Annotated in this window: 57 protein-coding genes, 2 tRNA genes and 1 other RNA gene (2 of these 60 only partly in view); 16 read left to right on the forward strand and 44 right to left on the reverse strand. The window is 56.6% G+C overall.

All coding sequences use genetic code 11. The features are described from left to right. The 7 genes from RTN40_RS12725 to RTN40_RS12755 all read right to left on the reverse strand — a co-directional run. A protein-coding gene (locus RTN40_RS12725) for an L-serine ammonia-lyase, iron-sulfur-dependent, subunit alpha (protein WP_312228779.1) crosses the window boundary here: on the reverse strand, positions 1-266 show its beginning. 1,039 nt of this gene lie to the left of the window's left edge; only the first 266 of its 1,305 coding nucleotides appear in the window; it begins with the start codon at positions 264-266; its stop codon lies beyond the left edge, outside the window. Positions 267-300: 34 nt separating this feature from the next. Further along, complete coding sequence (locus RTN40_RS12730; protein WP_312228780.1) at positions 301-1,632, reverse strand: hypothetical protein; 1,332 nt, start codon at positions 1,630-1,632, stop codon at positions 301-303. Positions 1,633-1,896: 264 nt separating this feature from the next. Further along, positions 1,897-2,279, reverse strand: an RNA gene (gene rnpB, locus RTN40_RS12735) — RNase P RNA component class A. A 32-nt stretch (positions 2,280-2,311) separates the two neighbouring features. After that, on the reverse strand, positions 2,312-3,457 hold the full coding sequence (gene garK, locus RTN40_RS12740; RefSeq protein ID WP_312228781.1) for a glycerate 2-kinase: 1,146 nt from the start codon (positions 3,455-3,457) through the stop codon (positions 2,312-2,314). A gap of 61 nt (positions 3,458-3,518) precedes the next feature. Next, on the reverse strand, positions 3,519-4,409 hold the full coding sequence (garR, locus tag RTN40_RS12745) for a 2-hydroxy-3-oxopropionate reductase (RefSeq protein WP_312228782.1): 891 nt from the start codon (positions 4,407-4,409) through the stop codon (positions 3,519-3,521). Positions 4,410-4,439: 30 nt separating this feature from the next. Then, positions 4,440-5,210 carry a 2-dehydro-3-deoxyglucarate aldolase gene (garL, locus tag RTN40_RS12750; RefSeq protein WP_042390201.1) on the reverse strand — a complete coding sequence of 257 codons (771 nt, stop codon included), beginning with the start codon at positions 5,208-5,210 and terminating at the stop codon, positions 4,440-4,442. A 26-nt stretch (positions 5,211-5,236) separates the two neighbouring features. Next, entirely contained in the window at positions 5,237-6,568 is a 1,332-nt protein-coding gene (locus RTN40_RS12755; RefSeq protein ID WP_312228783.1) for an MFS transporter, read from the reverse strand. Positions 6,569-6,979: 411 nt separating this feature from the next. On the opposite strand from RTN40_RS12755, the gene garD reads away from it, so the two are divergent. Then, positions 6,980-8,551 (forward strand): galactarate dehydratase, encoded by a 1,572-nt coding sequence (gene garD / locus RTN40_RS12760; protein ID WP_312228784.1) that lies wholly within the window; start codon positions 6,980-6,982, stop codon positions 8,549-8,551. Positions 8,552-8,653: 102 nt separating this feature from the next. Here garD and rsmI read toward each other — a convergent pair whose 3' ends face one another. Then, complete coding sequence (gene rsmI, locus RTN40_RS12765; protein WP_312228785.1) at positions 8,654-9,514, reverse strand: 16S rRNA (cytidine(1402)-2'-O)-methyltransferase; 861 nt, start codon at positions 9,512-9,514, stop codon at positions 8,654-8,656. Between the two features lie 62 nt (positions 9,515-9,576). On the opposite strand from rsmI, the gene RTN40_RS12770 reads away from it, so the two are divergent. Genes RTN40_RS12770 through dolP form a run of 4 tightly spaced genes read left to right on the forward strand, consistent with a single transcriptional unit; the run spans position 9,577 to position 13,240 of the window. Beyond that, entirely contained in the window at positions 9,577-11,688 is a 2,112-nt protein-coding gene (locus RTN40_RS12770) for a penicillin-binding protein activator (RefSeq protein WP_312228786.1), read from the forward strand. Further along, entirely contained in the window at positions 11,646-12,044 is a 399-nt protein-coding gene (locus RTN40_RS12775; RefSeq protein ID WP_312228787.1) for a YraN family protein, read from the forward strand. The genes RTN40_RS12770 and RTN40_RS12775 overlap by 43 nt, the downstream gene beginning before the upstream one ends. A 20-nt stretch (positions 12,045-12,064) precedes the next feature. Then, the gene (gene diaA, locus RTN40_RS12780; protein WP_103821315.1) at positions 12,065-12,655 is read left to right on the forward strand and encodes a DnaA initiator-associating protein DiaA; all 591 of its coding nucleotides are present in this window, start codon (positions 12,065-12,067) and stop codon (positions 12,653-12,655) included. Positions 12,656-12,664: 9 nt separating this feature from the next. Then, positions 12,665-13,240, forward strand: coding sequence for a division/outer membrane stress-associated lipid-binding lipoprotein (gene dolP / locus RTN40_RS12785; protein WP_312228788.1), 576 nt, complete (start codon positions 12,665-12,667; stop codon positions 13,238-13,240). A 40-nt stretch (positions 13,241-13,280) separates the two neighbouring features. Here dolP and RTN40_RS12790 read toward each other — a convergent pair whose 3' ends face one another. Then, a complete protein-coding gene (locus RTN40_RS12790) occupies positions 13,281-14,321 on the reverse strand; it encodes a permease (RefSeq protein ID WP_312228789.1) in 1,041 nt (346 codons plus the stop codon). 75 nt (positions 14,322-14,396) lie between these two features. Then, positions 14,397-15,044 carry an NAD-dependent epimerase/dehydratase family protein gene (locus RTN40_RS12795; protein ID WP_312228790.1) on the reverse strand — a complete coding sequence of 216 codons (648 nt, stop codon included), beginning with the start codon at positions 15,042-15,044 and terminating at the stop codon, positions 14,397-14,399. Positions 15,045-15,168: 124 nt separating this feature from the next. Between RTN40_RS12795 and RTN40_RS12800 the strand changes: the two genes are divergently transcribed. After that, positions 15,169-15,687, forward strand: a complete 519-nt coding sequence (locus RTN40_RS12800) for a type 1 glutamine amidotransferase domain-containing protein (protein ID WP_312228791.1) — start codon at positions 15,169-15,171, stop codon at positions 15,685-15,687. Here the strand turns inward: RTN40_RS12800 and RTN40_RS12805 are convergent. Further along, positions 15,673-16,110: a YhbP family protein gene (locus RTN40_RS12805; protein WP_312228792.1), complete on the reverse strand. Its 438-nt coding sequence runs from the start codon at positions 16,108-16,110 to the stop codon at positions 15,673-15,675. The genes RTN40_RS12800 and RTN40_RS12805 overlap by 15 nt on opposite strands. A gap of 53 nt (positions 16,111-16,163) precedes the next feature. Here RTN40_RS12805 and RTN40_RS12810 point away from each other — a divergent pair, with 53 nt between their 5' ends. Then, positions 16,164-16,466, forward strand: a complete 303-nt coding sequence (locus RTN40_RS12810; RefSeq protein ID WP_312228793.1) for a GIY-YIG nuclease family protein — start codon at positions 16,164-16,166, stop codon at positions 16,464-16,466. Here RTN40_RS12810 and RTN40_RS12815 read toward each other — a convergent pair. Continuing rightward, the gene (locus tag RTN40_RS12815; protein WP_312228794.1) at positions 16,453-16,956 is read right to left on the reverse strand and encodes an N-acetyltransferase; all 504 of its coding nucleotides are present in this window, start codon (positions 16,954-16,956) and stop codon (positions 16,453-16,455) included. The genes RTN40_RS12810 and RTN40_RS12815 overlap by 14 nt on opposite strands. Beyond that, the gene (locus RTN40_RS12820) at positions 16,950-17,474 is read right to left on the reverse strand and encodes an SCP2 domain-containing protein (RefSeq protein ID WP_312228795.1); all 525 of its coding nucleotides are present in this window, start codon (positions 17,472-17,474) and stop codon (positions 16,950-16,952) included. The genes RTN40_RS12815 and RTN40_RS12820 overlap by 7 nt, the downstream gene beginning before the upstream one ends. A 236-nt stretch (positions 17,475-17,710) precedes the next feature. Here RTN40_RS12820 and RTN40_RS12825 point away from each other — a divergent pair, with 236 nt between their 5' ends. The 3 genes from RTN40_RS12825 (at position 17,711) to RTN40_RS12835 (ending at position 20,677) form a co-directional block, all read left to right on the forward strand. Then, positions 17,711-18,706 (forward strand): peptidase U32 family protein, encoded by a 996-nt coding sequence (locus tag RTN40_RS12825; protein WP_312228796.1) that lies wholly within the window; start codon positions 17,711-17,713, stop codon positions 18,704-18,706. Beyond that, a complete protein-coding gene (locus tag RTN40_RS12830; protein ID WP_312228797.1) occupies positions 18,697-19,590 on the forward strand; it encodes a U32 family peptidase in 894 nt (297 codons plus the stop codon). The genes RTN40_RS12825 and RTN40_RS12830 overlap by 10 nt, the downstream gene beginning before the upstream one ends. Positions 19,591-19,669: 79 nt before the next feature. Continuing rightward, positions 19,670-20,677: a luciferase-like monooxygenase gene (locus tag RTN40_RS12835; protein ID WP_312212215.1), complete on the forward strand. Its 1,008-nt coding sequence runs from the start codon at positions 19,670-19,672 to the stop codon at positions 20,675-20,677. 45 nt (positions 20,678-20,722) lie between these two features. Here the strand turns inward: RTN40_RS12835 and mtr are convergent, their stop codons facing one another. The 12 genes from mtr to RTN40_RS12895 all read right to left on the reverse strand — a co-directional run bounded on the left by mtr (position 20,723) and on the right by RTN40_RS12895 (position 34,437). Continuing rightward, positions 20,723-21,967: a tryptophan permease gene (mtr, locus tag RTN40_RS12840; RefSeq protein ID WP_312228798.1), complete on the reverse strand. Its 1,245-nt coding sequence runs from the start codon at positions 21,965-21,967 to the stop codon at positions 20,723-20,725. Between the two features lie 137 nt (positions 21,968-22,104). Further along, complete coding sequence (locus RTN40_RS12845) at positions 22,105-24,033, reverse strand: DEAD/DEAH family ATP-dependent RNA helicase (RefSeq protein WP_312228799.1); 1,929 nt, start codon at positions 24,031-24,033, stop codon at positions 22,105-22,107. Continuing rightward, positions 24,026-24,106 (reverse strand): protein YrbN, encoded by an 81-nt coding sequence (gene yrbN, locus RTN40_RS12850; RefSeq protein ID WP_131406004.1) that lies wholly within the window; start codon positions 24,104-24,106, stop codon positions 24,026-24,028. The genes RTN40_RS12845 and yrbN overlap by 8 nt, the downstream gene beginning before the upstream one ends. Positions 24,107-24,214: 108 nt before the next feature. Next, on the reverse strand, positions 24,215-25,099 hold the full coding sequence (nlpI, locus tag RTN40_RS12855; protein ID WP_042390165.1) for a lipoprotein NlpI: 885 nt from the start codon (positions 25,097-25,099) through the stop codon (positions 24,215-24,217). Between the two features lie 112 nt (positions 25,100-25,211). After that, entirely contained in the window at positions 25,212-27,347 is a 2,136-nt protein-coding gene (gene pnp / locus RTN40_RS12860; RefSeq protein ID WP_103821329.1) for a polyribonucleotide nucleotidyltransferase, read from the reverse strand. Positions 27,348-27,589: 242 nt separating this feature from the next. After that, a complete protein-coding gene (rpsO, locus tag RTN40_RS12865) occupies positions 27,590-27,859 on the reverse strand; it encodes a 30S ribosomal protein S15 (RefSeq protein WP_004385056.1) in 270 nt (89 codons plus the stop codon). A gap of 152 nt (positions 27,860-28,011) precedes the next feature. After that, positions 28,012-28,959, reverse strand: a complete 948-nt coding sequence (truB, locus tag RTN40_RS12870; RefSeq protein ID WP_312228800.1) for a tRNA pseudouridine(55) synthase TruB — start codon at positions 28,957-28,959, stop codon at positions 28,012-28,014. Next, positions 28,959-29,360 carry a 30S ribosome-binding factor RbfA gene (rbfA, locus tag RTN40_RS12875; protein WP_103821331.1) on the reverse strand — a complete coding sequence of 134 codons (402 nt, stop codon included), beginning with the start codon at positions 29,358-29,360 and terminating at the stop codon, positions 28,959-28,961. The genes truB and rbfA overlap by 1 nt, the downstream gene beginning before the upstream one ends. Positions 29,361-29,442: 82 nt before the next feature. Next, the gene (gene infB, locus RTN40_RS12880) at positions 29,443-32,160 is read right to left on the reverse strand and encodes a translation initiation factor IF-2 (RefSeq protein ID WP_312212006.1); all 2,718 of its coding nucleotides are present in this window, start codon (positions 32,158-32,160) and stop codon (positions 29,443-29,445) included. A 24-nt stretch (positions 32,161-32,184) separates the two neighbouring features. Then, entirely contained in the window at positions 32,185-33,672 is a 1,488-nt protein-coding gene (nusA, locus tag RTN40_RS12885; protein WP_312228801.1) for a transcription termination factor NusA, read from the reverse strand. Between the two features lie 28 nt (positions 33,673-33,700). Further along, positions 33,701-34,153: a ribosome maturation factor RimP gene (gene rimP / locus RTN40_RS12890; RefSeq protein ID WP_312212004.1), complete on the reverse strand. Its 453-nt coding sequence runs from the start codon at positions 34,151-34,153 to the stop codon at positions 33,701-33,703. 207 nt (positions 34,154-34,360) lie between these two features. Next, a tRNA-Met gene (locus RTN40_RS12895) sits at positions 34,361-34,437 on the reverse strand. 352 nt (positions 34,438-34,789) lie between these two features. Here RTN40_RS12895 and argG point away from each other — a divergent pair. Continuing rightward, positions 34,790-36,136 (forward strand): argininosuccinate synthase, encoded by a 1,347-nt coding sequence (argG, locus tag RTN40_RS12900; RefSeq protein ID WP_312212003.1) that lies wholly within the window; start codon positions 34,790-34,792, stop codon positions 36,134-36,136. Between the two features lie 60 nt (positions 36,137-36,196). Here the strand turns inward: argG and agp are convergent, their stop codons facing one another. Beyond that, positions 36,197-37,438, reverse strand: a complete 1,242-nt coding sequence (agp, locus tag RTN40_RS12905; RefSeq protein ID WP_312228802.1) for a bifunctional glucose-1-phosphatase/inositol phosphatase — start codon at positions 37,436-37,438, stop codon at positions 36,197-36,199. Positions 37,439-37,527: 89 nt separating this feature from the next. Continuing rightward, a complete protein-coding gene (locus tag RTN40_RS12910) occupies positions 37,528-37,887 on the reverse strand; it encodes a helix-turn-helix domain-containing protein (RefSeq protein WP_312228803.1) in 360 nt (119 codons plus the stop codon). A gap of 100 nt (positions 37,888-37,987) precedes the next feature. Between RTN40_RS12910 and RTN40_RS12915 the strand changes: the two genes are divergently transcribed. Beyond that, positions 37,988-38,737 carry an SDR family oxidoreductase gene (locus RTN40_RS12915; protein WP_312228804.1) on the forward strand — a complete coding sequence of 250 codons (750 nt, stop codon included), beginning with the start codon at positions 37,988-37,990 and terminating at the stop codon, positions 38,735-38,737. Between the two features lie 25 nt (positions 38,738-38,762). On the opposite strand, the gene RTN40_RS12920 is transcribed toward RTN40_RS12915, so the two are convergent. The 8 genes from RTN40_RS12920 to rlmE form a co-directional block, all read right to left on the reverse strand. Next, entirely contained in the window at positions 38,763-39,422 is a 660-nt protein-coding gene (locus RTN40_RS12920) for a metallophosphoesterase (protein WP_312228886.1), read from the reverse strand. A gap of 133 nt (positions 39,423-39,555) precedes the next feature. After that, positions 39,556-39,642: transfer RNA gene (locus tag RTN40_RS12925), tRNA-Leu, on the reverse strand. 9 nt (positions 39,643-39,651) lie between these two features. Then, positions 39,652-39,987: a preprotein translocase subunit SecG gene (gene secG / locus RTN40_RS12930; protein ID WP_312228805.1), complete on the reverse strand. Its 336-nt coding sequence runs from the start codon at positions 39,985-39,987 to the stop codon at positions 39,652-39,654. 241 nt (positions 39,988-40,228) lie between these two features. Further along, the gene (locus RTN40_RS12935; protein WP_312228806.1) at positions 40,229-40,879 is read right to left on the reverse strand and encodes an A24 family peptidase; all 651 of its coding nucleotides are present in this window, start codon (positions 40,877-40,879) and stop codon (positions 40,229-40,231) included. 114 nt (positions 40,880-40,993) lie between these two features. After that, on the reverse strand, positions 40,994-42,331 hold the full coding sequence (gene glmM / locus RTN40_RS12940; protein WP_312228807.1) for a phosphoglucosamine mutase: 1,338 nt from the start codon (positions 42,329-42,331) through the stop codon (positions 40,994-40,996). Beyond that, positions 42,324-43,172, reverse strand: coding sequence for a dihydropteroate synthase (gene folP, locus RTN40_RS12945; RefSeq protein WP_312228808.1), 849 nt, complete (start codon positions 43,170-43,172; stop codon positions 42,324-42,326). Before folP ends, glmM begins: the two co-directional genes overlap by 8 nt. A 116-nt stretch (positions 43,173-43,288) precedes the next feature. Continuing rightward, the gene (gene ftsH / locus RTN40_RS12950; RefSeq protein WP_312228809.1) at positions 43,289-45,199 is read right to left on the reverse strand and encodes an ATP-dependent zinc metalloprotease FtsH; all 1,911 of its coding nucleotides are present in this window, start codon (positions 45,197-45,199) and stop codon (positions 43,289-43,291) included. A gap of 102 nt (positions 45,200-45,301) precedes the next feature. After that, positions 45,302-45,928 (reverse strand): 23S rRNA (uridine(2552)-2'-O)-methyltransferase RlmE, encoded by a 627-nt coding sequence (gene rlmE / locus RTN40_RS12955; RefSeq protein ID WP_042390101.1) that lies wholly within the window; start codon positions 45,926-45,928, stop codon positions 45,302-45,304. Between the two features lie 125 nt (positions 45,929-46,053). Between rlmE and yhbY the strand changes: the two genes are divergently transcribed. Continuing rightward, positions 46,054-46,347, forward strand: a complete 294-nt coding sequence (yhbY, locus tag RTN40_RS12960; protein ID WP_312228810.1) for a ribosome assembly RNA-binding protein YhbY — start codon at positions 46,054-46,056, stop codon at positions 46,345-46,347. Positions 46,348-46,501: 154 nt separating this feature from the next. Here the strand turns inward: yhbY and greA are convergent, their stop codons facing one another. Then, positions 46,502-46,978, reverse strand: a complete 477-nt coding sequence (greA, locus tag RTN40_RS12965) for a transcription elongation factor GreA (protein WP_042390099.1) — start codon at positions 46,976-46,978, stop codon at positions 46,502-46,504. 249 nt (positions 46,979-47,227) lie between these two features. Here greA and dacB point away from each other — a divergent pair, with 249 nt between their 5' ends. After that, entirely contained in the window at positions 47,228-48,661 is a 1,434-nt protein-coding gene (dacB, locus tag RTN40_RS12970; protein ID WP_312228811.1) for a serine-type D-Ala-D-Ala carboxypeptidase, read from the forward strand. Between the two features lie 54 nt (positions 48,662-48,715). Here dacB and cgtA read toward each other — a convergent pair whose 3' ends face one another. The 4 genes from cgtA to rplU all read right to left on the reverse strand — a co-directional run bounded on the left by cgtA (position 48,716) and on the right by rplU (position 51,549). After that, on the reverse strand, positions 48,716-49,885 hold the full coding sequence (gene cgtA, locus RTN40_RS12975; RefSeq protein ID WP_312228812.1) for an Obg family GTPase CgtA: 1,170 nt from the start codon (positions 49,883-49,885) through the stop codon (positions 48,716-48,718). Between the two features lie 15 nt (positions 49,886-49,900). Continuing rightward, positions 49,901-50,866, reverse strand: coding sequence for a DMT family transporter (locus RTN40_RS12980; RefSeq protein WP_312228813.1), 966 nt, complete (start codon positions 50,864-50,866; stop codon positions 49,901-49,903). 93 nt (positions 50,867-50,959) lie between these two features. Then, positions 50,960-51,217 carry a 50S ribosomal protein L27 gene (rpmA, locus tag RTN40_RS12985; protein WP_017457338.1) on the reverse strand — a complete coding sequence of 86 codons (258 nt, stop codon included), beginning with the start codon at positions 51,215-51,217 and terminating at the stop codon, positions 50,960-50,962. A 20-nt stretch (positions 51,218-51,237) separates the two neighbouring features. Next, positions 51,238-51,549: a 50S ribosomal protein L21 gene (gene rplU, locus RTN40_RS12990; protein WP_042390095.1), complete on the reverse strand. Its 312-nt coding sequence runs from the start codon at positions 51,547-51,549 to the stop codon at positions 51,238-51,240. A gap of 260 nt (positions 51,550-51,809) precedes the next feature. On the opposite strand from rplU, the gene ispB reads away from it, so the two are divergent. Continuing rightward, a complete protein-coding gene (gene ispB / locus RTN40_RS12995) occupies positions 51,810-52,781 on the forward strand; it encodes an octaprenyl diphosphate synthase (protein ID WP_312228814.1) in 972 nt (323 codons plus the stop codon). A 213-nt stretch (positions 52,782-52,994) separates the two neighbouring features. Further along, the gene (gene sfsB, locus RTN40_RS13000; RefSeq protein WP_312228815.1) at positions 52,995-53,279 is read left to right on the forward strand and encodes a DNA-binding transcriptional regulator SfsB; all 285 of its coding nucleotides are present in this window, start codon (positions 52,995-52,997) and stop codon (positions 53,277-53,279) included. A gap of 72 nt (positions 53,280-53,351) precedes the next feature. Here the strand turns inward: sfsB and murA are convergent, their stop codons facing one another. From murA to mlaC, 4 genes are all read right to left on the reverse strand, one after another. Then, entirely contained in the window at positions 53,352-54,611 is a 1,260-nt protein-coding gene (gene murA, locus RTN40_RS13005) for a UDP-N-acetylglucosamine 1-carboxyvinyltransferase (RefSeq protein ID WP_312228816.1), read from the reverse strand. A 53-nt stretch (positions 54,612-54,664) separates the two neighbouring features. After that, entirely contained in the window at positions 54,665-54,919 is a 255-nt protein-coding gene (gene ibaG / locus RTN40_RS13010; RefSeq protein WP_042390090.1) for a BolA family iron metabolism protein IbaG, read from the reverse strand. A gap of 125 nt (positions 54,920-55,044) precedes the next feature. Then, a complete protein-coding gene (mlaB, locus tag RTN40_RS13015) occupies positions 55,045-55,338 on the reverse strand; it encodes a lipid asymmetry maintenance protein MlaB (protein ID WP_312228817.1) in 294 nt (97 codons plus the stop codon). Beyond that, positions 55,338-55,848 carry the 3' portion of a phospholipid-binding protein MlaC gene (gene mlaC / locus RTN40_RS13020; RefSeq protein WP_312228818.1) on the reverse strand. 125 nt of this gene lie beyond the right edge of the window, so the window shows 511 of its 636 coding nt (coding positions 126-636); the start codon falls outside the window, past its right edge; it ends in the stop codon at positions 55,338-55,340. Before mlaC ends, mlaB begins: the two co-directional genes overlap by 1 nt.

Below are 55,848 nucleotides of genomic sequence, written 5' to 3' on the forward strand. Positions count from 1 at the left end.
GCATCGCCTCCGAGCGCGCCGAGGGCGGCGGCAATCGGCAGGCCTACCATGCCCGTTCCCGGCACGGTGACCCCCATACCGTTTTTCAGCAGATTAGGCGAGACATAGCACTCCACGCGCTCGATGCTGCCGGATAGCTGCGCGGCGGCGGTGGCGGCGGCCAACGCCAGCGATACCGGCTCGGTACAGCCCAGCGCGGGTTTAACCTCCTGGCGTACGATCTGAATAAACCGATCCCATTCCGGGGTCCATTTTACATCTGACATAATAGCGTCCATCTGTTTCATGAGATTAATAGCATCAGGCGAAGGCCAGCAGCGGTGAAATACAGAGCAGCAGACCGGTAATGATGATGATTTTCAGCGACAGGCCTTTGTACTTGTGCAGAGCCGGCACCTTATAGACCAGCCAGGCGGGAATTAAGCAGCCGATCAGGCCGAATATAGGGCTACAGATTGAGGTGAAGCTCAGCACCGGAGCATTAAGCACAATCGCGCTCCAGGCCAGCAGAATGGCGAAGATCATGATCCCGCCCTGCACATATTTTTCATCAAACTGCCGGGTCGGGAATTTACGCCGCAGCAGGTTCATGACAATGCCCTGGGTCGCCTCGCGAAAGCCGAGATAGACGCCAAAGAAAGCGGTCATCACGGCAAAGATATTTAAAATAACGCTAACTACTTTTACCCAGCCTGCGCCCTCGCCGCTAATAAACTGGGCGGCAATGGCCAGCGCGGAGATATTTTGCTGATACGCTTTCACCGCTTCATCGTGGCCCATAGCCAGGGTGAATGAGACAGCGTAGAAAAAGACGGTAATAAACAGAATGGCAAAAGCGATATTCATCGCCCGCCGGGCTTTATAGCGAGCAACCTCAACCGACTTCTCTTTGGCGCGGTAGGAGATAACCATCGGGCTGAGGGTCTGGATAAAAAGAATGGAGGTCAGGGTAAAGGGCAGCGTAATGATCGCATTCTTAATCAGCAGGCCTGCGGGCGGAAGCGTCCCGGCATTGTAGAGATGCCATAGTCCCACCATGCTCAGCCCCAACGCCGCGACCACCAGCAGCTTGGTCAGCACCATCAGGCTCGAGACCTTAAACAGCAGCTTCTCGCCGCGCGAGGAGATGGCGACCAGAATGCAGATTAGCACCAGGCCGTAGAAGGGGTTATCGGAGAGCAGACCTTTAGTGATGCCAAAGGTATGGAGATAGGAAGCGCTGTCGTTGGTAATGGCGGTGGAGTAGACGAACATCCAGATCACCAACATAACAAAATAGAGCGCACCTAATAAGACGCCCCAGTTTTTACCTAAATAGCCGCTAATGACGCTGGGATAGTCTTTACACTCCGGCGACTCCGCTAGCGTATTAATAAATAATCGCTGGAAGAGATACATTGCCGGATAGCCAATAATAGAGGAGAGCAGAAATACCCACAGCCCCATTAATCCCACCTGCACCGGTAAAAATACAATTCCCGCGCCAATGGCCATGCCGATACTCATAATGACCCAGCCCGTATCGGTACTGTCGAATTTAATTGCTTCACGCCACGCCTGCTCCGACATCCCTGCCTTTCGTGCCGCCGCAGATGTGCCTTGCATCACATCAATACTATTATTGGTACTCATAATGCTCTCGCTTCTTAATGTAGGGACAGATTTATTATCGATGCCGCTGATACCGCGGCTATTGGTATGGATTAATCGTAATCAGGAAGCGGGAGAAAAACTTGGCTATTGTTTAATTTGAATGGGAGAGTGAGAGAAACGACCGCTGTGCTTTCATCTGAATAAATAAAAATATTCTAACGCTGGTGTATGTGTGAAGGGGATCACGCAGGATTACTTACCGTAAAAAACAAAAAACCCCGCCGAGGCGGGGTTCTGTGTAAAGAGTGAAACTGACCGATAAGCCGGGTTCTGTCGTTGGACAGTCATTCATCTAGGCCAGCAATCGCTCACTGGCTCAAGCAGCCTACCCGGGTTCAGTACGGGCCGTACCTTATGAACCCCTATTTGGCCTTGCTCCGGGTGGAGTTTACCGTGCCACGGACTGTTACCAGCCGCGCGGTGCGCTCTTACCGCACCCTTTCACCCTTACCTGATCCCACTTGCGTGGGCCATCGGCGGTTTGCTCTCTGTTGCACTGGTCGTGGGCTGTGACACCCCCCAGGCGTTACCTGGCACCTTGCCCTATGGAGCCCGGACTTTCCTCCCCTCCGCCCGTCTCCCCCGAAGGAGGACGACGACGAAGCGGCGACTGTCTGGTCAGCTTCGGCGCGCAGTATAGAGGGTTTACGCCCCGCTGTCACCCCTCCGTCAACATCCCAACCCGCAGGGTGGCGGCAATGTTGCGTGAAGCGCGGTAGATATTGTCGAATGCACCACGGAAGGCCTCTTCCAGCGTGCCGATGCTGGTCAGCACGCTAAATACCGCATCGATACCGTACTGATGCACGACGCCTACGTCGCGCGTCAGGCTGCCCGCAATGCCGATCACCGGCTTATGGTATTTCTTGGCAACGTTCGCCACGCCCACAGGCACCTTGCCGTGAATGCTCTGGCTGTCGATTCGCCCCTCGCCGGTGACCACCAGCGTACAGTCGTGAATATGCTCCTCCAGGTTCAGCGCCTGGGTGACGATCTCAATGCCGCTGCGTAGCTCTGCGCCAAGGAAAGCCATCAGCGCCGCGCCCATCCCGCCCGCCGCGCCCGCGCCAGGTACGTTTTTTACGTCCACGCGCAGGGATTTTTTAATCACGTCGGCATAGTGATTAAGATTGTTGTCCAGCTCAACGATCTGCGCTTCGGTGGCCCCTTTCTGCGGGCCAAAGATGCGCGATGCGCCCTGATCCCCCGTCAGCGGGTTCGTCACATCGCAGGCGACACGGATGGTGCACGCTGCCAGACGCGGATCCAGCCCGCTGATGTCGATGGTGTTAAGGCTCATCAGGCTGCCGCCGCCGTGGCCGATCTCGGTGCCGTTCGCATCGCACAGCTTAGCGCCCAGCGCCTGCACCATGCCCGCACCGCCGTCGTTTGTGGCGCTGCCGCCGATGCCAATAATGATATTCCGTGCGCCGTGCTCCAGCGCGTGCAGAATAAGCTCCCCGGTGCCGCGCGAGGTGGTAATTAACGGGTTACGTTGTTCAGGTGGCACGAGGGCCAGTCCGCTGGCAGCGGCCATCTCGATAAAGGCGGTATTACCGTCGCCGGACATCCCCCAGCGGGCGTCAACGCGCTCCCCCAGCGGGCCGGTCACCGATGCCGTATGCTCCGCACCCTGGGTGGCGGCAATCATCGCCTCAACCGTTCCTTCCCCACCGTCGGCGACCGGAACGGAGACGTACTGTGCATCCGGAAAAATTTCCCGGAAGCCTTTTTCTATCGCCTGGGCTACCTCGGTAGCAGAGAGGCTTTCTTTATAAGAGTCTGGGGCGATTACGATTTTCATATCAGTAGCCTGTTACTGCACGCGGCATAGATTCCGGGCGCGTCGCCGCGCCCGTTTTTTATTAGCGAGCGATTTCTACCTTCGCCAGTTTTTCGTAGTAGCACGCAAGGGCGCTGTGGTCGTCGTTGCCGTGACCGTCAGCACGCAGCGCCTGCATCATCTCCATCACCGCTGCGGTCAGCGGCAGCTGCGCGCCCACGCCATGGGAAGTATCCAGCGCGTTCGCCAGATCTTTGATATGCAGATCGATGCGGAAGCCCGGCTTGAAGTTGCGATCCAGCACCATCGGCGCTTTCGCCTCCAGCACGGTGCTGCCCGCCAGGCCGCCGCGGATAGCCTGGAATACCAGATCCGGGTTCACGCCTGCTTTGGTCGCCAGACTCAGCGCCTCAGACATGGCGGCAATATTCAGCGCCACGATCACCTGGTTTGCCAGCTTGGTCACGTTGCCCGCGCCGATATCACCGGTGTGCACCACCGAGCCAGCCATCGCTTTCAGCAGGTCGTAGTACTTATCGAACAGCGCCTTGTCGCCACCGACCATTACGGAGAGCGTGCCGTCGATGGCTTTCGGTTCCCCGCCGCTCACCGGTGCGTCCAGCATCTGTACGCCTTTCGCCTTCAGCGCGTCGCTGATTTCACGGCTGGCCAGTGGTGCGATGGAGCTCATGTCGATCAGCACGGTGCCCTCTTTTGCACCTTCGATAATGCCGCCTTCGCCCAGCGCCACCTCTTTTACGTGCGGGGAGTTCGGCAGCATGGTGATGATCACATCACACTGCTCGGCAATCTCTTTTGCCGTAGAGGCAGTTTCTGCACCGGCAGCAATCACTTCAGCAACCGCCTCATGATTACGGTCAGAAACCACCAGCGAGTAACCGGCTTTAATGAGGTTTTTACTCATTGGTTTACCCATGATGCCCAGGCCAATAAAACCAACTTTCAGTGTCATAGTGCGTCTCTCTCTTCAGTTCGGTGGTGGTTATTTCTTAAATGAATCAGCTAAGCGCTGGGTTCCGGCGCGGAATACGCCCAGGTCACTGCCAACGGCAACGAAGGTTGCGCCCCACTCCAGGTAACGGCGCGCATCGGCCTCTACCGGCGCGAGGATGCCGCTTGGCTTACCGTGCGCTTTGGCACGGGCAAAAATGTGCTGGATGCAACGCTGTACTTCGGGGTGCGATGCGTTGCCTAAGTGGCCCAGCGCGGCAGCAAGGTCGCTTGGGCCAACGAAGATCCCGTCCACGCCGTCGGTGGCGGCGATAGCATCGACGTTGTCTACGCCCTGCTGGCTTTCAATCTGCACCAGGATAGTGATGTTCTTGTTTGCCTGGCCGAAGTAGTCCGGCACGGTGCCAAACATGTTAGCGCGGTGGGAGACCGATACGCCGCGAATGCCCTCTGGCGGATAGCGGGTAGAGGCGACTGCCAGTACGGCCTCCTCTTCACTCTCGACAAACGGGATCAGGAAGTTGTAGAAGCCGATATCGAGAAGGCGCTTAATGGCAATCGGATCGTTAGCCGGGGCACGGACAACCGGCGCGCTGCTGCTGCCCTTGAGGGCCATCAGCTGCGGGATAAAGGTGGTGACATCGTTCGGTGCATGTTCGCCGTCGAGTACCAGCCAGTCAAAGCCCGCCAGACCCAGCACTTCGGTGCTGATCGGGCTTGCCAGCGCGGACCAGCAGCCAATCTGAATCTGATGCGCTGCCAGCGCAGCCTTGAATTTGTTTGGGAAGATATCGTTAGTCATCATCTATACCTTGAAGTAACCGTTGCTTAATTCCGCAGTTCCATACGCTTGATGTCGCCTACCACGAACAGGTAGCAGAACATCGCCATCAGTGCTGAACAGCCGACGAACACCAGTGCAGCGTTAAAGGAGTGCAGCTCGCTGACCAGGTAACCAATTACCAGCGGAGTGACAATGGAGGCCACGTTGCCAAACACGTTGAATACCCCGCCGCAAAGTCCAACAATCTCTTTTGGCGCGGTGTCGGAGATCACCGGCCAGCCGAGGGCACCAAACCCTTTCCCGAAGAATGCCAGCGCCATCAGCGTGACCACCAGGGTGGTATTATTGGTGTAGTTACACAGAATGATGCTCGACGCCAGCAGCATTCCCAGTACGATAGGCAGCTTACGCGCCAGGGTAATTGTTGCGCCACGTTTAATCAGGTGATCCGAGAAGACCCCGCCCAGCACGCCACCGGCAAAGCCGCACAGCGCCGGAATAGAGGCCACCAGGCCCACTTTCAGAATCGACATCCCCTTCTCCTGCACCAGGTAGATAGGGAACCAGGTGAGGAAGAACCACGTAATGGTGTTGATAAAATACTGGCCGAAGAACACACCCAGCATCATGCGGTTGGTCAATAATTGCTTGATGTAGTGCATTTTCGGACCCGCCACCGCCGCGCCGGGCTTTTTGTGGTCCATATCGACCACTGCGCCGCCTTTGGTGATGTACTCCAGCTCGTTGGCAGACATGTTCGGGTGGTCGGTAGGGTTATGGATAAACTTCACCCACATACCGGTCAGCACAAAGCCAATCACGCCCATTACGGTAAACACATGCTCCCAGCCCCAGGCGAAGGTCAGCCAGCCCAACAGCGGGGAGAAGAGCGCCAGAGAGAAGTACTGGGCAGAGTTGAAAATAGCCGATGCCGTGCCGCGCTCTTTGGTCGGGAACCACGCGGCAACAATACGGGCGTTAGCCGGGAACGAAGGCGCTTCAGAGAAGCCAAGCATGAAGCGCATGATAAACATCGACACGCCAGCCCAGGCCAGCGGGAAGAGATCAACGAACCCTTGCAGGAAGGTAAATAGCGACCAGAAAAAGAGGCTGTAGGTGTAAACTTTCTTCGAACCGTAGCGGTCCAGCAGCCAGCCGCCGGGGATCTGCATCAGCAGGTAGGCCCAGCCGAAGGCGGAGAAGATGTAGCCCATAGAGACGGCGCTGAGCTGCAGCTCTTTAGCGACTTCGGTCCCGGCGATAGAGAGCGTCGCGCGGTCCGCGTAGTTAATCGCCGTAACGATAAAGATAATGAGCAAGATTAAATAACGGGTAGGCATACCCTTTTTTGACTCAACGGCAGTATCCAGTATCATTTATTAATCCTCGGGCACGGTACTCTATTTTTATCGTTATATGAGGTGTATTTTCCTGATTATTTATTGATAGCAGGCAATATCAGGTAACTAACCAGATGCAATGAAATCGTGAATCAGTATAATCAGGCCACCAACATCACGCATTGTCACTTTGCTCAATTAATAAATTACTTCGGATGATTATATTGAGCATATGCACAACTCGCTGGGCGCTGATCCACAGATTTAGGCATTCGCCCTGCTGTGGGGCCTGTTACGGCAATAAGGAGTGATCTGGATCACATTCTTAACCAGAAACTCCTGACACTATTTATTCCATAGCAGTGTCGTTATATTTCTGATAATGAGAAACACGATCCACTCTTTACCGTTTTTGTTATCTCACACCTGGCTGGAGAATACTGGACAATGGCCGATATCGAAATTCGTCAAGAATCGCCGACGGCGTTTTATATTAAGGTTCATGAAACCGATAACGTGGCGATTATTGTCAATGACAATGGCTTAAGAGCCGGGACGCGTTTCCCGGATGGGCTTGAACTCATTGAGCATATCCCGCAGGGGCATAAAGTGGCACTGGTGGATATTCCCGCGCACGGTGACATTGTCCGCTACGGTGAAGTGATCGGCTACGCGGTGCGCGATATTGCCCGGGGAAGCTGGATCGACGAGTCCACCGTGGAGCTGCCAAAAGCGCCGCCGCTGAACACCCTGCCGCTGGCAACTAAGGTGCCGGAGCCGCTGCCCGCCCTGGAGGGTTACACCTTTGAAGGCTATCGCAACGCCGACGGCAGCGTCGGGACCAAAAACCTGCTGGGGATCACCACCAGCGTACACTGCGTCGCAGGCGTGGTGGACTACGTGGTTAAAATTATCGAGCGTGACCTGCTGCCGAAATACCCTAACGTTGACGGCGTGGTGGGTCTTAACCACCTCTACGGCTGCGGCGTGGCGATCAACGCCCCGGCAGCGGTAGTGCCTATCCGCACCATCCATAATATCGCCCTGAACCCTAATTTCGGCGGTGAAGTGATGGTAGTCGGTCTCGGCTGCGAGAAGCTCCAGCCGGAGCGCCTGCTGCAGGGAACGGAAGACGTGCAGGCAATCGCAGTAGACAGCGCCAGCATTGTACGCCTGCAGGATGAGCAGCACGTCGGCTTCCGCTCAATGGTTGACGATATTCTTCAGGTTGCCGAGCGCCACCTCATCAAGCTCAACGCTCGCCAGCGCGAAACTTGCCCGGCTTCCGAGCTGGTTGTTGGGATGCAGTGCGGCGGCAGCGACGCCTTCTCCGGTGTGACCGCTAACCCGGCGGTGGGCTACGCCTCAGACCTGCTGGTCCGCTGCGGTGCGACGGTGATGTTCTCCGAGGTGACCGAGGTGCGTGACGCTATCCATCTTCTCACCCCGCGCGCCATCAACGAGGAGGTGGGTAAACGCCTGCTGGAGGAGATGGCCTGGTACGATAACTATCTCGACATGGGTAAAACCGACCGCAGCGCCAACCCCTCTCCGGGTAACAAGAAAGGTGGCCTGGCTAACGTGGTTGAGAAAGCGCTTGGCTCTATCGCTAAATCCGGTCAGAGCGCCATCGTGGAAGTGCTCTCCCCGGGCCAGCGTCCAACGAAGCGCGGCCTGATCTACGCGGCTACCCCTGCCAGCGACTTTGTCTGCGGCACTCAGCAGGTAGCCTCCGGGATCACTGTTCAGGTGTTCACCACCGGGCGCGGTACGCCGTACGGCCTGGTGGCAGTGCCGGTGATCAAGATGGCGACCCGTACCGAGCTGGCTAACCGCTGGTACGATCTGATGGATATCAACGCTGGGACGATTGCGACCGGCGAAGAGAGCATTGAGGACGTCGGCTGGAAGCTGTTCCGCTTCATCCTTGACGTTGCCAGCGGCCGCAAGAAAACCTTCTCGGATCAGTGGGGACTGCACAACCAGCTGGCGGTGTTTAACCCAGCTCCGGTGACGTGATGTTTTTGCCGGGCGGCGCTGCGCTTGCCCGGCCTACGGTACATCAGCAATTTCTTCCGACATTCTTCCGACATTCTTCCGACACGCTGAATGTCGGTAACCTTATCCCTGCTGCTCCAGGGCGTACTTATAGAGGGCGTTCTTTTTCACGCCGTGGATCTCCGCGGCCAGCGCGGCGGCTTTTTTCAGCGGCAGCTCCGCCTGGAGCAGCGCCAGAGTGCGCAGCGCGTCGGCAGGCAGATCCTCCTCCTGGGCCTTATGCCCCTCGATAATCAGCACCATCTCGCCCTTGCGGCGGTTTTCGTCTTCCTTCACCCACGCCAGCAGCTCACCGATAGGCGCGCCGTGAATTGACTCCCAGGTCTTGGTCAGCTCACGGGCCAGCACCACGTAGCGGGATTCACCCAGCACGGTACAGATGTCCTCCAGGCTATCGAGCAGGCGGTGGGTAGACTCATAGAAGATCAGCGTACGCGGCTCGGCCTCCAGCGCTTTTAGCGTGTCGCGGCGGCCTTTGGATTTGGCAGGCAGGAAACCTTCGTAGCAGAAGCGATCCGACGGCAGTCCGGCGGCGCTGAGGGCGGCGATAGCGGCGCAGGGACCAGGGAGCGGCACCACGCGGATCCCCGCCTCGCGGCAGGTACGCACCAGGTGGTAGCCGGGGTCATTGATCAGCGGCGTCCCGGCGTCGGAAACGAGGGCGATGTTCTGCCCCTCTTTAAGCTTCGCCACCAGCGTATCCGCCTTCTGCTGCTCGTTATGGTCGTGAAGGGCAAACAGGCGGGCGCTGATAGCGAAGTGCTGGAGCAGCAGGCCGGTGTGGCGGGTATCCTCTGCGGCAACTAAATCAACGCTTTGCAACACGGTCAGCGCGCGCTGGGTGATATCAGCCAAATTCCCGATTGGCGTGGGTACAATGTAGAGCTGACCATGAGAATTCTCCGCCGATTCGTGTTGTTTCATTGTTTCATCCGTATTGCCGATTTAATATTGAGCATTGCGAAAAAAATATCACTGGATACAGAATGGTACAGTCAACATTTTTCCGTTTAAAAGCAGCGCGTTGTCTGCCTGTCGTGCTGGCCGCCCTGCTTTTTGCCGGCTGTGGAACACAGGCGCCAGACCAGAGCAGCGCACACATGCAGGGCACGGCGCAGGCTGACTCTGGCTTCTATCTCAGCCAGATGCAGCAAAGCACTGATGATACCAAGACCAACTGGCAATTACTCGCCATTCGTGCCCTGTTGAAGGAGGGCAAAAGCCAGCAGGCGGGCGAGCTGTTTAACCAGCTGCCGCAGGAGCTGACCGATACCCAGCGTAAAGAGCAGTCGCTGCTGGCCGTTGAGCTTAAGCTGGTGCAGAAGGATTTTGCCGGTGCGCAGGCGCTGCTTGATAAGCTGAAGCCCGCCGATTTCGAGGGTAACCAGTTGGCGCGCTACTGGCAGGCACAGATTGACGCCAGCCAGGGCCGCCCGTCGCTGGCGCTGCTGCGGGCCTTAATTGCCCAGGAGCCGCTGCTGGCGGCGAAGGATAAGCAGAAAAATATTGATGCCACCTGGCAGTCGCTCTCCTCTATGACGCCGGAGCAGGCGCAGGCGCTGGTGATCAACGCCGATGAGAACGTGCTGCAGGGCTGGCTCGATCTCCAGCGCGTCTGGTTCGATAACCGTACCGATCCAAACATGCTGAAGGCGGGGATCGGCGACTGGCAGACCCGCTATCCACAAAACCCCGGGGCGAAGATGCTGCCGACCGCGTTAACCAACGTGCAGAATTTTAAACCGGCTTCTACCAACAAAATCGCCCTGCTGCTGCCGCTGAACGGCCAGGCCGCGGTCTATGGCCGTGCTATCCAGCAGGGTTTTGAAGCGGCGAAGAACGGCGCACCTGCCGTGAGCGGCCCGGCAACGCCTGTCCAGGTTGCCCAGGCGGCGACAGCGGGAGACGCTGACGTCGTTAGCCCCTCCCAGGCACCGGTGGATGAGCTGACCCAGACCCAGCCTGCCGCACCGGTAGAGGCCCCGGTTACCGCTCCCGAGGCGACTCAAGCCTCAGAACCCGCTGAAACCGCTGCGCCAGCTAACACAGCTGCGCCTGTGAGCGCCCCTGACCCACAGGCGCAGCCAGCCGCGACGCCAGCGGTAGCCAGCACGCCGGCGAATCCCTCTGCCGAGCTGAAAATTTATGACACCAGCTCGCAGCCGCTCGATCAGATCCTCAACCAGGTTCAGCAGGACGGTGCCAGCATCGTGGTTGGCCCGCTGCTAAAGGGTAACGTTGAAGAGCTAATGCGCAGCAACACCGCCCTTAACGTGCTGGCGCTGAACCAGCCGGAGTCGGTGCAGAGCCGGGCGAACATTTGCTACTTCGCCCTCTCGCCGGAAGACGAGGCCCGCGACGCCGCCCACCACATGTGGGATCAGGGTCGGCGCGCGCCGCTGCTGCTGGTTCCGCGCAGCTCACTGGGGGATCGGGTTACCACCGCCTTTGCCGATGAGTGGCAGAAACTGGGCGGTGGTACCGTGCTGCAGCAGAAGTTTGGCTCCACGGCAGAACTGAAGATGGGCATCAACGGCGGCTCGGGTATCGCCCTGACTGGCACCCCGGTGGCCTCCAGCCTGCCACAACAGCAGGGGGTGACTATCGGCGGCCTGACCATTCCGGCCCCGCCGACCGACGCGCAGATCACCGGCGGCGGCAACGTCGATGCGGCCTATATCCTGGCAACGCCGAACGAGATCGCTCTCATCAAGCCGATGATCGCCATGCGCACCGGCAGCCACAGCAGTGCGGCCCTCTACGCCAGCTCGCGCAGCGCTCAGGGCGGCGCAGGCCCGGACTTCCGCCTCGAGATGGAAGGGTTACAGTTTAGCGAAATCCCGATGCTGGCAGGCAGCAACCCTGCGCTGATGCAGCAGGCGCTGGGCAGCGTCAACAACGACTACTCGCTGGCACGCCTGTATGCCATGGGCGTTGATGCCTGGGCGCTGGCCAACCACTTCGCCCAAATGCGTCAGGTTCCCGGCTTCGAGATCAGCGGTAATACTGGCGATCTCTCGGCTACTCCAGACTGCGTGATTAACAGGAAGTTATCATGGCTCAAATACCAGCAGGGGCAGATCGTCCCGGCCAGTTAAGCCGTAAACAGACCGGCGACGCGTGGGAAGCAACAGCGCGCCGCTGGCTGGAGGGCAAAGGACTGCGCTTTATCGCCGCCAACGTGCGTTCACGCGGCGGCGAGATTGACCTGATTATGCGCCAGGGTCCAACAACCGTCTTCGTTGAGGTTCGCTATCGTAAAACGGCCCGCTACGGTGGTGCAGCGGCCAGCATCACCCGCAGCAAGCAGTTGAAACTTCTGTCGGCGGCGCGTTTTTGGCTCGCCCGCCACAATGGGAGTTTTGACACTGTGGATTGCCGGTTCGATGTGGTAGCCTTCACCGGAAACGACGTGGAGTGGATACAAGACGCTTTTAACGACCGCTCATACTAGCTGACATTATAGGGATCACCGTGCTCGAAAGAATTAAAGTCTGCTTTACGGAAAGTATTCAAACCCAGATTGCGGCGGCGGAAGCCCTGCCGGATGCGATCTCCCGTGCTGCCATGACGCTGGTTCACTCCCTGCTTAACGGTAACAAAATCCTCTGCTGTGGCAACGGCACCTCTGCCGCCAACGCCCAGCATTTTGCTGCCAGCATGATCAATCGCTTCGAAACCGAGCGTCCGAGCCTGCCGGCAATTGCACTAAATACCGATAACGTGGTCTTAACCGCGATCGCCAACGATCGGCTGCATGATGAGATCTATGCCAAACAGGTACGCGCACTCGGCCATGCCGGCGACGTACTGCTGGCAATCTCCGCCCGGGGTAACAGCCGGGATATCGTAAAGGCCGTTGAGGCAGCCGTCACCCGCGATATGACCATCGTTGCCCTCACCGGCTACGACGGCGGCGAGCTGGCGGGTCTTCTTGGGCCACAGGATGTCGAAATTCGTATTCCTTCCCATCGCAGCGCACGCATCCATGAGATGCATATGCTGACGGTGAACTGCCTTTGCGATCTGATTGATAACACGCTTTTTCCTCACCAGGATGATTAAGGAGTAGACATGAAGGCATTTACGCCCCTTGCGGTAATACTCTCCGCGCTGCTGCTTCAGGGATGTGTTGCAGCGGCCGTGGTCGGCAGCGCTGCCGTAGGCACCAAAGCAGCGACCGATCCGCGTACCGTGGGCACGCAGGTTGATGACGGAACGCTGGAGCTACGCGTTAACAGCGCGCTGGCTAAAGATGAGCAAATTAAGAAGAGCGCACGCATTAACGTGACCGCTTACCAGGGGAAAGTCCTGCTGGTCGGCCAGGCGCCGAATACCGAACTGGCCTCGCGTGCGAAGCAGATTGCGATGGGCGTCGAGGGGGCAACGGAGGTCTATAACGAGATCCGCCAGGGCCAGCCGATTAGCCTGGGCACCGCCTCGTCAGATACCTGGATCACCACCAAGGTCCGTTCCCAGCTGCTGGGTAGCGATCAGGTGAAATCGTCGAACGTGAAGGTGACCACCGAAAACGGCGAGGTGTTCCTGCTGGGGCTGGTAACAGAGCGTGAAGGCCGCGCCGCTGCCGATACTGCCAGCCGCGTGTCGGGCGTCAAGCACGTCACCACGGCGTTTACGTTTATCAAATAATGTTGATAAGCCGGATGGTATAGTGCCATCCGGCGATTTATCACAGCAAAGCAATCCCGCCCACAATCATCCCCCCTACTATCACCAGCCCACCGGTTAGCCACAGCGCCTTCGCCGGGAAGGATTTGCGCAGCATAATCAGCGACGGCAGGCTTACCGCCGGCAGCGTGATGAGCAGCGCCAGAGCCGGAGCCATGCCCATCCCCGCCATCATCATGGTCTGTACAATAGGAATTTCCGCTGCCGTTGGGATCACAAACAGGCAGCCCACGATAGCCATTGCCACGACCCACATCAGTGAGTTGTCGATAGCGCCGTCGGCGTGAGGGAAAAGCCACACCCGCGCCGCACCCAGTAGCAGCACCGCCAAAATATAGACAGGAATTGTGCTCCAGAATAGCGTCCACAGCGCCCGGCCCCAGCGCGCCATAAATCCGCCCTGCGGCTCGGCGGCGGTGACCGCTTCAGGCAGCGGCGACGGTCGGTCGCTCTCTTTCACCCAGCGCTGCACCAGCAGAGCAACCCCCGGCACAATTGCCAGACCGGCTACGAGGCGGATCAGGGCGAAGTGCCAGCCCAGCACAAAGCCCATAAACACTAACGTAGCCGGGTTAAGCAGCGGATTACCCATCCAGAACGCCAGCGCGCCACCCATTGACACCTGCTGACGGCGCAGCCCGGCGGTAACCGGCGCGGCGCAGCAGGAGCACATCATCCCTGGCAGGGAGAAGAGCGTGCCAAACAGCGTGCCGCCGACGCGCTTCTGGCCCAGGGTACGCAGCAGCCAGTCGCGGGGAATAAGCACCTGCACCAGCGAGCCGAGCAGCACGCCCAGTACGGCTGCTTTCCAGACCGCGAGGAAGTAGATCATGGCGTAGTCGAGCGCGGCTCGCAGCGGATTGGCTTCGGCGTTGGCAAGAATGGATTTGCCGATGCTGTGTGTCTCAGCGGCGGTAAAAGCTTTACCGTAGTAGGGCTGCCACTTTACGTACCAAAGCCCAACGATAAGAACGAAAAAAAAGAGCGCGGGCTTCCACCATTGGACAGGTGCTGCCGCCTGAGATGAAGACTGACCAGTCATTGCATTCCCCGGAAAGATGTATGGATTATTATTGGCCGGAAGATACTACGCCTGACTGGACACTTTTGGAAACAGTTAATTCTCCTCACCGATGGCAATCGCATGCAGCTGTTCAGAGGTCAAAAAAGTGACCCTCTCACGACAGGGGGAGAACGCCGTCAGCAGCATCGCCCGCGCCACGTCTCGGGCCTCAATGGATTTCCACTTGCCGGGCAGCAGGTGCAGCATTGGTCCCAGCAGGGACTCACCAAACCGCTGTTTTGCCCGGCGGCCCAGCAGCATCGCCGGACGAGCAACGGTCAGGCGCGGCCAATCCTGGGCGATTAGCGCCTCCTCCATCTTCCCCTTCACCCGGTTATAGAAAAAGGGCGAGCCGGCATTCGCACCCATCGCGCTAACCACTAGCATATGCTTGGCGCCAAGCCGCAATCCGGCCAGCGCGGTATCCACCACCAGGGTGTAGTCGGCATGGATAAACGCCTCTTTGCTGCCCGCTTCCCGGCGGGTCGTGCCGAGGCAGCAGAAAACGATGTCAATCGGCTCGGTAACCTGGGCCAGCGCATCGGTGAGCTGACGATCGCAGGGGTTAAAGACCCCCGGCATGCCCAACAGCGGCCGCCGCGTCGGGGCGGCAATATAGTTGACCCGCGGCTCCTGAATGAGCATACGCAACAGGTGGGAGCCAACCAGCCCGGTCGCTCCAGTAATCAGTACCTGACTCATCTCGCCTCCTTTTGCAGATTAGTCCGCCTTGCAATGTGAGGTCGCTGAACCACACTTATTCATACGTCATTATTAACGATAGATGGCGAAATAACCCATCCAGAGCTAAAACAATGGAGGAAACATGGGCAAGAAAATCGCAGTCTTGATCACTGACGACTTTGAAGATTCAGAATTTACTTCCCCGGCCGAGGCGTACCGTAAAGCGGGCCACGAAGTTATCACCATTGAGAAGGAAGCCGGGAAAACCGTGAAGGGGAAACAGGGCGAAGCCAGCATCACCATCGATAAGTCGATTGATGAGGTAACTCCAGCGGAGTTTGACGCCCTGCTGCTGCCAGGCGGCCACTCTCCGGACTCCCTGCGCGGCGACGAGCGCTTTGTGACCTTTACCCGCGACTTCGTGAACTCCGGTAAGCCGGTATTTGCCATCTGCCACGGTCCGCAGCTACTGATCAGTGCCGAAGTGGTACGCGGGCGCAAGCTGACGGCGGTTAAGCCGATCGTTATCGATCTGAAAAACGCCGGCGTGGAGTTCTACGATCAGGAAGTGGTCAATGATAACGACCAGCTGATCACCAGCCGTACGCCTGACGATCTGCCCGCGTTTAACCGGGAAACTCTGCGTCTACTGGGGAACTGATCCCCGTAGCCAGTGAAGCTTTTTGCCAAAGCCCAGGGTGTTGTCGGTAAACTTTATTTCGTCCAGTAAGATCTCCCATACCGGGGCCGACATCGCTCTGGCAACCGGAAAGCGACGGTTATAGTGCTCACGCGCGGCCTCGCTTTCCGCTCCCTCCAGACGCCGGATCACACCTTTAAACTGCACGCCGCGAATGAGGGCGACCGTCTTCGGCTGGCCGTTAACCGTACCCGCAACCGGCGCGCGACTACCGCTCATTTGCGCATGACGGGTGCGATCCTCACTCATCACATAGAAGGCGACCCGCTGCGGATCGTAGTGATAGAAGGCGTTAGCGCACCACAGATCGCCTTCGCTGGCAACGCACCAGGTCACCACGTGCTGCTTTGCCAACCAGCGATGAATGGCGGCGAGAGTTTCCATTTTTTATCTACCTCATGCTAAGGTGCGTTCACCTAATCCGGTTGAATCACGCTATGACGCCCTGGTTTTTATATCTTATCCGTACCGCCGATGATGCCCTCTATACGGGCATTACCACTGATGTTGCCCGTCGCTTCACCCAGCATCAGACAGGGAAAGGCGCCAAGGCACTGCGCGGCAAGGGGGAACTGCGGTTGGCCTTCTCGGCACAAGTAGGTGAGCGCTCACTAGCGTTAAAGATCGAGTACCGAATAAAACAGCTAACGAAGCGCCAGAAAGAGCGCCTCGTTGCCGGAGATGAATCGTTTGAGACGCTACTGGCGGCATTGCAGCCCCAGCCGCTTAAAAACGATTAAAGTGTTCGTGGTACTCCACCAGGCCATGCACGCCGTTTAAAGCATCATCCGCCAGGCGATGCACCTGGAAGGCGCTCTCCGTGCCCGGCCAGCGGCAGTGGAGATCGTAGTGTGCCGCCCGCTCAAAGCCGAGACGCTGATAGAAGTCAGCATTACCCAGCGCAACCACGGCGGCATAGCCGAACTCGTTGAGTGAGTCCAGCCCCTCATAGACCAGCTGGCGAGCAAGCCCCTGGCCACGATAGTGCTCGTCTACTGCCAGCGGCGCAAGGCCGACCCACTGCAGATCTTCGCCCTCTACGTCCACCGGGCTAAAGGCGACGTAGCCAACAACCTGACCTTCATCGTCAGTGGCGACAAGCCCCAGGGTAATCAAGCCGTCTTCCCGCAGGGAGTGGACCAGGTTAGCTTCGCTATCCCCGTCGAACGCGCGGCGGAGAAGTGCATCAATGCCTGGCGCATCGATAGGTATTTCGACTCGAATTAGCATGGCTCACCTACAGAATTTGGTTTAGTCGCAGGCGGCGCTTGCAGGCCAGCCTCGACGAACTCCGCCAGTTGCAGCAGCATGATGCGCAGCGGTTTAGGCATCTGCTCCAGCTCAATAGCGTCCATCAGGTTCTTAACGTATAACCCCAGTTCGGTATCGCCCTCAATCACCAGTCGGCGCTGGAAGAATAGCGTGTCCGGATCCTGCTTACGTGCGGCAATCATCAGCAGATCGCTGGCGTCAGCGCTAAAGCTGGCGTCGGCAGCAGCGGACTCACGCACAATTAACTGCTCATTCTCAACGGAAGTAAACCACCTGAGGCCAATATCGCGCACTTCAATACTTAACCAGCGGCCCTCAAGGAAAGCCAGCTCACCGTCCGCCAGCGCCTGCTGGAACTGCCAGCGCAGAAGTTGCTCCAACGCCTGGCGTTTAAGCGCAAAAGGCGCAAGCTTCATCGGCACGCGCAGCAGAGACGGTGCGGCATGAACGAGACGTGAGCGCAGTATATCCAACACAAGCTTTACTCCCTGATATGAAAAGTCTGGCTATTCTGCCATAACCCCGAACTCACATAGCGGCATAAATCAACAATTGCGCAGATGAAACTACCCCCTATTACCCCCATCAATACGCGATTAGCTGCCTTAAATCAAAAATTGTCGCCGAAGGGTTAACTAAAATCCCAGTTCGTTAACAATTTTGCACCTTAGCGGTGCGCGTGGGCCACCCGGCCCCTGACCTGGGATACACTATGGAGTTGCTCTGCCCGGCCGGAAATCTACCGGCGTTAAAGGCGGCTATCGAAAACGGTGCCGACGCTGTTTATATAGGCCTGAAGGATGATACCAACGCCCGCCATTTTGCGGGTCTCAACTTCACCGAGAAGAAGCTGCAGGAAGCAGTCAATTTTGTCCACCAGCGGCGTAAAAAGCTGCATATTGCGATCAATACTTTTGCCCACCCCGACGGCTACGCTCGCTGGCAGCGAGCGGTGGATATGGCCGCCCAGCTGGGGGCTGACGCGCTGATCCTCGCCGATCTGGCGATGCTGGAGTACGCCGCCGAGCGCTATCCGCATATTGAACGCCACGTTTCGGTTCAGGCCTCCGCCACTAACGACGAGGCGATCCGCTTCTACCACCGCCACTTTGACGTTGCCCGCGTGGTACTGCCGCGTGTGCTGTCGATTCATCAAGTAAAACAGCTAGCCCGTACCTCGCCGGTGCCGCTGGAGGTGTTTGCCTTCGGTAGCCTGTGCATTATGGCCGAGGGACGCTGCTACCTCTCCTCCTGGTTAACCGGTGAATCGCCTAATACCGTAGGGGCCTGCTCCCCTGCCCGCTTTGTACGCTGGCAGCAGACGCCGCAGGGGCTGGAGTCGCGCCTTAATGAGGTGCTAATTGACCGCTATCAGGATGGCGAGAACGCAGGCTATCCGACGCTGTGCAAAGGCCGCTACCACGTTGACGGCGAGCGCTATCATGCTCTGGAGGAGCCAACCAGCCTGAATACGCTGGAGCTGCTGCCCGAGCTGTTGAAGGCAAATATCGCCTCGGTGAAGATTGAGGGACGCCAGCGCAGCCCGGCCTACGTCAGCCAGGTAGCAAAGGTGTGGCGTCAGGCCATCGACCGCTGCATGGCCTCACCGGAAAGCTATGCCCCACAGCTGGCATGGATGGAGACCCTCGGCGCGATGTCTGAAGGCACGCAGACAACCCTTGGCGCGTATCACCGTAAATGGCAGTGAGAGATAAAATGAAATATTCATTAGGACCGGTCCTCTATTACTGGTCAAAAGAGACGCTGGAGGATTTCTACCGGCAGGCGGCCAGCAGCAGCGCCGATACCATCTATCTGGGCGAAGCGGTATGCAGCAAGCGGCGGGCTACAAAAGTAGGCGACTGGCTGGCGATGGCTAAATCCCTCGCCGGGAGCGGTAAACAGGTCGTGCTCTCTACCCTGGCGCTGGTGCAGGCCGCCTCGGAGCTGGGCGAGCTTAAGCGCTACGTGGAGAATGGCGACTTTCTGCTGGAGGCAAGCGATCTGGGCGTGGTGAACATGTGCGCCGAACGTAAGCTGCCCTTCGTCGCCGGGCACGCCCTGAACTGCTATAACGCGGTCACCCTGCGCCTGCTGCTGAAGCAGGGCATGGTGCGCTGGTGTATGCCGGTGGAGCTGTCCCGCGACTGGCTGGCGAACCTGCTTGATCAGTGCGACGCGCTTGGCATCCGCGAGCAGTTTGAGGTAGAGGTATTGAGCTACGGCCATCTGCCGCTGGCCTACTCCGCCCGCTGCTTTACCGCCCGCTCCGAGGATCGCCCCAAGGACGAGTGCGAAACCTGCTGCATTAAGTATCCCACCGGGCGCAACGTGCTCACCCAGGAAAACCAGCAGGTGTTTGTCCTGAACGGCATCCAGACCATGAGCGGCTATATCTACAACCTCGGCAATGAGCTGATCTCCATGCAGGGGCTGGTGGATATGGTGCGCCTCTCACCGCTGGGGACGGAGACCTTTGCCATGCTTGACGCCTTCCGCGCCAATGAAAACGGTGCTGCGCCGCTGCCGCTGACGGCAAACAGCGACTGCAACGGCTACTGGAAGCGCCTCGCTGGCCTCGAGCTGGTATGAAAAAAGCTCACTTTGTTAACTACGGTAATCAATTTTTAATGCAGTATTAAAAGATTGCCGTCAACAAAGTGAGCATACGATGACTGACAAAACCGTTTCCTTCTCGGTGCTGGATTTAGCCCCGATCCCGCAGGGCGCTACGGCGCGTGATGCGTTCCACCGCTCCCTGGATTTAGCCCAGTTGGCAGAGAAGCGCGGCTATCGCCGCTTCTGGCTGGCCGAGCACCACAATATGACCGGCATCGCCAGCGCGGCGACGTCGGTGCTGATTGGCTACCTGGCCGCCAATACCCAGACGCTGCACCTTGGCTCCGGCGGCGTGATGCTGCCTAACCACGCCCCGCTGGTGATCGCCGAGCAGTTTGGCACGTTGAATACGCTCTATCCGGGACGTATCGATCTGGGCCTGGGCCGTGCGCCGGGCAGCGACCAGCGGACCATGATGGCCCTGCGCCGTCACATGAGTGGCGATATCGATAACTTCCCGCGCGACGTGGCGGAGCTGGTGGACTGGTTTGACGCCCGCGATCCGAATCCGCACGTCCGTCCGGTCCCGGGCTACGGGGAGAAGATCCCGGTGTGGCTGCTAGGCTCCAGCCTCTATAGCGCCCAGCTTGCTGCCCAGCTGGGGCTACCGTTTGCCTTTGCCTCGCACTTTGCCCCGGATATGCTCTTCCAGGCTCTGCACCTCTACCGCACCAACTTCAAGCCCTCGGCGCGGCTGGAGAAACCCTATGCGATGGTGTGCATTAACATTGTTGCCGCAGACAGCAACCGCGACGCGGAGTTTCTGTTTACCTCAATGCAGCAGGCGTTTGTGAAGCTGCGCCGGGGCGAAACCGGCCAGCTGCCAGCGCCGATTGCCGATATGGGATCCTTCTGGTCGCCGTCCGAGCAGTATGGCGTCCAGCAGGCGCTGAGCATGTCGCTGGTAGGAGATAAAACTAAAGTGCGTCACGGGCTGGAGTCGATTCTTCGTGAAACTCAGGCCGATGAGATCATGGTCAACGGCCAGATTTTCGATCATCAGGCGCGGCTGCATTCGTTCGAGCTGGCGATGCAGGTGAAAGAGGAATTATTGGGGTAGCTTTTTAATTGCCCGGTGGCGCTACGCTTACCGGGCCTACGGGTGTTATTGGTACACGGGTAACAGGTTAAAGCTGGAGAGCAGGTGTACCACAGCGTTAGCTACCCCGAACAGCAGGATCAGCGCAATCATCGGCTTGCCGCCCCAGACGCGGAACTTAGGGCTACCGAAGCGCTTACGTGATGCACGCGCCAGCAGCGCCGGAACGATGGCTGCCCAGATGGTGGCCGCCAGCCCGGCATAGCCAATGGCGTAGAGGAAGCCGTTCGGCCACAGCAGCCCACCGATAATCGGCGGCAGGAAAGTCAGCAGCGCGGTTTTAAAGCGGCCGCTGGCGGAGTCGTCAAAGCCAAAAAGATCGGCCAGGTAATCAAACAGCCCCAGCGTCACCCCCAGAAACGAACTGGCCACCGCAAAGTTAGAGAAGACGACCAGAAGCAGATCCAGACTGCGGCTGTTCAGCACGCCGCTCAGAGCCTGCACCAGCACGTCTATATTCCCTCCCTGCTGGGCAATGCCGATAAACGCCGGACGGGTGATATTTCCCATCGTCACCAGTAACCAGATGGTATACAGCCCCAGCGCCAGCAGCGAGCCATAGGCAATGCAGCGCGTAATCGTGCGCGGATCCTTGCCGTAGTACTTCATCAGGCTCGGCACGTTGCCGTGATAGCCAAACGAGGCGAGGCAGAACGGCAGAGTCATCAGCAGGTACGGCGTGTAGGAGGCGTTGCTTTCGGCCACGTTAAACAGCGTGGCAGGCTCGACGTGCCCCAGCAGGCTGCCAAAGGTGAGGAAGAAGGTGATGACCTTAGCGCCCAGCACGATGGCCGTCATGCGGCTAACCGCGCGGGTTGAGAGCCAGACAATAAACGCGACGATCAGCGCAAACCCCAGCCCCGCCAGGCGCGGCGAGACGTTGAGCGACATCTCTGAGAAGGTGTGATGCAGAATTGAGCCACTCGCCGAGATATAGGCGTAGGTCAGGATGTAGAGCACAAAGGCGATAGAGACGCCGTTGACCAGGTTCCAGCCCCTGCCCAGCAGGTCGCGGGTGATGGTGTCAAAGCTGGAGCCGATGCGGTAGTTGAGGTTGGCCTCAAGGATCATCAGCCCGGAGTGCAGCATACAGAACCAGGTAAAGACCAGCGCCGCAAGCGACCAGAAGAACCATGCGCCCGACATCACCACCGGCAGCGAAAACATCCCTGCGCCAATAATGGTTCCTGCGATGATCACCACGCCGCCAAGCAGCGATGGGGTCGTATGGGTGGTGGAAAGCGTAGCCATTCTTCTCTCTTCTCTCTAAAATGCGGTTCGCTGCGCATTGTACCAGTACATGAGTACATTACCGATAAAAAAAGCCCCGATTGTTGAGATCGGGGCTGTAACGCTTACTTTACAGTAACGTTGCTGTGCTTACACGCTTACGCGTCGTTGTTGAAACGACGGCGCGGTGTAGAAGCGTCATCACGGCGCGGACCGCGGCTTTCACGACGCTCACCGCTGAAGCGACCTGCACCGGCTGGTGCAGAACCTTCGCGACGCGGGCCACGACCGCCTTCACGACGCTCGCCGCCGCCGAAGCTACGACGTTCGCCAGCCGGACGGTCACCGCCACGGCGCTCACCACGTTCGTGCGGCTGTGCATCGCCCAGCAGCTGCATATTCATCGGCTTGTTAAGAATACGCGTGCGGGTGAAGTGCTGCAGAACTTCGCCCGGCATGCCTTTCGGCAGCTCGATGGTGGAGTGGGAAGCGAACAGCTTGATGTTACCAATGTAACGGCTGCTGATGTCGCCTTCGTTAGCAATAGCACCAACGATGTGACGAACTTCCACGCCGTCATCACGGCCCACTTCAATGCGATACAGCTGCATATCGCCAGCATCACGACGCTCGCGACGCGGACGGTCTTCACCACCACGCTCCGGACGGTCGCCACGCGGGCCACGATCGTTACGGTCGCCACGGCGCTCGAAACGGTCATCACGGTCGCGGAACTCACGCTTCGGACGCATCGGTGCGTCTGGCGGTACGATCAGCGAACGTTCGCCCTGAGCCATTTTCAGCAGCGCTGCAGCCAGGGTTTCGAGATCCAGCTCTTCACCTTCTGCGGTTGGCTTGATCTGCGCCAGCAGGCCACGGTACTGATCCAGATCGCTGCTCTCCAGCTGCTGCTGAACTTTAGCGGCGAATTTTTCCAGACGGCGTTTGCCCAGCAGCTCTGCGTTTGGCAGATCGGCTTCCGGAATGGTCAGCTTCATGGTGCGTTCGATGTTACGCAGCAGACGACGCTCGCGGTTCTCAACGAACAGCAGCGCACGGCCTGCACGGCCCGCACGACCGGTACGGCCGATACGGTGAACGTAAGACTCAGAGTCCATCGGGATGTCGTAGTTAACAACCAGGCTGATACGTTCCACGTCGAGGCCACGGGCCGCAACGTCGGTGGCGATCAGGATATCCAGACGACCATCTTTCAGACGCTCCAGGGTCTGCTCACGCAGCGCCTGGTTCATGTCACCGTTCAGCGCGGCGCTGTTATAGCCGCTACGCTCCAGCGCTTCAGCCACTTCCAGGGTCGCGTTTTTGGTACGGACGAAGATAATCGCCGCATCAAAATCTTCCGCTTCCAGGAAACGCACCAGCGCTTCGTTTTTACGCATGCCGTAAACAGACCAGTAGCTCTGGCTGATGTCCGGGCGAGTAGTTACGCTGGACTGAATGCGCACTTCCTGCGGCTCGTTCATAAAGCGGCGGGTGATGCGGCGGATCGCTTCCGGCATGGTGGCGGAGAAGAGCGCGGTCTGATGTTCAGCCGGGATCTGCGCCATGATGGTTTCAACGTCTTCGATGAAGCCCATACGCAGCATTTCGTCCGCTTCGTCCAGCACCAGGCCTTTCAGGCCGGAGAGGTTCAGCGTGCCACGTTTTAAGTGATCGAGCAGACGGCCCGGCGTACCCACAACAATCTGTGGGCCCTGGCGCAGGGCGCGCAGCTGCACGTCATAGCGCTGGCCGCCGTAAAGGGCAACCACGTTTACGCCGTGCATATGTTTAGAGAAGTCAGTCATCGCTTCAGCAACCTGAACGGCCAGTTCACGGGTTGGAGCGAGCACGAGGATCTGCGGCGCGCGCAGTTCCGGATCGATGTTGTTCAGCAGCGGCAGCGAGAACGCTGCGGTTTTACCGCTGCCGGTCTGGGCCATACCCAGCACGTCACGACCAGAGAGCAGGTGCGGGATGCACTCAGCCTGGATCGGAGAAGGTTTTTCGTAACCGAGATCGTTAAGCGCCTCAATAATAGAAGGTTTCAGCCCAAGATCGGAAAAAGTGGTTTCGAATTCAGCCATGTAGTACGAGTGCCTCAATGTCATTGGCGGCCAGTCTACATAACTCATCATGAAATTGATCTGCAATTTTCATTGAAAAGTGTGAACCGGCTCAAAGTAGGTGTATTGACGAACAACAACGCCCTCACCCGTGAAGATGATGGCAATCAAAAAGATTGTGGGCTGATGTTTATGTCGTCAGCTATTGCTGGTCCGATTCTGCCAGGTCGTCTTGCTCCTGGCCCAAGAGCGATAATTCCAACAATGCATAACGGTGCTCAACATAGTTGTGTACGTTGTTAGCAACCGCTAATTTGAACAGTGCCGTAGCGCTGTCCTTTTCCCCCAGACTTAGGTAGTACTTACCTAAATAGAAGTTGGTTTCACTGAGATGCTCAGCGAGCGAGGTGTTATCCGTTGCGTCCGCCTTCAGGCGTTCCATTAACGTTTTCTCGTCAATGTTGCCCAGGTAGAACTCGACAATGTTCCATCCCCATTGCTCCTTGTCCGATTTCTCGAAGCGCTGTTCCAGTGCTTCTTTCGCCTGCTTCTCATCGAGCTTCTGCTCGGCGAGATAAAGCCACAGGCTGCGGAAAGGATCGTTGGGATCGTCTTGATAAAACGCCAGCAGATCATCTTGCGCTAACTTGTCACGACCGCCGTAGTAGAGAGCGATACCGCGATTCAAGTGCGCGTAGTTGTAAGTTGGATCAAGCTCAAGTACAGAATCAAACGCTTCATAGGCAGCATCAAAATTGCCTGCCTGCGTTAAGTAAATGCCAAGGTAGTTAAACACCTCAGGCATATCGGGTCGGATTGCCAGCGCTTGTGAAAAATCATTTCGCGCTAGTGCCCTCAGACCGAGACTATCATACAACACTCCGCGCTCATATAAAAGCTGTGCGCGTTCATCATCGGTTAAAGCCCGACTGGCAAGAATTTGTTCCATACGTGCCAGAATCACTTCCTGCTGCAAAGTCGGTTGCAATGGCACTGCGAGGACTTCGTTCTTACGCCAGGCAGAGTTGCTGCATCCTGCCAGCGTTAGAGCTGTCGCAACGAAACACCAGCGCAAAAAAGGCTTCATTTCCTACTCCCGAAGACAACAAAAGGTTGAACGTCCTGTCCCCCGGCTGCAATGCTGGCATCCTGCCCGGTTGTAAAAGCTCCCCGCCAGCGGCGAGGAGCTAATGGCAACGTTACTCGCCCTGGTCTGCTGCCGGCGCCTGCGGCGCATCAGCGGACGGAGACTGCTCGGTTGCTTCTTTGATGCTCAGACGGACACGGCCCTGGCGATCAACTTCCAGAACTTTCACCGGTACTTCCTGACCCATCTGCAGGTAGTCGGTCACTTTCTCAACGCGCTTGTCAGCGATCTGAGAGATGTGTACCAGACCCTCTTTACCGCCGCCGATGGCAACGAACGCGCCAAAGTCAACGATACGGGTCACTTTACCATTGTAGATACGGCCAACTTCGATCTCGGCAGTGATCTCTTCGATACGGCGGATAGCGTATTTCGCTTTCTCGCCGTCGGTCGCTGCGATCTTCACGGTACCGTCATCTTCGATTTCGATGGTGGTGCCGGTCTCTTCGGTCAGCGCACGGATCACAGAGCCGCCTTTACCGATCACGTCTTTGATCTTGTCCGGGCTGATCTTAATGGTGTGGATACGCGGTGCGAACTGAGAGATGTCGCCACGCGGTGCGTTGATCGCCTGCTCCATCACGCCCAGGATATGCAGACGTGCACCTTTCGCCTGGTTCAGCGCAGCGTGCATGATCTCTTTGGTGATACCTTCAATTTTGATATCCATCTGCAGAGCAGAGATACCTTCACGGGAACCCGCTACTTTGAAGTCCATATCGCCGAGGTGATCTTCATCGCCCAGAATGTCAGACAGCACGACAAAGTTGTCGCCCTCTTTCACCAGACCCATCGCGATACCCGCAACGGCGGCTTTGATCGGCACACCGGCGTCCATCAGTGCCAGCGACGCGCCGCACACGGAAGCCATGGAGGAGGAGCCGTTGGATTCGGTGATCTCAGACACCACACGCACGGTGTACGGGAACTTCTCGATGTCCGGCATAACAGCCAGTACGCCGCGCTTCGCCAGACGACCGTGACCAATCTCACGACGCTTCGGCGAGCCAACCATACCGGTTTCACCTACGGAGTACGGAGGGAAGTTATAGTGGAACAGGAAGCTGTCGGTGCGATCGCCCATCAGCTCGTCGATGTTCTGCGCGTCACGTGCGGTACCCAGGGTCGCGGTAACCAGCGCCTGCGTTTCGCCACGGGTGAACAGCGCGGAGCCGTGAGTACGCGGCAGCACGCCAGTACGCACGTCCAGACCACGGATCATATCTTTTTCACGGCCGTCGATACGCGGCTCGCCAGCCAGTACGCGGCTACGCACCACGTTTTTCTCGATGGCGTGCAGGATGTCGCCCAGCTCGTTAGCGTCCAGAGATTCGTCTTCGGCAACCAGGGTAGCGATAGTTTCAGATTTGATCGCGTCAACCTGAGTGTAACGTTCCTGCTTGTCGGTGATGCGGTAAGCATCGCTCAGACGGGATTCTGCCAGGGCAGCAACGCGTGCGTTCAGCGCGTCGTTTGCCGCTTCCGGCTGCCAGTCCCAACGCGGTTTACCGGCTTCTTTCACCAGGTCGTTGATGTTCTGGATAACGATCTGCTGCTGCTCGTGGCCAAACACCACCGCGCCCAGCATCTGGTCTTCGCTCAGCAGTTCTGCTTCGGATTCAACCATCAGCACAGCTGCTTCGGTACCGGCAACTACCAGGTCCAGCTTGCTCTCTTTCAGCTCGTCCTGAGTCGGGTTCAGAACGTACTGGTCGTTGATGTAACCAACACGCGCAGAGCCGATCGGGCCGTTGAACGGAATACCGGACAGAGACAGGGCTGCGGAAGCACCAATCATGGCCACGATGTCCGGGTTAACCTGCGGGTTAACGGAGACAACGGTAGCGATAACCTGAACTTCGTTTACGAAGCCTTCCGGGAACAGCGGACGAACCGGGCGGTCAATCAGACGCGCGATCAGGGTTTCGCCTTCGCTTGGACGGCCTTCACGACGGAAGAAGCCACCTGGGATTTTACCGGCAGCGTAGGTACGCTCCTGGTAGTTAACGGTCAGCGGGAAGAAGTCCTGGCCCGGCTTCGCTTTTTTCTGGCCTACTACGGTTACGAATACCGCGGTGTCGTCCATGCTTACCATAACGGCTGCTGTCGCCTGACGCGCCATCATGCCGGTTTCCAGGGTTACGGTATGCTGACCGTACTGGAACTTACGAATGATCGGATTAAGCAAAATTTTACCCTTTCTTAAATGTTTGACAGCACACCTTGCGGCGTGCTGACGTTAAACCCGATCCTCAGTGCATCCTCGCGACTAATGACAACCGACACCCCCATGGGTGAAGCCTCTCATTAGCCGCGCGAACCTCTGCAACGAAGATCATTCAAAGCAACAATACAATAGTTTAGAGTGAATTGCTGCCGTCTGGTTGAAAAAAGGGGCCATAAGGCCCCTTTCTCTGAAACTCGCCAGACTTAGCGACGCAGACCCAGACGCTCGATCAGCGCAGTGTAGCGTGCAACATCTTTACGTTTCAGGTAGTCGAGCAGTTTACGACGCTGAGAAACCATACGCAGCAGACCACGACGGCTGTGGTGATCTTTTTTGTGCTCTGCAAAGTGACCCTGCAGGTGGTTGATCTGAGCAGTCAGCAGGGCAACCTGTACTTCGGTAGAACCGCTGTCATTTTCGCCACGACCGAACTCGGAAACGATTTTTGCTTTAGCTTCAACGCTTAGAGACATTTTGAACTCCAGAATTAAAAGAATGAAAGGATGCCGATCTCTAATTCAGCGATCCCAGATATAACGCCCGTTCACTGTTACCCAGCCAACGCGACGTTAAGCGGCAATATTCTACTCGCAGTACCCTGTTATCGCAAGGTAGCTGCATAAGCTTATGCCGCCGGATACTCTACGACAAGTCGACGCGGGGCGACGCGGCCCTCATCGTCCATCTCGCCCATGCCGATAAACTTGCCTTCGTCACCTTCCGTCACGCGCACCAGCCCGTCGAGCGGCGCGCCCGTGGTTCGTACCGGGTTACCGTTCTTGAAGTAGACCGACGACGTCAGCGGCAGGTTAACTACCGGGAAATCCGCAGCCGGACTGTCCATCGGCATCAGCAGCGGATCCAGCAGCTGCGCGGCTGGCCTCTCCTGCTGCTCCGCCTGGGCGACCAGTTCGTGCAGCTGCTCCAGGGTCACCATGCGATCGACCGGATAGGTGCTGACGGCCAGACGACGCAGGAAGGTCACGTGCGCCCCGCAGCCCAGCTTCTCACCGAGATCGTCAATGATAGTCCGGATATAGGTGCCTTTCGAGCAGTGTACTTCCAGCTCCAGCTCATTGCCTTCGTGGCGAATAAACAGCAGCTCATAGACGGTAATCGGCCGTGCTTCACGCGGCACCTCAATGCCCTGGCGCGCGTACTCATAGAGCTTTTTGCCCTGATACTTGAGCGCCGAGTACATCGACGGAACCTGCATCGTGTCGCCACGAAAACTTTCCAGCGCGTCAGCAAGCTGTTCCGCACTGAAGGTCACCGGACGCTCCTCCACGATCTCACCATCCGCATCGGAGGTGTCGGTGCGCTGGCCGAGGCGAGCAACGACCCGGTAGCGCTTATCTGAGTCCAGCAGGTACTGGGAAAACTTTGTCGCCTCGCCCAGGCAGATCGGCAGCATGCCGGTCGCCAGCGGATCCAGCGCGCCGGTGTGCCCGGCACGGTTGGCGTTATAGAGGCGCTTTACTTTTTGCAGCACGTCGTTGCTGGACATCCCCTGAGGCTTATCCAGCAGCAGCACGCCGTGCACGTCGCGACCGCGACGACGAGGACGACTCATTAGTCCTCCTTGCTGTCGTCCGGGTTGACGCGACGCTCATCGTCCTGTCGCACCACGTTGGTCACCAGGTTAGACATGCGCATCCCCTCGACCAGCGAGTTGTCGTAGAAGAAGGTCAGCTCCGGCACGATACGCAGGCGCATGGCTTTGCCCAGCAGCGTACGGATAAAGCCAGACGCTTCCTGCAACGCTTTGAGGCCCGCTTTTACCGCGTCCTCATCTTTGTCGTTCAGGAAGGTGACAAACACTTTGGCATAGGCCAGATCGCGGGACATTTCGACACCGGAAACGGTGGTCATCATGCCCAGACGCGGATCTTTGATTTCGCGCTGCAGGATCATCGCAATCTCTTTCTGCATCTCCTGGGCCACGCGCTGCGGGCGACCAAATTCTTTCGCCATAATAAATTCTCCAGACAAAAAAGGGGCTATTAGCCCCTTTTAATATGATTGCCGGGTGACGCGAGGCGATCCCGGCCTACACTTAGTCGATACTGCGTTTGATCTCGATGATCTCGAACACTTCGATCATATCGCCAACGCGAACGTCGTTGTAGTTCTTCACGCCGATACCACACTCCATGCCGTTACGGACTTCGTTAACGTCATCTTTGAAGCGGCGCAGGGACTCCAGCTCGCCTTCGTAGATAACCACGTTGTCGCGCAGAACGCGGATTGGGTTGTGGCGCTTGATGGTACCTTCGGTAACCATACAGCCCGCGATCGCACCGAATTTCGGTGATTTGAACACGTCACGCACTTCAGCCAGACCGATAATCTGCTGTTTCAGCTCAGGCGACAGCATACCGCTCATCGCTGCTTTCACTTCGTCGATCAGATGGTAGATGACGGAGTAGTAGCGCAGATCCAGGCTCTCAGCATCGATAACTTTACGCGCAGAGGCGTCAGCACGCACGTTGAAGCCAACCAGGATGGCGTTGGACGCCGCAGCCAGGGTTGCGTCGGTTTCGGTGATACCACCTACGCCGGAACCGATGATCTTCACTTTAACTTCGTCAGTAGAGAGTTTCAGCAAGGAGTCGGAGATCGCTTCCACAGAGCCTTGTACGTCAGCTTTCAGTACGACGTTCACTTCGTGAACTTCGCCCTCGGTCATGTTGGCAAACATGTTCTCGAGTTTAGATTTCTGCTGGCGCGCCAGTTTAACTTCACGGAATTTGCCCTGACGGTACAGCGCAACTTCACGCGCTTTCTTCTCGTCACGAACAACGGTGACTTCATCACCGGCAGCCGGAACACCGGACAGACCCAGGATTTCCACCGGAATGGACGGACCCGCTTCCAGCACTTCCTGACCCAGTTCGTTACGCATCGCACGCACGCGGCCATATTCGAAGCCACACAGAACGATATCGCCTTTGTTCAGCGTACCTTCACGCACCAGCACGGTAGCAACCGGACCACGACCTTTATCAAGGAAGGATTCGATGACCGCACCGCTCGCCATGCCTTTACGTACCGCTTTCAGCTCAAGAACTTCAGCCTGCAGCAGGATAGCGTTCAGCAGGTCGTCGATACCGGTACCCGCTTTCGCAGACACAGGGATGAACTGAGATTCACCGCCCCACTCTTCCGGCATAACGCCGTACTGGGAGAGTTCGTTCTTCACGCGGTCCATGTCAGCTTCTGGCTTATCGATTTTGTTCACCGCAACTACCAGCGGTACCTGCGCCGCTTTCGCGTGCTGGATCGCTTCGATGGTCTGCGGCATCACGCCGTCGTCAGCCGCTACCACCAGTACAACGATATCCGTTGCCTGCGCACCACGAGCACGCATGGAGGTAAACGCGGCGTGGCCCGGGGTATCCAGGAAGGTGATCATGCCGTTTTCGGTTTCTACGTGGTAAGCACCGATGTGCTGGGTAATACCACCCGCTTCGCCGGACGCCACTTTAGTAGAACGAATATAGTCAAGCAGCGAGGTTTTACCGTGGTCAACGTGACCCATGATGGTCACAACCGGTGCACGCGGCTCGGCCGCTGCGCCCGTATCACGGTCGCTCATTACTGCTTCTTCCAGCTCGTTTTCACGACGCAGGATAACCTTGTGGCCCATCTCTTCGGCAACCAGCTGTGCGGTTTCCTGATCGATGACCTGGTTGATGGTCGCCATTGCGCCCAGTTTCATCATCGCTTTGATGACCTGAGAGCCTTTAACGGCCATCTTGTTCGCCAGATCGCCAACGGTGATGGTTTCGCCGATCACAACGTCACGGTTAACAGCCTGAGCCGGCTTCTGGAAGCCCTGCTGCAGGGAAGAACCTTTACGTTGCTTACCGCCTTTACCGCCACGGCCCGCTGCACGCGCTTCTTCACGGTCAGCTTTGGATTCAGCGTGTTTATTGCCCTTCTTCTGAGGACGGGCAGCTTTCGCAGCGGTACGGGTACGGCCACGGCCGCCTTCTACTTCACGATCGTTTTCATCTTCAGCCTGGCGAGCATGCTGAGAGGTTGTCACGTGATAATCGCTGGTGTCTTCGGTTTCTGCAGGTTCGATAACCCCGTTCCTCTCATTTTCTTCCGCCATACGGCGTGCTTCTTCTGCTACGCGACGTGCTTCTTCTTCAAGCTTACGACGCGCCTCTTCTTCAGCTTTACGCTTCAGCTCTTGCGCTTCGGCTTCACGACGCGCTTTTTCAGCCTGGGCAGCTTTGGTCATTTCGTCAGATGGTTGATTGCTCACTTTGCTCGTTTCCGCAGCGTCGCGCTTCGCCGTATCAGCGGTGTCGCGTTTCGCTTTTTCTTCGGCTTCGCGCTTCGCTTTCTCTTGTGCGTCACGCTTGGCTTTGTCCTCAGCTTCACGCTTCGCAGCTTCCTCTGCTTCACGCGTTGCCTTCTCTTCCGCTTCGCGCTTCGCCTCTTCTTCCGCGGCGAGACGTTCAGCCTCTTGCGGATCGCGTTTCACAAAGGTGCGCTTTTTACGGACTTCGATCTGCACCGATTTACTCTTCCCGCCGGTGCCTGGGATATTCAGCGTGCTGCGCGTTTTGCGCTGCAGCGTCAGCTTGTCCGGCGCGGAACCGTGTTCACGGTTCAGGTGCGCCAGCAGCGTCTGTTTCTCTTGTGCTGTTACTGAGTCTTCAGCAGCCTTCGGGATCCCTGCATCAGCAAATTGCTGTACCAGGCGGTCCACGGAGGTCTGAATCTCAGCGGCCAGCGCTTTTACGGTTACATCTGTCATGCTGTTCCTTCCTGCTACAGTTTATTACGCTTCGTCGCCGAACCAGCAAATATTACGTGCGGCCATGATGAGCTCACCCGCTTTCTCGTCGGTTAATCCTTCGATATCGCTTAGGTCATCAACGCCCTGGTCAGCGAGGTCTTCCAGCGTACAAACACCACGAGCAGCCAGTTTAAACGCCAGCTCGCGATCGAGGCCTTCAAGGTTAAGCAGGTCGTCAGCCGGTTTGTTATTACCAAGGCTCTCTTCCTGCGCCAGGGCCAGGGTCGTCAGGGCATTTTTCGCGCGTTCGCGCAGGGCCTCAACGGTCTCTTCGTCCAGACCCTCAATTTCCAGCAGCTCTTTCATTGGCACATAGGCCAGCTCTTCCAGGGTTGAGAAACCCTCTTCAACCAGCACGGTGGCGAACTCTTCGTCAATGTCCAGGTGCTTAGTGAAGGTATCAATCGCCGCATGGGCTTCCGCCTGATGCTTAGACTGCAGGTCGTCAACGGTCATGACGTTGAGTTCCCAGCCGCTCAGCTGCGATGCCAGACGGACGTTCTGGCCGTTACGGCCAATCGCCTGCGCCAGGTTACCGGCTTCAACGGCGATATCCATGGTGTGCTTGTCTTCATCCACCACGATAGAAGCAACGTCTGCCGGTGCCATCGCGTTGATCACGAACTGCGCCGGGTTGTCGTCCCACAGAACGATATCGATACGCTCGCCGCCCAGCTCGGTAGAGACCGCCTGAACACGGGCGCCGCGCATACCAACACAGGCGCCGACCGGATCGATACGCTTATCGTTGGTCTTCACCGCGATTTTCGCACGGGAACCCGGATCGCGGGCCGCCGCTTTGATCTCGATAACTTCTTCACCGATCTCTGGCACTTCGATGCGGAACAGTTCCACCAGCATTTCCGGTTTGGAACGGGTCACGAACAGCTGCGCACCGCGCGCTTCAGGACGCACCGCGTAGAGCACACCGCGAATACGGTCGCCTGGACGGAAGTTTTCACGCGGCAGCATATCTTCACGCAGGATCACGGCTTCAGCGTTGCTGCCCAGATCCAGCGTGATGTTGTCGCGGTTCACTTTCTTCACCACGCCGGTGATGATCTCACCTTCGTGCTCGCGGAACTGATCGACAACCAGCGCGCGCTCGGCTTCACGTACCTTCTGCACGATAACCTGCTTCGCCGTTTGGGTAGTGATACGGTCAAAGGTGACAGACTCAATCTGATCTTCAACGTAGTCACCCGGGTTCAGGCTCTCATCTTCGTAGCGTGCGGCTTCCAGCGTGATTTCACGCGTCGGCATGGTGACTTCTTCTACCACTACCCAACGGCGGAAGGTATCAAAGTCACCGCTCTTACGATCGATCTCAACGCGGACATCGATCTCTTGCTCATATTTTTTCTTTGTTGCTGTAGCCAGCGCACTTTCCAGCGCTTCAAAAATTTTCTCGCGCGGCAGCGCTTTCTCATTGGAAACAGCTTCAACAACAGCCAAAATTTCTTTATTCATTGGGGGCCTTTCACCTCAATCCAGACTGTTAAAAGTGGGGGACCAGGTTCGCTTTCTGAACGTTGCTCAGGGCGAACACTTCATCTTTACCTTCGACCGTAACGGTGATCATCTCGCCATCGACACCTTTGATAATGCCCTGCCATTTGCGACGATTCTGAACCGCCATACGCAGCACCAGCGTGACCTCTTCGCCTAAATAGCGCGTGTAGTGTTCGGCGGTGAACAACGGACGATCAAGACCAGGTGAGGAGACTTCCAGGTTGTAAGCGACGGTAATGGGATCTTCGACGTCCATCACGGCGCTAACCTGATGGCTGACATCAGCACAATCATCAACATTGATGCCATCTTCACTATCAATATAGATGCGCAGCGTAGATGTGCGACCACGGATAAATTCAATACCAACCAGTTCGTAGCCCAGCGCTTCGACCGGTGCGGTAATCATCTCTGTTAATTTTTGCTCTAATGTGGACAAACCCACCCCCAAGACATAAAAAAAGGGCGTAAGCCCAGTTATTCTGTAGTCAGATAACAAAAAACCCCGATAAATCGAGGCTTTAGATAACTGAACCCTATAGCCGTAACAACGGCCTGGAGAACCTTTCGCTACTGTTTTTTTCAAATGCGACGCCGAAGGCACAAGGTCTTCATAGTATATTTGAAAAAGAACACTAAGGGAAAGTGGTTGCGGGGGCCGGATTTGAACCGACGACCTTCGGGTTATGAGCCCGACGAGCTACCAGGCTGCTCCACCCCGCGCCTGAATCGTGGCAAATACTACGCCGATATTGCACTAAATGCAAGTTAAGACAGGTGTAAACACCGGGAACGACTGATTAGACAGACATTATAATCAATTGATTTTATTCATTGCAACAAAAAAACGCGCTCTTCTCATCTGCTTCACTATTATCCATTCATTTTTTTTAATGATTTTGCCACGCAACGCTTCCGGTCTCCACGAAAAGATGATTAAATGAAAACTCACTTATTTTGCATAATCATGCATTACTGAGGGTGCGCAGGCGCTCTCTGCGGTAATGTTTAGCCTATCATCATGGCGTGGCTGTTAAGTCTCTCACCATAGGTATAGTTAGCAGGGATTTATTTTATGACGACGATTCTCAAGCATCTTCCGGTTGGACAACGTATTGGCATCGCTTTCTCCGGCGGCCTCGACACCAGCGCAGCCCTGCTGTGGATGCGCCAAAAGGGCGCTGTTCCTTATGCCTACACGGCTAATCTGGGTCAGCCAGATGAGGATGACTATGAGGCTATCCCACGCCGTGCAAAAGAGTATGGAGCAGAAAACGCACGTCTGATCGACTGCCGTAAGCAGCTGGTTGCCGAAGGCATCGCCGCTATTCAGTGCGGTGCGTTTCATAATACCACCGGCGGGCTGACCTACTTCAATACTACGCCGCTGGGCCGTGCCGTAACCGGTACCATGCTGGTTGCCGCCATGAAAGAGGATGGCGTAAACATCTGGGGCGACGGCAGCACCTATAAGGGCAACGATATTGAACGCTTCTACCGCTACGGCCTGCTGACCAATGCCGAGCTGAAGATCTATAAGCCGTGGCTCGATACCGACTTTATCGACGAGCTGGGCGGCCGCCAGGAGATGTCCGAATTTATGATCGCCTGCGGCTTTGACTACAAAATGTCGGTAGAGAAAGCCTACTCCACCGACTCCAACATGCTGGGCGCGACCCATGAAGCGAAGGACCTGGAGTTCCTCAACTCCAGCGTCAAGATCGTTAACCCGATCATGGGCGTCAAGTTCTGGGACGAGAGCGTGAAGATCCCGGCGGAAGAGGTGACCATCCGCTTTGAGCGTGGCTACCCGGTAGCGCTGAACGGCAAAACCTTCTCTGACGACGTTGAGCTGATGCTGGAAGCTAACCGCATCGGTGGCCGTCACGGCCTGGGCATGAGCGATCAAATTGAGAACCGTATTATCGAAGCGAAGAGCCGTGGCATCTACGAAGCTCCGGGGATGGCGCTGCTGCACATCGCCTACGAGCGTCTGCTGACCGGTATTCACAACGAAGATACCATTGAGCAGTATCACTCTCACGGTCGCCAGCTCGGCAAACTGCTCTATCAGGGCCGCTGGTTCGATCCGCAGGCGCTGATGCTGCGTGATGCCCTGCAGCGCTGGGTGGCGAGCGCCATCACCGGTGAGGTGACGCTGGAGCTGCGTCGCGGTAACGACTACTCCATCCTGAATACGGTCTCTGACAATCTGACCTACAAGGCAGAGCGTCTGACCATGGAGAAAGGCGACTCTGTCTTCTCTCCGGACGATCGTATCGGTCAGCTGACCATGCGTAACCTGGACATCACTGACACCCGCGAGAAGCTATTCAACTACGTTGAGACGGGCCTGCTCTCCTCCTCTGCCAGCACCGGCCTGCCGCAGATGGACAGCCTTGAGCACACCGACAAGCAGTAATATCGGATTGAAGTATCAAGGGCGCGCAAGCGCCCTTTTTTATGCCTGAGAGTTCACACCCTACTTCGCCGCGTCGTTCAGAACCGCATTGAATTTATCCAGCGGACAGAAACCGTCGGCATCTACCGGACAGCCCTTCAGCTCCAGCGTTACGCGCTGCGCCGGTGCCTGCAGGGTCAGCACATCCGCATTGCGCAGCTGTTCCGCACTTTGATACACATACTCAATCTTCATCAGATCGCGGTTAGCGCTCTGGTCATGCCAGCGCTGGAAGACGATTTTGCCGCCGATTGGCGTACGCTCGTACTGATCGTGCAGCTGGTAGGGTTTGAAATCCAGTGCCGTCAGCAGCGAGGCGATATTGGAGTCATGACCCACCAGCAGCGTGATTTTCGGCGCGCTGGCCTGGTCCGTCACCAGCGCCTTATCGATGTACTTCACCAGCGGCTTCGCCACGTTCTGCGCCACTGCCGTGGAGGTGAAGAGCGAATCCTGATAGCCGTTTTTCAGCTTCGACAGCACACGCCACTGCTGGTCAGTTTTGATCTCTCCCCAGGCGACCTGATCCATCGGGAAGCCTTCGTAATACTGTAAGGTGAAGGCATCCACCAGCGAGTTGCCTACCTTCAGCGGCCCGGAGACGCCTGGCTCTTTTTCGTACCCGGCACTGAAGGTATCTTTCGGATCGGTCAGGGAGCAGACCTGCTTCTCTTTACAGGAGGGGGAGTTGTCATAGTTTGTTATCTGCGCCAGCAGCTTATAGCTTTTATCCAGCTGCATCGCCTGACGTTCGGTCTGCATGGCCTGCACCGCCCTGTCGCGGAACGCCGTATCCTTATCGGTGATAACGGGGTTGAAGGTGGGATCCATTGTGCCCATCGCGTCCTGATGGTGAACCGGCACATCGCAGCCGGGGAACGCGCCGGTGATAAAGAACTGTGCGGTGGCTACGGTGCGTTGCAGGCTGTTGGCGTAGGCATAGACGGCGTCAGAGGTGGGACACTCTCCCGCCTTCACCAGCCCCTGCTCCGCCAGCCATTCACGCATATAGTGCCCCATATAGACTTCGAGCACGCCGCCTTTGGTGGTGAGCTGTCCGCCCGGCACATCCCATTCGGGCCATTTGTTCGGCGTTGACTGCTGCAGCACGCTACCGTTATCTGCCAGCGGCGCGCGCAGATTATGGCGGCTCATGATCAACACCTGCTGTAGCTGATAGCCCTCCGGGGTCGTTTGCGCCTGCGCCCCTGCGGTCAGCGTTAATGCTCCGGCCAGCGCAGCTGCGAGTAGTGCTCTTTTCATCCCTAACTCCTCACCTTTGTCATTGTCGCGCTAAGTGTGACAGATTGATGACAAATTTCCCGGAGCCGTTTCGCAAAGTGGGCAAGCCGCTAATGCTTAAGTTGTTGACCGTATTCACGCATCCAGTCGGCTAGCGGCGCGAGGGCATTTTGCAGAGTGAGGCCAAGGGCGGTGATTTGATACTCCACGCGGGGCGGGATTTCAGGATAGACGGTACGTGTGACCAACCCGCGCTGTTCAAACAGCCGCAGCTGTTTAGTCAGCTCTTTTTGCGTAATGGGCGCGGCGGCCCGCAGCAAATCGCCAAACCGCACCGGCTCATTGATGACGATCAGACGATAGATAATCGGGATGGCCCACTTCCCGGAGATCAACCCGATAAAGCTGGTCATCGGGCAGGGCTCGTGCTGACAATTTTTTTCTTCTGCGCAGTCGAGTAATACCGCCATTGCACACCTCTCGCCTCTTTAGTATCCAATTGGTACCTGGTTTCTTTTAGATACTAACGTTTCTATAGTGCTTTCTCCACTCTTCAATCAGGAGAAGCAAATGGGTCGTTTAGCAGATAAATATACACTGATTACCGGCGGTACAACGGGCATTGGCCTGGCGACGGCGCAGGAATTTATCGCCGAAGGGGCGCACGTAGCGGTGACGGGCCGTAACCCTGAGACGCTCGCCGACGCGAAGCGCATTCTGGGAGATAACGCCTGGGTGATCCCCGCCGACGCGGGCGATATCGCCGCGCAAAAGCAGCTTGCAGAGACGATTGCTGCCCGCTGGCCGCGTCTGGATGCGGTCTTCATCAACGCAGGGGACGTGACCCACGGTGAGATTGAGGTATGGGACGAGGCCAAGTGGGATCGCCTGATGGGGATTAACCTTAAAGGCCCCTTCTTTCTCATTCAGGCCCTGCTGCCGCTGTTGAATAATCCCTCTTCGGTGATCCTCTGCGGCTCGGTCAGCGCGCGCATTGGTCTGCCCACCAGCAGCGTCTACGCCGCCAGCAAGGCCGGTCTGCTGTCGCTTGCACGCACGCTGTCGGCCGAGCTATTGCCGCGTGGTATTCGCGTGAACGGCCTCAGCCCCGGCCCGGTAGAAACCCCCGCGCTGAACAAGCTTGGTCTTGACGAAGAGGCGCTGCGGGTCATGCAGGAGGAGATTATCAAGCTGGTACCGCTCGGAAGGATGGGTACCGTGCGGGAGCTGGCGAAGGCCGCGCTCTATCTCGCGTCGGATGACTCAAGCTATACGGTGGGCACCGATCTGCTGGTCGATGGCGGGGTGGGCAGCCTGTAACGGCCTGACAACCCTGTTCAAGGTTTTACTCAGCCTGGATTTGCATCAGAGTCAAATTGCCGCTCATTACCGCGCCGGTATCAATGTAGTACTGATTGGCAAAGCGTTGCGCCTTACGCAGCGGCGTATGACCAAAGATAAAGAGATCCGCGCCGTGGATCTCTTTCACCCTGCCCGCCAGAGAGGCCGCAAGCCGATCCCGATTCCAGAGAAGCTGATCCTCCTCTACCGGCTTACCGTACACGTAGTTATCGTCAGGGTAGTCGGCATGACAAACGATCACTTTTTTACCCTGCGTGTTAACTTCAATGACCAGCGGCAGCGCAGCGATATGCGGCAGCAGCGCTCTGGCCTGCTGCTCCTGCTCATCATCCAGATTGAAAAACCAGCTGCCACCATTCATCAACCAGTGGCTGGCGCTACCGTTGTAGAGCAAACAGTTCAGCATCATCTGCTCGTGGTTACCACGCACCGCCCGGCACCAGGGACAGGTGACCAGGGTCATGCACTCCACATTCTCGACGCCACGATCGGTGAGATCGCCCACGGAAATTAGCAGATCCTGCGAGGTATCAAACCCAACGAAGCTAAGTTTATTTAACAGCAGGCTGTAGCAGCCGTGAAGGTCGCCAGTAACCCAGATATTGCGCCATGCCGCGCCGTTGAGCCGCTGCCAGGTCATGATACTGTACCGTACAGGAGAGGTTGCTGTTTTTAAGCAGTATAGCCGGGAGAGGATAAGAGAAAGAGAGCGCCGCCATATTCATGACGTACAGACGAAAAAAAAGAGATCTTGCGATCTCTTTTCTCTGGAATATTGGTACCGAGGATGGGACTCGAACCCACAAGCCCGTTAGGGCACTACCACCTCAAGGTAGCGTGTCTACCAATTCCACCACCTCGGTACGGAATACTTACTGTGGGATATCGCTTGTCGGCTTGTTAGCCGGCGCTGCGGGTTGAGTCTGCTCAGACGTCGCTGGCGCGCTCAGATTTTCCCACTCGCTCCCTTTGTTGGTTTTGTTGCTGTTAATGTTACCCAGCACCAGGCTGATAATGAAGAACAGGGTTGCCAATACAGCCGTCATACGGGTCATGAAGTTACCAGAACCACTTGAACCGAACAGCGTACCGGAAGCGCCTGCACCAAAGGAGGCTCCCATATCAGCGCCTTTACCTTGCTGCAGCATGATCAGACCCACAAGGCCAATCGCCACAATAAGGAAAACTACTAAAAGAGCTTCGTACATAATCAACCTGTTCCTTGCGGAGTTGCCGCATAACATAAGCTTCAAACCCTGAATGGGTTTCAAACCAAAAGCGGGAGTTAATGTTATTTCCCACTTGAGCGGGTGTGAATACTAACCAAAGCGGATGCCCTGCGCAAGGGCAATTTCGCTGCATTGTATCAACTGCGGAAAAAAAGAGCAAAAGCCGCATTCAAAGGCTATCCGATGCACTAAATGGGCAAAAAACAGACGCTTATTGGTATTAGCGGAGGACCTTAATGTGCAGGATGAGAAGAGCGGTAGCTGCAATGGCAGGTCCAAACGGCATGTAGGGATCGACCGTAGTCAGTCGACGAAAACGCAGCAGGCCCCGGAGAGTAAAAGCAAGTATGCCCAGCGCCGCCGACCCCAGCATTAGCTCCGCAACATAGTCGATACCAAGCCAGGTCGTACAGGCCGCGTAAAGCTTAACATCACCGTTGCCCAGCCCTTCCCGCTTGCAAATCCAGACGTGCCCCTGCGCTATCAGCCAGGTACCACTCCAGATCAGGATTGCTCCCGTTACGCTATCCCGCGGCGACACCGGAATGATATTCAGCACCGAGGCTGCCAGCCCAAGCCATAGCAGCAGGTACACCAGACGATCCGGCAGCAGAAAGAGAGTGATATCAATAACGGCCAGCACATAAAGCAGGCAGAAAAAGCTGGCCAGAAAAAAGAGCTGTAGCCCGGTGAAGTATGGAGCGTATCGGTAGACCAGCACGAGGAAAGCCGCGCCCGTTAATAATTCACTCAGCGGATAGCGAACGGCAAAAGCACATTGACAGTAGCGATGGATAATAACGTTAAGAAAATGGCCCGTTAATAGCCCCAGACCCAGCGCCATACTCGGATACCACGCCACCCTTTCCATAACCTCTCCTTAGCTAAACACATTAAATAGATGAATTTAATGCAGTTTCAAGGAGTTAAAAAGGGCATTATTACCTTTCCGCCACTCCATTTCTGGAGTGGCGTGATAACACGATCAGGCCTGTTTGACCGCATCGGCAATGCGGTGAGCGAACTCGGTAACCTGCGCTTCGTTCTCACCCTCTACCATTACGCGGATCAGCGGCTCGGTACCGGATTTACGCAGCAGGACGCGCCCGCGGCTGCCCAGCGCCGCTTCAACCTCTGCTGTTATCGATTTAACGGTTTCGTGTTCCAGCGGATCGCCTTTCCCGGCAGTAAAGCGCACGTTAACCAGGATCTGCGGGAAGAGCTTCATGCCGCTGCAGAGATCGTGCAGGGTCATATTGTTACGAACCATGGCCGCAACGACCTGCAGCCCGGCAACAATGCCGTCACCGGTGGTGGTTTTGTCCAGCAGGATGATATGCCCGGAGTTCTCAGCGCCAATCCGCCAGCCCTTCTCCTGCAGCTTCTCCAGCACGTAGCGGTCGCCGACCTTAGCGCGGGCAAAGGGAATACCCAGCTGCTTCAGCGCCAGCTCCAGACCCATGTTGCTCATCAGCGTGCCGACCGCACCGCCGCGCAGCTGACCCTGACGCAGGCCTTCGCGAGCGATAATGTAGAGGATCTGATCCCCATCAACCTTGTTACCGTCGTGGTCAACCATGATGACGCGGTCGCCGTCGCCGTCAAAGGCGATACCGAGATCGGCCTTGTCGGCAAGCACGCGAGCCTGCAGCGCACGCACGTCAGTGGCACCCAACTCTTCGTTGATGTTAACGCCGTTCGGCTCGCAGCCGAGGGTGATAACATCCGCACCCAACTCGCGGAAGACGCTAGGCGCGATGTGATAGGTTGCGCCATGGGCGCAATCGACGACAATTTTCAGCCCCTTCAAGCTTAGTTCGTTCGGGAAGGTTCCCTTACAAAATTCGATGTAGCGCCCGGCGGCGTCTACGATACGGCTGGCTTTACCGAGCAGCGCAGAGTCAACGCAGCTGATCTCTTTTTCCAGCTCGGCTTCAATGGCCTCTTCTACCTCGTCCGGCAGCTTGGTGCCGTCGGTTGAGAAAAATTTAATCCCGTTGTCGTAAAAGGGGTTATGGGAGGCGGAGATAACAATCCCCGCTTCGGCGCGGAATGCGCGGGTCAGATAAGCCACCGCCGGCGTCGGCATCGGCCCGGTGAAGGAGGCAGAGATACCGGCAGCGGCCAGGCCTGCTTCCAGCGCCGATTCCAGCATGTAGCCAGAGATACGCGTGTCTTTGCCGATAATGATTTTGCGCGAGCCATGACGCGCCAGTACCTTACCTGCTGCCCAGCCCAGCTTAAGAACGAAATCAGGCGTAATAGGCGCATCGCCGACGCGCCCACGAATACCGTCTGTACCAAAATATTTGCGACTACTCATAGCGTTTGTTTTCCTTCGCTGATAGCGTGGCCTCGACCACCCGCATGGCTTCTGTTGTCTCTTTCACGTCATGTACGCGAATTATGTGTGCTCCTTGCATGGCCGCTATCGTTGCGCACGCCAGGCTGCCGCTCAGGCGCTCTGATGGACCAACGTTAAGCAGCTGGCCAATCATCGATTTACGGGACATTCCCACCAGCAGCGGTAGACCAAAATGGTGAAACTCTGCCAGGCGTGCAAGAAGCGCGTAGTTATGGGAGAGATTCTTACCGAAACCGAAGCCGGGGTCGAGTACCAATTTATCCTTTGTAATGCCTGCTTTCTCACACCTTTCAATCTGTTCGTGAAAATAACGGTTAACGTCAGCAAAGACATCGGCATATTTTGGCGCGTCTTGCATGGTCTTTGGATCGCCCTGCATATGCATCAGGCAGACCGGCAGGCCGGTTTCCGCCGCCGCTTCCAGCGCGCCCGGCTCGCTCAGAGAGCGGATATCGTTAATCAGATGCGCACCCACGCGGGCAATCTCCCGGATGACCTGCGGCTTAGAGGTATCCACTGAGATCCAGACCTCAAAACGCTGCGCCAGCGCTTCTACGACCGGCACCACGCGGGACAGCTCTTCATCAACGCTCACCTCAACCGCGCCTGGCCGGGTTGACTCGCCGCCGACGTCAATGATGGTGGCCCCGGCGTTGATCATCAGGTTGGCATGTTTAACCGCGTCGATCAGCGTGTTGTGTGCGCCGCCGTCAGAGAAAGAGTCCGGGGTGACGTTGAGTATACCCATTACGTGCGGATGAGAGAGATCGAGCGTGGTTCCCTGAGCGAAGAGTTTCATAGAGCATCCCTTGTACTGTGTGGGTGGTAGATAAGAAAAAACCCCGGAGCACGCCCCGGGGTTTTAAATAATGCTAATGCATATGCCGCAAGGGCTTATTTGTCGCCAAACCGCTATTACATGGTGTTGCCGGGGTTTGGCGTACGCGGTTCATCAACCGGACGCGGCGCACGCGGCGTACCATTGCTGTCAGAGCTGTTCGAGCCAGGATCTTCCCAGCCCGCTGGCGGACGCACATCACGACGGGCCATCAGGTCATCAATCTGCGGTGCATCGATGGTCTCATACTTCATGAGCGCATCTTTCATTGAATGCAGGATGTCCATATTATCGTTCAGGATCTGACGAGCGCGGTTGTAGTTACGCTCAATCAGCGATTTCACTTCCTGGTCGATAATACGCGCCGTTTCATCGGACATGTGTTTCGCTTTCGCCACGCTGCGGCCCAGGAACACCTCGCCCTCTTCCTCTGCATAGAGCAGCGGACCGAGTTTGTCGGAGAAGCCCCACTGGGTCACCATGTTACGTGCCAGGTTGGTCGCGACCTTAATGTCGTTCGATGCCCCGGTAGAAACATGCTCAACGCCGTAGATGATCTCTTCTGCCAGACGACCGCCGTACAGCGTGGAGATTTGGCTTTCCAGCTTCTGACGGCTGGCGCTAATCGCATCGCCTTCCGGCAGGAAGAAGGTCACACCCAGCGCACGACCGCGCGGAATAATCGTCACTTTATGGACCGGATCGTGTTCCGGCACCAGGCGACCGATAATCGCATGGCCCGCTTCGTGATACGCGGTAGACTCTTTTTGTGCTTCGGTCATCACCATGGAGCGACGTTCCGCACCCATCATGATCTTGTCTTTCGCTTTCTCAAACTCAACCATCGAGACAACGCGCTTGTTGCCGCGGGCAGCAAACAGCGCCGCTTCGTTGACCAGGTTAGCGAGATCCGCACCGGAGAAGCCTGGGGTACCACGGGCAATGATGGCCGCGTCGATATCTGGCGCCAGCGGTACGCGACGCATATGCACCTTCAGGATCTGCTCACGGCCACGCACGTCCGGCAAGCCAACCACAACCTGACGGTCAAAACGGCCTGGACGCAGCAGCGCCGGGTCAAGCACGTCCGGACGGTTAGTCGCAGCGATAACGATGATCCCTTCGTTGCCTTCAAAGCCGTCCATCTCAACCAGCATCTGGTTCAGGGTCTGCTCACGCTCATCGTGACCGCCGCCGAGGCCTGCGCCACGCTGGCGGCCCACGGCGTCGATCTCATCGATAAAGATGATGCACGGCGCAGCTTTCTTAGCCTGTTCGAACATGTCACGCACACGGGATGCGCCGACACCAACGAACATTTCTACGAAGTCAGAACCGGAAATGGTAAAGAATGGCACTTTGGCTTCACCAGCAATGGCTTTTGCCAGCAGCGTTTTACCGGTACCCGGAGGACCGACCATCAAGACGCCTTTCGGGATCTTACCGCCCAGCTTCTGGAAGCGGCTCGGCTCACGCAGGTACTCAACCAGTTCACCCACCTCTTCTTTTGCTTCGTCGCAGCCTGCAACGTCGGCAAAGGTGGTTTTGATCTGATCTTCGGTCAGCATACGCGCCTTGCTCTTACCGAACGACATGGCACCTTTGCCACCGCCGCCCTGCATCTGGCGCATAAAGAATATCCAGACGCCGATTAACAGCAGCATCGGGAACCACGAAATGAAGATAGAAGCCAGCAGGCTTGGCTCTTCCGGCGGCTCGCCAACCACTTTGACGTTTTTCGTCAGCAGGTTATCAAGCAGTTTCGGGTCGTTGACCGGGATGTAAGTCGTGTAACGGTTACTATCTTTCTTGGTAACGTTGATCTCACGTCCGTTGATACGCGCTTCGCGAACCTGGTCCTGATTGACCTCTTGCAGGAAGGTAGAGTAGTCCACCTTACGGCCACTCGACTCGCTGGGCCCAAAGCTCTGGAATACTGACATCAGCACAACGGCAATGACCAGCCAGAGTATTAGGTTTTTCGCCATGTCACTCAAGGGATTAACCTCATATTACAACTGTGTTAAAAACAGCGTCAGGATACTCTGTATCCCGTCTCATTCAAACCTGAGTCTGATATCAACGGTTTATCATTTTCGCCCGGTCGCTACAATGTACACTTCACGTGAACGTGCACGCGAAGAGTCAGGTTTACGCACTTTTACCTTCGTAAACAGAGAGCGAATTTCTCTTAGGTACTCATCGAAACCTTCGCCCTGAAACACCTTCACTACAAAATTTCCGCCCGGTGCAAGAACGTCGCGGCACATCTGCAGCGCCAGCTCCACCAGATACATGGCGCGGGGAATGTCCACCGCCGGTGTTCCGCTCATGTTGGGGGCCATATCGGACATGACCACCTGAACTTTTTCATCGCCGACGCGTTCCAGCAGCGCCTTTACGACTAATTCATCACGAAAATCGCCCTGAAGGAAGTCGACGCCAACGATGGGATCCATAGGGAGAAGATCGCATGCGATGATCCGCCCCTTGCCGCCAATCTGGGTGACCACATACTGCGACCAGCCGCCCGGCGCTGCCCCCAGGTCGACAACCGTCATGCCTGGCTTAAAAAGTTTGTCACTTTGCTGTATTTCATCAAGTTTAAACCAGGCGCGGGAACGTAACCCTTTTTTCTGCGCCTGCTGCACATATTTATCGCTAAAGTGTTCCTGAAGCCAGCGGCTTGAGCTGGCAGAACGCTTTTTACCTGTCATCTCTATATCCAAGTTGTTCATCGTGAGTAGCAGGCTATCAACTATTAGCACAGCCGATTTGGCGATACACTGGAGATGGCGGTAGAATGAACCGTTTTCAATCCCAACGTAAGCAAAAATATACGATGAATCTGAGTACTAAACAAAAACAGCACCTTAAAGGTCTGGCACATCCGCTCAAGCCGGTAGTTATGCTTGGCAACAATGGTTTGACCGAAGGGGTACTGGCCGAGATTGAACAAGCGCTAGAGCACCATGAGCTAATCAAGGTCAAAATCGCTACCGAAGACCGCGAAACTAAGACGCTGATCGTGGAAGCGATTGTTCGTGAAACCGGCGCCTCTAACGTACAGGTCATCGGTAAAACGCTGGTGCTGTACCGCCCATTGAAGGAGCGTAAAATTTCGCTGCCACGCTAAGAATATCCTGGATAGAACACAAAATCTGTGTAAAACGAGGGGTTTTCCGCAAGCTGACAAGCAAAATGCCACGCTCTTGACGTTGATAAAAGGCCGCTATGCGGCCTTTTTCTTATCTTTACATTACGTCAACATATTACAGGTTGGCACGTAATTAAAGATATTCTACCTTGAGGATCTCGTACTCCACTTCGCCACCCGGCGTACGGATGACAACCACGTCATCCTGCTCTTTGCCGACCAGGCCACGGGCAATAGGCGAGTTTACCGAGATCAGATTCTGCTTAAAATCCGCCTCGTCATCACCCACGATACGGTAGGTCTGCTCTTCGTCGTTATCAAGATTCAGCACGGTAACGGTCGAGCCAAAAATCACGCGGCCATTATTAGGCATTTTTGTGATGTCGATCACCTGCGCATTAGAGAGCTTGGCTTCAATGTCTTTGATCCGCCCCTCGCAGAACCCCTGCTGCTCGCGGGCAGCATGGTACTCGGCATTCTCTTTCAGGTCGCCGTGCTCACGGGCATCGGCGATCGCGGCGATGATTTCAGGACGACGCACGGACTTCAGAAAATCCAGCTCTTCGCGTAATTTTTCGGCACCACGTAAGGTCATCGGAATAGCTTGCATTGTTATACCTCTTAAACATTCCTGTAGGGAGCGGTGGCCCCGCCCCGGTCGCTTTACCCCCCCGCATACCGCGCAAAGGAGGGGGGACAAAAGCAAAAGAAAACCGACCCGGAGACAAGGCTCCAGGTCAGCAGCAATTTTTCAATTTGATACGCATTTTACCCGGAAGTTCCTTATGGGTCATCGTTTACTTTCCGGTGCGATGCACCGTAGTATGACGGCCTGTTTCCAGGTTTCTAGCGCGAGATTATGCGATTTTCCAGATATGTCATCGGATTGACCACCAGTATAGCGTTGAATGTGCAGGCTGCGAACGTTGATGAGTACATTAACCAGCTTCCTGCTGGCGCAAACCTCGCCCTGATGGTGCAGAAGGTTGGTGCCCAGACTCCCGATATTGATTACCACAGCCAGCAGATGGCCCTGCCCGCCAGCACCCAGAAGGTGATCACCGGGCTGGCCGCCCTGCTGCAGCTTGGACCAGATTTCCGTTTTACCACCACGCTTGAGAGTAAAGGTAACGTTGCGAACGGGGTGTTAAAAGGGGATCTGGTGGCGCGATTTGGCGGCGATCCGACGCTAAAACGCCAGGATATCCGCAATATGGTCGCGGTACTCAAAAAGTCCGGCGTACAGCAGATCGACGGCAATGTGCTGATCGACACCTCGGTTTTTGCCAGCCACGATAAAGCTCCCGGCTGGCCGTGGAACGACATGACCCAGTGCTTCAGCGCCCCCCCCGCCGCCGCGATTATCGATCGCAACTGCTTCTCGGTATCGCTCTACAGCGCCCAGAAGGCTAACGATCTGGCGTTTATCCGCATCGCCTCCTACTACCCCGTCACCATGTTCAGCCAGGTGCGTACGCTGGCCAAAGGCTCCCCTGATGCCCAGTACTGCGAGCTGGACGTCGTCCCTGGCGACCTCAACCGCTTTACGCTGACCGGCTGCCTGACCCAGCGCGCCGACCCGCTGCCGCTGGCCTTTGCCATCCAGGACGGGGCGAGCTACGCCGGTGCCGTGCTGAAAGATGAGCTTAAGCAGGCCGGGATTACCTACAGCGGCACGCTGCTGCGCCAGACGCTGGTTAACGAGCCGGGAACGGTGATTGCCAGCAAGCAGTCCGCTCCGCTGCACGATCTCTTAAAGATTATGCTGAAAAAGTCGGACAACATGATTGCCGACACCGTGTTTCGTACTATCGGCCATGCGCGCTTTGGCGTGCCGGGCACGTGGCGTGCAGGAGCGGATGCCGTACGACAGATCCTGCGCCAGCAGGCGGGAGTCGATCTGGGTAACAGCATTGTGGTCGATGGCTCCGGCCTGTCGCGCCATAACCTGATCTCTCCGGCGACCATGATGCAGGTGCTGCAGTATATCGCCCAGCATGACACCGAGCTGAACTTCATCTCAATGCTGCCGCTGGCGGGCTATGACGGCTCGTTACAGTATCGCGCCGGTCTGCATGCGGCAGGCGTAGACGGCAAGGTGTCGGCGAAGACCGGCTCTCTGCAGGGGGTGTATAACCTGGCGGGCTTTATTACCACCGCCAGCGGCCAACGCATGGCGTTTGTGCAGTATCTCTCTGGCTATGCGGTAGAGCCTGCCGACCAGCGTAACCGCCGCATCCCGCTGGTGCGCTTCGAGAGTCGACTGTACAAGGATGTGTACCAGAATAATTAATTCGGTTGCGTCAACAAACAAAAACCCCGGCTCATGGCCGGGGTTTTTACTGGATTAACGCTTGTAGATAAACTCGATACCTTCGTCGTCCTCTTCATCCCAGTCGTCGTCTTCATCATCTTCTTCCACGTCAGCTTCTTCAAGCTGCTGGCGGTGGTAGTCATCCCACATGAATTCGACTTTCTCCGGCTGCTTCGCTTCTTCAGCCTGAACCAGCGGGTTCTCAATGATGAAGGTCATGACGTCCCAGCAGAGGTCTTTAACGCCCTGCTGGCTGGCCGCAGAGATGAGATAGTGCTTATCTTCCCAGCCCAGCGCCGTAGCAATCGCCTGCGCCTTCTCTTCGGCCTCAGCCTTATCCATCAGGTCGATCTTGTTGAAGACCAGCCAGCGCGGCTTGGCGGCCAGCTTCTCGCTGTACTTCTCCAGTTCGCCAATGATGATGCGCGCGTTCTCAACCGGATCGGAACCGTCGATAGGATCGATGTCGATCAGGTGCAGCAGGACGCGACAGCGCTCAAGGTGCTTCAGGAAGCGAATACCCAGCCCTGCCCCTTCTGCCGCGCCCTCAATCAGGCCCGGAATGTCGGCAACCACAAAGCTTTTTTCGGTATCCATACGCACCACGCCGAGACTCGGCACCAGGGTGGTGAACGGGTAGTCCGCCACTTTCGGCTTCGCTGCGGATACGGCACGGATAAACGTCGATTTACCGGCGTTAGGCATGCCCAGCATCCCGACGTCGGCCAGCAGCATCAGCTCCAGCTGCAGATCGCGCTTGTCGCCCGGCGTACCCATCGTTTTCTGACGCGGAGTACGGTTAACGGAGGATTTAAAGCGCGTGTTGCCCAGACCGTGCCAGCCGCCTTTTGCCACCATCAGGCGCTGACCGTGTTTGGTCATATCGCCCATGGTCTCACCGGTGCCCTGATCAATGATACGCGTCCCTACCGGCACCTTAACGGTGACATCTTTGCCACGCTTGCCGGTACAGTCACGGCTCTGACCGTTCTGCCCACGCTCGGCGCGGAAAGATTTCTCAAAGCGGTAGTCGATCAGGGTGTTGAGGTTCTCGTCCGCTTCCAGCCAGACATCACCGCCATCACCACCGTCACCGCCGTCAGGGCCGCCGCGCGGAATATATTTTTCACGACGAAAGCTTACGCAGCCGTTACCGCCGTCACCTGCCACGACCAGAATCGTAGCTTCATCAACAAACTTCATTTTACTCTCCGTTACTCATTCGCCTGAGCGGGGTAAAGTGACAATCACTTCACGCTTGCGCCAGCGTCCCCAGAGGCGGTGGCCTATGGCGGAATACATAGCGCCCGCAACCACGACAAACGCACCGAGATAACCTAAAAGGTTTAACATCGGTCTGGCGAAAACATCGGGCCAGGCCTGTGATAATAAATCTGAAAACAACAGCGTAAACAGCGGAGTGAGCGTGATTAATGCGCTCACCTGCGCCGCCTGCCAGCGCGCCATCGCCTCAGCGAGCGCGCCGTACCCTACCAGCGTATTGAGGCCGCAGAAGATCAGGCAGGCCAGCTGCCAGTGGCTAAGCTGGGCTATCGTGCCTGGCTCCGCCAGCGGCAGTAACGCTATTGTGCATAAAGTGTACAGCAAAAAGAGGATCTGCTGCGAGGCCAACCGGCGTAATAACACCTTTTGCGCGACCCCGTAACTCACCCAGACTGCGGCGGCGCTGACGCCGAAGATTACACCCCAGGTGTAATCGGTTAGTCTGGTAAAAATCTCAATCAGGCTGGTGTTGAAAAACATCACCAGCCCGCAAAGCAGCATTGTTGCCCCAATTATCTGAGTTCCCCGCATCTTCTCCTTGAGGATAAAGACGCTGGCGACCATCATACCCACCGGTGAAAGCTGTCCAATCACCTGTGAGGCCGTTGGGGTCAAATATTGCAGAGAAGAGCTAAAGAGAATGAAATTCCCGAACAGGCCTCCGGTGGCAATAGCAAGCAAGACCAGCCAGCGGCGTTGACGGAAAATACGCATCGGTGGCAGCTTGCCTTTCATGGCCAGAATAGCGCCGAGACCTATCGCCGCCATTAAAAAGCGATAGAACACAATTGTGGGCGGTTCCATCACCTCCAGCACCTGCTTCATGGCAATGGGTAATGCACCCCAGCACATGGCTGTCGTTAGCGCCAAAAGGATCCCAATGCCTGCCTGCTGCTTCATGCCCTATTCCCTGCAAATAATTTACCGGGACAGAATGTAAAAAGCCCCGCAACGTGTTGCGGGGCTTTCATCCGTTACCGGGACGCGAAAAACTTATTCAGCAACGATGCTGATGAACTTACGGTTTTTCGGGCCTTTAACTTCGAACTTAACTTTACCGTCAGTCAAAGCGAACAGAGTGTGGTCACGGCCGCAACCTACGTTAGAGCCAGCGTGGAATTTGGTACCACGTTGACGAACGATGATGCTACCTGCCAGTACTGCTTCTCCGCCAAAGCGTTTTACGCCCAGACGTTTAGCTTCTGAATCGCGACCGTTACGAGTTGAGCCGCCAGCCTTTTTGTGTGCCATTTAAATCTGCTCCCCTAGTCTTAAGCGCTGATGCCAGTGATTTTAACATCAGTGAACCACTGACGATGGCCCTGCTGCTTACGGTAGTGTTTACGACGACGAAACTTAACAATTTTAACTTTCTCGCCACGACCGTGAGCAACAACTTCAGCTTTGATAACGCCGCCATCAACGAAAGGAACGCCGATTTTGACTTCTTCACCGTTTGCGACCATCAGAACTTCAGCGAACTCAATAGTTTCGCCAGTTGCGATGTCCAGCTTTTCCAGGCGAATGGTCTGACCTTCGCTTACTCGGTGTTGTTTACCACCACTTTGGAAAACCGCGTACATAAAAAACTCCGCTTCCGCGCACATCTTTTGAGTGATTCAGAGTGCGCTATAAATATTCACAATAGGGCGCGAATATTACGCAAAACGCGAGCCTTTGACAAGTGCGATCGTCAATAGACGAAGAAAAAAAACACAACGTGCATGGTGACGTTTATCTGGCGCGTTTTTTCAGTACAATCAACAATACTATAGCTAACCCGTAACCCTTCGTTATCCCATTTTGACAGGTGATAAACAGGACTTTAAGCCCGGCTTTTGCGATGAATTTAGAAAAAATCAATGAGTTAACCGCGCAAGATATGGCGGGTGTCAATGCGACAATACTGCAACAGCTCGACTCGGACGTACAGCTGATCAACCAGCTGGGGTATTACATTGTGAGCGGCGGCGGTAAACGTATCCGTCCAATGATCGCCGTGCTGGCTGCACGCGCCGTCGGCTATGAGGGGAATGCCCACGTTACTATCGCGGCGCTAATCGAATTTATCCACACCGCGACGCTGCTCCATGACGACGTGGTAGATGAATCCGACATGCGCCGGGGTAAAGCCACAGCTAACGCGGCGTTTGGCAACGCTGCCAGCGTGCTGGTGGGCGATTTTATCTATACTCGCTCTTTCCAGATGATGACCCGCCTCGGCTCGCTCAAGGTGCTGGAGGTCATGTCGGAAGCGGTAAACGTGATCGCTGAAGGCGAAGTGCTGCAGCTGATGAACGTTAACGATCCGAACATTACCGAAGAGAACTACATGCGGGTCATCTACAGCAAGACCGCCCGTCTGTTCGAGGCGGCTTCCCAGTGCTCCGGCATTCTGGCGGGCTGTAGCGAGGCAGAGGAGAAGGGGCTGCAGGATTACGGCCGCTACCTGGGTACTGCCTTCCAGCTTATCGACGATCTGTTGGACTACAGCGCCGACGGCGAAACGCTGGGGAAAAACGTGGGTGACGATCTCAACGAAGGCAAACCTACCCTGCCGCTGCTGCATGCTATGCGTCACGGCACGCCAGAGCAGGCACAGATGATCCGCGAGGCCATTGAGCAGGGTAACGGCCGCCATCTGCTGACGCCCGTGCTTGAGGCGATGGCCGCCTGCGGCTCACTTGAGTGGACGCGTCGACGGGCAGAGGAAGAGGCGGATAAAGCTATTGCCGCGCTTCAGGTACTGCCGGACTCTCCATGGCGTGAAGCGCTGATTGGTCTGGCGCACATCGCCGTTCAGCGCGATCGTTGATCCCAATACCCCCGCGTTTCGGCGCGGGATTATTCCAAAAGATTCCAGTAAATAGCACCCCTGTAAATCCAGTAATACCATGGAATTATCCCTGGCAAATTCCTAAATACGCCTCTCTTTATGAGAACTTATTAGAGCTTAAACTCCCTAAGGGATATGATAGGTCCGCGCACCGTTTTAGCGCAGTGCTTATCGCAATCACAGGGAGGAAAAATGGAACAGAAACTGACTGACTGGCACCCAGCCGATATTATCGCCGCGCTACGTAAGAAAGGGACCTCAATGGCGGCAGAGTCACGCAGGAGTGGTCTCAGCTCGTCAACGCTGGCGAACGTGCTGACGCGTCCGTGGCCGAAGGGAGAGCAGATTATCGCCAGGGCGATTGGAACGGATCCGTGGGTGATCTGGCCGTCGCGTTATCACGACCCCGTCACTCATGAGTTTATCGATCGCGCTAAGCTGATCCGCAAGGAGAGGGAGAAACAGCCCAAAGCGTAACGATTGTTACCCCGGCAAGCCAACCCCCTTCTCCTGACGGCAAGGGGGCTGCCTTCCATTACGCTTTCAGCACTACTCGCCTTTCACGCGCTCGATGTTCGCGCCCAGCGCCCGCAGCTTGTTCTCAATGGTTTCATACCCACGATCGATATGGTAGATACGCTCAACGATAGTGGTCCCTTCCGCGATACAGCCCGCCAGCACCAGGCTTGCAGACGCACGCAGATCGGTTGCCATCACCTGAGCACCAGAGAGTTTTTCCACACCGTGGCAGATAGCGGTATTGCTCTCGATCTCCGCGTGTGCGCCCATACGGATCAGCTCCGGAATGTGCATGAAGCGGTTCTCGAAGATGGTTTCCGTGACGACACCCGTACCTTCTGCCACCAGGTTCAGCAGCGTAAACTGCGCCTGCATATCGGTGGGGAACGCCGGATGCGGCGCGGTACGCACGTTAACCGCCTTTGGACGCTTGCCGTGCATATCCAGGCTGATCCAGTCTTCGCCTAGCTCAATATCCGCGCCCGCTTCACGCAGCTTGGCCAGCACTGCGTCCAGGGTGTCCGGCTGGGCTTTATGGCAGACAATTTTGCCGCCGGAGATGGCCGCCGCCACCAGGAAGGTCCCGGTTTCAATACGATCGGGCAGCACGCTATAGACACCGCCGCCCAGACGCTCAACGCCCTGAATGGTGATGCTATCCGTACCCATGCCGGTGATTTTCGCGCCCAGGGTGTTGAGGAAGTTTGCCGTATCGACAATCTCCGGCTCGCGGGCGGCGTTTTCGATAATGGTTGTGCCTTCGGCCAGCGTCGCTGCCGACATGATGGTGACGGTCGCGCCAACGCTGACCTTATCCATCACGATATGCGCCCCTTTCAGGCGGCCATTCACGGATGCTTTAACGTAGCCCTCTTCCAGCTTGATCTCCGCACCCAGCTGCTCCAGGCCGCTGATATGCAGATCCACCGGACGCGCGCCGATAGCGCAGCCGCCCGGCAGGGAGACTTCACCCTTGCCAAAACGTGCCACCAGCGGACCGAGTGCCCAAATGGAAGCGCGCATGGTCTTCACCAGCTCATAAGGGGCGCGATAGATATTGACCGCGCTACCGTCCATCCAGACCGAGCCGTTACGCTCTACCTTCATGCCAAGCTGGCTCAGCAGCTTCATGGTGGTATCGATATCTTTCAGTTTCGGAACGTTACGAATTTCGACAGGCTCTTCTGCCAGCAGGGCGGCAAAAAGAATTGGCAACGCTGCGTTTTTCGCTCCTGAAATTGTCACTTCGCCCTGAAGCCGGGTCGGCCCCTGTACACGAAACTTATCCATTCATCTCTTCTCTGTTAAGAATTCATACGTACTGCCGGTCAACGACCGTCAGCTCAAAAACCGTTGAGTTTACGATCGCGCGCCCACTCGGCAGGCGTATAGGCTTTGATCGACAGGGCGTGGATGCGGTTGTCCGCGATATACTCCATCAGCGGGGCATAGACGGCCTGCTGCTTCTTCACGCGACTCATGTCGGCAAAAATTTCACCCACCGCAATAACCTGAAAGTGACTGCCATCGCCGCTAACGTGGGCTTCCTGAAGGGAGAGTGCGTTCATCAGCACGGTCTGGATTTCATGATTTTCCATGGGCTTTAATTCATCTGGTAGTGAAAACAGTCCAACATCTTAGAGGAAAGTGGCGCTGTCTTAAATAAGCAAAAAGCCTCGCTTGTCAATCAAGCGAGGCTATGAGTAGTAACGTACTGAAAATATTAGTGTGGCAGCGCATCGGCAGGAAGGTTATAGAGTTGCGCCAGAGTGCGAACCTTGTCGCTGACGCCCTCCAGCACTACCGGATGCCCCTGTTTTCGGGCAAAGGCCACCAGGTGAACCAGCAGGGCAACACCGGCGGTATCCACGCGAGCAACGCCGGTCAGGTCGATCACGTCAACGCCGCTCAGCGCCTCTGCCCTCGCCTCCCACAGGCCGTTCAGGACGTCCTGATCCAGCTCGCCTTCGAGAGCCAGCCGCTCGCCATTGCGCGTCCAGCGTAGCTGGTCAGCCATTATTTCTTCTCGTCCAGGGTGATTTTCTGCTGGGAGATCGATTTCAGCTGCGCAGTCAGACCATCGATGCCTTTGGTACGCAGCAGGTCGCTCCACTCATTCTGTTTGGTGGTGATCATGCTGATACCTTCAGCAATCATGTCATAGGCCTGCCAGTTACCGGTCTGGCTGTTCTTACGCCACTGGAAGTCCAGGCGTACCGGCGGACGACCGTTTGGATCGTTAATGGTGACGCGGATCGGCACGATAGAGGCGTTGCCCAGCGGCTGCTCCGGTGCAATCTGGTAGGTCTGGCCATTATACATTGCCAGCGCCTGGCCGTAGGCCTGCTTCAGATATTCACGGAACGCAGCAAAGTAAGCATCACGCTGCGCAGGGGTCGCTTCTTTGTAGTAGCGGCCCAGCACCAGCGCCCCGGCGTATTTCACCTGCACGTAGGGCAGCAGCTCTTGATCGACGACTTCACGAAGATAGTCAGGGTTAGAGCGGATTTTCGGCTGCTCGGCTTTA

The organism is Pseudescherichia sp. (assembly GCF_031987975.1).
Lineage (GTDB): Bacteria > Pseudomonadota > Gammaproteobacteria > Enterobacterales > Enterobacteriaceae > Pseudescherichia.

Excerpts from the sequence above, each read along its gene's own strand:
- RTN40_RS12730 (WP_312228780.1), bottom strand. The coding sequence starts at position 1,632 with ATGAGTACCAATAATAGTATTGATGTGATGCAAGGCACATCTGCGGCG.
- garK (WP_312228781.1), bottom strand. The coding sequence starts at position 3,457 with ATGAAAATCGTAATCGCCCCAGACTCTTATAAAGAAAGCCTCTCTGCT.
- garR (WP_312228782.1), bottom strand. The coding sequence starts at position 4,409 with ATGACACTGAAAGTTGGTTTTATTGGCCTGGGCATCATGGGTAAACCA.
- garL (WP_042390201.1), bottom strand. The coding sequence starts at position 5,210 with ATGACTAACGATATCTTCCCAAACAAATTCAAGGCTGCGCTGGCAGCG.
- RTN40_RS12755 (WP_312228783.1), bottom strand. The coding sequence starts at position 6,568 with ATGATACTGGATACTGCCGTTGAGTCAAAAAAGGGTATGCCTACCCGT.
- garD (WP_312228784.1), top strand. The coding sequence starts at position 6,980 with ATGGCCGATATCGAAATTCGTCAAGAATCGCCGACGGCGTTTTATATT.
- rsmI (WP_312228785.1), bottom strand. The coding sequence starts at position 9,514 with ATGAAACAACACGAATCGGCGGAGAATTCTCATGGTCAGCTCTACATT.
- RTN40_RS12770 (WP_312228786.1), top strand. The coding sequence starts at position 9,577 with ATGGTACAGTCAACATTTTTCCGTTTAAAAGCAGCGCGTTGTCTGCCT.
- RTN40_RS12775 (WP_312228787.1), top strand. The coding sequence starts at position 11,646 with ATGGCTCAAATACCAGCAGGGGCAGATCGTCCCGGCCAGTTAAGCCGT.
- dolP (WP_312228788.1), top strand. The coding sequence starts at position 12,665 with ATGAAGGCATTTACGCCCCTTGCGGTAATACTCTCCGCGCTGCTGCTT.
- RTN40_RS12790 (WP_312228789.1), bottom strand. The coding sequence starts at position 14,321 with ATGACTGGTCAGTCTTCATCTCAGGCGGCAGCACCTGTCCAATGGTGG.
- RTN40_RS12795 (WP_312228790.1), bottom strand. The coding sequence starts at position 15,044 with ATGAGTCAGGTACTGATTACTGGAGCGACCGGGCTGGTTGGCTCCCAC.
- RTN40_RS12800 (WP_312228791.1), top strand. The coding sequence starts at position 15,169 with ATGGGCAAGAAAATCGCAGTCTTGATCACTGACGACTTTGAAGATTCA.
- RTN40_RS12805 (WP_312228792.1), bottom strand. The coding sequence starts at position 16,110 with ATGGAAACTCTCGCCGCCATTCATCGCTGGTTGGCAAAGCAGCACGTG.
- RTN40_RS12810 (WP_312228793.1), top strand. The coding sequence starts at position 16,164 with ATGACGCCCTGGTTTTTATATCTTATCCGTACCGCCGATGATGCCCTC.
- RTN40_RS12815 (WP_312228794.1), bottom strand. The coding sequence starts at position 16,956 with ATGCTAATTCGAGTCGAAATACCTATCGATGCGCCAGGCATTGATGCA.
- RTN40_RS12825 (WP_312228796.1), top strand. The coding sequence starts at position 17,711 with ATGGAGTTGCTCTGCCCGGCCGGAAATCTACCGGCGTTAAAGGCGGCT.
- RTN40_RS12830 (WP_312228797.1), top strand. The coding sequence starts at position 18,697 with ATGGCAGTGAGAGATAAAATGAAATATTCATTAGGACCGGTCCTCTAT.
- RTN40_RS12835 (WP_312212215.1), top strand. The coding sequence starts at position 19,670 with ATGACTGACAAAACCGTTTCCTTCTCGGTGCTGGATTTAGCCCCGATC.
- mtr (WP_312228798.1), bottom strand. The coding sequence starts at position 21,967 with ATGGCTACGCTTTCCACCACCCATACGACCCCATCGCTGCTTGGCGGC.
- RTN40_RS12845 (WP_312228799.1), bottom strand. The coding sequence starts at position 24,033 with ATGGCTGAATTCGAAACCACTTTTTCCGATCTTGGGCTGAAACCTTCT.
- yrbN (WP_131406004.1), bottom strand. The coding sequence starts at position 24,106 with ATGAAAATTGCAGATCAATTTCATGATGAGTTATGTAGACTGGCCGCC.
- nlpI (WP_042390165.1), bottom strand. The coding sequence starts at position 25,099 with ATGAAGCCTTTTTTGCGCTGGTGTTTCGTTGCGACAGCTCTAACGCTG.
- rpsO (WP_004385056.1), bottom strand. The coding sequence starts at position 27,859 with ATGTCTCTAAGCGTTGAAGCTAAAGCAAAAATCGTTTCCGAGTTCGGT.
- truB (WP_312228800.1), bottom strand. The coding sequence starts at position 28,959 with ATGAGTCGTCCTCGTCGTCGCGGTCGCGACGTGCACGGCGTGCTGCTG.
- rbfA (WP_103821331.1), bottom strand. The coding sequence starts at position 29,360 with ATGGCGAAAGAATTTGGTCGCCCGCAGCGCGTGGCCCAGGAGATGCAG.
- infB (WP_312212006.1), bottom strand. The coding sequence starts at position 32,160 with ATGACAGATGTAACCGTAAAAGCGCTGGCCGCTGAGATTCAGACCTCC.
- nusA (WP_312228801.1), bottom strand. The coding sequence starts at position 33,672 with ATGAATAAAGAAATTTTGGCTGTTGTTGAAGCTGTTTCCAATGAGAAA.
- argG (WP_312212003.1), top strand. The coding sequence starts at position 34,790 with ATGACGACGATTCTCAAGCATCTTCCGGTTGGACAACGTATTGGCATC.
- agp (WP_312228802.1), bottom strand. The coding sequence starts at position 37,438 with ATGAAAAGAGCACTACTCGCAGCTGCGCTGGCCGGAGCATTAACGCTG.
- RTN40_RS12910 (WP_312228803.1), bottom strand. The coding sequence starts at position 37,887 with ATGGCGGTATTACTCGACTGCGCAGAAGAAAAAAATTGTCAGCACGAG.
- RTN40_RS12915 (WP_312228804.1), top strand. The coding sequence starts at position 37,988 with ATGGGTCGTTTAGCAGATAAATATACACTGATTACCGGCGGTACAACG.
- secG (WP_312228805.1), bottom strand. The coding sequence starts at position 39,987 with ATGTACGAAGCTCTTTTAGTAGTTTTCCTTATTGTGGCGATTGGCCTT.
- RTN40_RS12935 (WP_312228806.1), bottom strand. The coding sequence starts at position 40,879 with ATGGAAAGGGTGGCGTGGTATCCGAGTATGGCGCTGGGTCTGGGGCTA.
- glmM (WP_312228807.1), bottom strand. The coding sequence starts at position 42,331 with ATGAGTAGTCGCAAATATTTTGGTACAGACGGTATTCGTGGGCGCGTC.
- folP (WP_312228808.1), bottom strand. The coding sequence starts at position 43,172 with ATGAAACTCTTCGCTCAGGGAACCACGCTCGATCTCTCTCATCCGCAC.
- ftsH (WP_312228809.1), bottom strand. The coding sequence starts at position 45,199 with ATGGCGAAAAACCTAATACTCTGGCTGGTCATTGCCGTTGTGCTGATG.
- rlmE (WP_042390101.1), bottom strand. The coding sequence starts at position 45,928 with ATGACAGGTAAAAAGCGTTCTGCCAGCTCAAGCCGCTGGCTTCAGGAA.
- yhbY (WP_312228810.1), top strand. The coding sequence starts at position 46,054 with ATGAATCTGAGTACTAAACAAAAACAGCACCTTAAAGGTCTGGCACAT.
- greA (WP_042390099.1), bottom strand. The coding sequence starts at position 46,978 with ATGCAAGCTATTCCGATGACCTTACGTGGTGCCGAAAAATTACGCGAA.
- dacB (WP_312228811.1), top strand. The coding sequence starts at position 47,228 with ATGCGATTTTCCAGATATGTCATCGGATTGACCACCAGTATAGCGTTG.
- cgtA (WP_312228812.1), bottom strand. The coding sequence starts at position 49,885 with ATGAAGTTTGTTGATGAAGCTACGATTCTGGTCGTGGCAGGTGACGGC.
- RTN40_RS12980 (WP_312228813.1), bottom strand. The coding sequence starts at position 50,866 with ATGAAGCAGCAGGCAGGCATTGGGATCCTTTTGGCGCTAACGACAGCC.
- rpmA (WP_017457338.1), bottom strand. The coding sequence starts at position 51,217 with ATGGCACACAAAAAGGCTGGCGGCTCAACTCGTAACGGTCGCGATTCA.
- rplU (WP_042390095.1), bottom strand. The coding sequence starts at position 51,549 with ATGTACGCGGTTTTCCAAAGTGGTGGTAAACAACACCGAGTAAGCGAA.
- ispB (WP_312228814.1), top strand. The coding sequence starts at position 51,810 with ATGAATTTAGAAAAAATCAATGAGTTAACCGCGCAAGATATGGCGGGT.
- sfsB (WP_312228815.1), top strand. The coding sequence starts at position 52,995 with ATGGAACAGAAACTGACTGACTGGCACCCAGCCGATATTATCGCCGCG.
- murA (WP_312228816.1), bottom strand. The coding sequence starts at position 54,611 with ATGGATAAGTTTCGTGTACAGGGGCCGACCCGGCTTCAGGGCGAAGTG.
- ibaG (WP_042390090.1), bottom strand. The coding sequence starts at position 54,919 with ATGGAAAATCATGAAATCCAGACCGTGCTGATGAACGCACTCTCCCTT.
- mlaB (WP_312228817.1), bottom strand. The coding sequence starts at position 55,338 with ATGGCTGACCAGCTACGCTGGACGCGCAATGGCGAGCGGCTGGCTCTC.